This is a genomic window from Ectothiorhodospira haloalkaliphila ATCC 51935, assembly GCF_000633935.1.
Taxonomy (GTDB): Bacteria; Pseudomonadota; Gammaproteobacteria; order Ectothiorhodospirales; family Ectothiorhodospiraceae; genus Ectothiorhodospira; species Ectothiorhodospira haloalkaliphila.
Genome location: NZ_KK214995.1, coordinates 37,408 through 94,174 on the forward strand (window position 1 = coordinate 37,408; position 56,767 = coordinate 94,174).

Sequence of the window (56,767 nt, forward strand, 5' to 3'; positions counted from 1 at the left end):
CTTGCGCGCATAGCTGCCGTGGCGGGCAAAGCCACAGCCCCCGGCAGGATGCAGCGGACAACACGTCAGGCTTGCTTTCAACCAGCCTTGCTGGGTAACGTATTGTTCGCCGGTCAAAGGCGTTCTCAACCGCAATAGCACACCGGCCACCGGCCCGCACGGCGGCTACCGGTGGCGGGCCACTTTTATGGGTTGGCCTCAGATCATGCCCCTGTCCGCCCCGATCCGCCAGCCCGGTGAATCAATCCGGGCACTTCGCCTCACACCCGACTCACACTCTGCCACCACGCTGGCTCTATCAACGAGGAAATAATCCGCTTCAGATCAGGCGGTGATCAGCGATTTGGGGTGGGAAACAACATCTGGTCCTGCATGTTGGTGTAGTTCGTGTCGGTACGGCCCTCATTGACGTAATCCCGGGAGCGGCTTTCCTCCATCCATCCCAGTTCCAGTTCACCCTGCAGGGTGGGACTGATCTCGTGGCGTAGTGTCACTCCCAGGTTATACACGTCCGCCTCGTCCAGGCGCTGTTCATCGAAACGGTAGATATCCTGGATGTTACGGACGGGCGAGTTGGGTCCACCGTGCTCGGAGGGAAGCCGTCGTTGCCCGGTGACCCCTACCTCTGCAGAGGTGCTGCTCTCATAGGCATTGCGTGTGCTGGCGTTGGCCAGCACGCTGACCTGCGTGCGCTCATTGCCGCCGAGCAGGTTGGCGCTGGCCGAGAACCGCTCCGCGCCACCGCCATCGCGCATCCCCGCCTGCACGTCCACATCCGCCTCGAAGCCGGTGCGGGGCTGGCGGGTGATGATATTGATCACGCCACCCAGGGCATCGGAGCCATACAGCACGCTGCCCGGGCCCTTGAGGATCTCGACCCGCTCAATCTGTCCTGCCGTGAGGCGGTTGAGCTCGTAGCGCCGGCTCGGCTCACCCGAGATGCGGCGTCCGTTGATCAGGAACACGGTGTCATCCCGGCTGGCGCCCCGGATGGAGGCCAGGGTGCCATCGGCACTCACATACAGCCCGGAGTGGTTGCGCAGCACGTCGCCGAGCAGCACGGAACCGCTGTTCTGGATGTCTGCAGCGGTGATCACCTCCACCGATGCCGGGCTGCGCTCCAGGGCCCGTTCGGTGCGGGTGCCCGCCGTGACGGTTACTGTTTCCAGCGATATTGCAGAAGCCTCGGGTACGGGCTGGCTGGCTTGAGCGTGGGCGAGGGTGGGCAATAAAACCGCCATCGCGCCGGCCAGGGGCGTCAGACGGGGTTTGCGGAAGACAGTGCTGAACCGGCGGTCCCGGTGGGATGCGAGAAAGTGAGGCATGGGGCGATCCGTGAAAGGGGCCTGGCTGGCTCACCGGTGACGGCCGGTTGGCGGGCTTGGCTGCTGCGCTTGGAGGGGTTGGAATAAGAATTATGTGCGTCATGATAATCCTTGGTTGGGTGCAGCGTCATTGATATTGGCCAAACCAGAGCATTACCAGCCCGCCGTACCCGGCCCGCCCTTGAAGGGGCCCTCGATCTCGCTGGTGATCCAGCCGCCGTAAAAGCTGCCCTGCTGCGCCTGCACCTGCTCATCGTCCACGTAACAGGCCTCGACCCGGCCCGCGTAGAAGGAGACAAACCCGGCAATGTCGCGATGGGAGGCTGTGGGGTGCGCATAGGCCCAGCACACATCGCGGATGGTGCCGTCCGGTGTGCGCAGGTTCCAGTAGCGGGCCTGCCCCTTGAATTCGCAGTACGTGCTTGTGTCGCTGGGCTCCAGATTTGACCAGTCGACGCTGTCCGGGGGCAGGTAGTAGCAGGGCGGGTGGGATGTCTCCAGTACCCGAAAGGCCTGCCGGGTCTCGGCCAGAACCTGGCCATCATGGATCACCATCAGGTGGCGCTGCGTCGGCTCCACTCGGGGTGGACGCGGATAGTCCCAGACGGATTCCCGGGGGTGGCTCTTGGTCATGGTGGTCTCCTCAATTCATCTCCAGCCGGTGCGTGGTTGGAGCGTCGGCCGATCCGCCTGGTTCCTTCGTGTGGCTTCCGGGCCTGGTTCCAAAGACATGTCCGTGTCCATGGTATTTTTGGCCGGCGAGCTGCAATAGGATCTCAGGTTACTGGCAACACATGTCGATGGATCGTTCGTTCAATATGATCTCACCGCATTCCACCTCGCAGAGCGCTGATCAATATGACCACGCCGAGCCCCGACGTGCTTTGGTCCTCACTGGCGGGGGCGCCCGGGCGGCCTATCAGGTGGGCGTGCTCAAGGCGATTGTGGATCTTCGTGGCACGGAGGGTCCCACTCCGATGCCGATTCTGTGCGGGGTGTCGGCGGGAGGCATCAACGCCGCGGTACTGGCGGTGCTCGCCAGGGATTTCAGGGCCGGGGTCGAGAGCATGGAGACCATCTGGGGGAATTTCCGTGCTCACCAGGTGTATCGGGCTGATGCAGGTGCCTTGCTGTCTTCGGCGCTGCGCTGGAGCCTGTACCCGCTGGCCGCACGTTTCCCGCGCTTTCGCCCCCTGGCGGTTCTGGACAACGCGCCGCTTCGGCAGCTGCTCACCCGTACGCTGGATTTTTCGGCCCTGGAAGAGGCCATCGCTGACGGCCATTTGCGTGCCGCCAGCGTGTCCGCGTTTGGATATGCCTCCGGCGAGAGTCTCACGTTCTACCAGGGGGTGGGAGAGATCGAGCCATGGCGACGGGCCAAGCGAGTCGGTATTCCGGCACAACTGGGCATCGATCACCTCATGGCCACCAGTGCCATTCCTTTTGTCTTTCCTGCTGTGCGTCTTGACCGGGAATATTTTGGCGACGGTTCCATGCGACACCTGTCGCCCATCAGCCCGGCGATCCACCTGGGGGCCGATCGGGTGCTGGTGATCAGTTCCTGGAAGTTACAGGAAGACCCCTGGGAGCGGGGTGAAGCCTATCCTTCGCCGGGGCAGGTGGCCGGACATGCCCTGTCCAGCATTTTTCTGGATGGCCTTACCGTGGATCTGGAGCGGATGGAGCGTATCAATGCCACCTTGAGGGCGACGGGTCGGCAAACCCTTCGCTCCGGCGGTGTGGAATTAAGGCCGATCCAGGCCCTGGTGATCGCTCCGTCGGAGGACCTTGCGGCAGTGGCCGTTCGCTATCGGCGTGAATTACCGCGCCTGATGCGGGCGGCCCTGTACCCGCTGGGAGCCATGCATCCCGAACGCTCGGAGTTGCTTTCCTACCTGCTCTTCGAGGCCGGCTTCACGCGTGAATTGATCCGACTGGGGTATCGGGATGCCATGGATCGTCGCCAGGCATTGAGAGGGTTCATGGGCTGGGCTAATGAGGATTTGCCGGATGATCGTTGACGTGGGTCAAGTCACAGTTTAACTTCCATTGACAGAACCCATGGTTGTAAGGAGCCCGCCGTGAGTGCCCTGCCCGATATTGCCCAGCCAGACGTTACGCAGACCGAGGTTACTCTTCAAACCCTGCGCCACCGTTACCAGGCGGTCCGGGATCACAGCGTTGCCCTGGCGGCACCGTTGTCCGCCGAGGACATGACGGTGCAGACCATGGCCGACGTGAGCCCCACCAAGTGGCATCTGGCGCATACCACCTGGTTTTTCGAAAATTTCATCCTGCATCCCCACGCAAAGGGTTATCGCCGATTCAATGAACGTTACGGTTACCTTTTCAACTCCTATTATTACACAGTGGGGCAGATGCACCCCCGTCCGCAACGCGGCCAGATCACGCGCCCCGGCGTCGACCAGATCATGGCCTACCGTGCCTATGTGGATGAACACCTGCTGAACTTGCTGGGTGAACGTGGAGACGATCCGGAATTGGCGCAACTGGTCACGCTTGGACTGCACCATGAGCAGCAGCACCAGGAGCTGATGCTCACGGACATCAAACATGTGCTGGCTGCCAATCCACTGTGTCCGGCCTACCGTGATGGCTCGCTTTCCGCGGTGGTATCCATGGCACCCCTGGAGTTCCTGCCCGGGTCCAGGGAGTTGGTGGACATCGGTTCCGAGGGGGCCGATTTCTGTTTCGATAACGAGCGCCCGCGGCATCGGCAATGGCTGGAACCTCATCGGTTGGGGGACCGCCTGATTACCAACGGTGAATTCCTGGAATTCATTCGCGACGGTGGCTACCGCACCCCGGAACTCTGGCTTTCCGACGGCTGGGCCACCGTGCAGGCCCAGGGTTGGGACCGCCCGCTTTACTGGAACCGGGAGTACAACTCGGAGTTCACTTTGCTGGGCGAACAGGCCCTGGATCCATCCCGCCCCGTGTGCCATGTGAGCTACTACGAGGCCGACGCCTTTGCCCGCTGGGCCGGCGCCAGGCTACCCACCGAGGCCGAATGGGAGACCGCCGTTGAACAGGCCGGGATCGAACCGGTGGGGCAGGGCGGGCATTCTGCCTTTCATCCCGACGCCGCACAGGGCAGTGGCCTGCGCCAGTGTTTTGGCGACGTATGGCAGTGGACCTCCAGCCCCTATGTGCAATACCCCGGTTACCGGGCGCCCGCCGGGGCCATTGGGGAGTACAACGGCAAGTTCATGTGTAACCAGATGGTGCTGCGCGGCAGCTCCTGCGTGACCCCGCCCGGGCACGCTCGAATCACCTATCGCAATTTCTTCTATCCCGGAGACCGCTGGCAGTTCATGGGGATCCGGCTGGCCAAGGATATCGACTGATGCCGGCAAACGCACAACGCCTCAATTCCCCCGCCGACGAGCGGGAAGTGTTCCTGCAGGACATGCTCACGGCCTTGTCGGGGCGCCCGAAGCAGACCTCGCCCAAGTACTTCTACGATGAGGTGGGTTCGCGCCTGTTCGATCGCATCTGCGAGTTGCCCGAGTATTACCCCACGCGCACCGAACGTCGGATCCTCGAGCAGCATGGCGCCGAGATGGCCCGGGTCCTGGGGCCACGCGTGATGCTGGTGGAGCCGGGCAGTGGCAGCAGCACCAAGGTACCGCTGATCCTGAAACACCTGCGGGAACCCGCTGCTTATGTGCCCATGGAGATTTGTCTGGAGCACATGGTGGCCAATCTGGGGCCTCTGGAGGCCGCTTTTCCGCAACTGGAGATCCTGCCGGTGGCGGCAGATTTCACCCGGCCATTCTCGCTCCCCACGCCGCGGCTGCGGGCGCGGCGCCGGGTGGTGTTCTTTCCTGGCTCCACATTGGGCAATTTCACCCCCGAAGAGGCGCGGCAGTTGCTGCGTACCCTGCGCCGGGTCGTCGGTCACGGGGGCGCGGTGTTGCTGGGGGTGGATCTGCAAAAGCCGTCCGAAGTGCTCATCCCTGCCTACGATGATGCCCAGGGCGTCACTGCCGCCTTCAATCTCAACCTGCTGGAGCGTGCCAACCGGGAGCTGGGTGCGGACTTCAATATCGGCAATTTCAGCCACCGGGCGGTGTGGAACGCGGACGCTGGACGCATCGAGATGCATCTGGTCAGCCGTTGTCCGCAGGCAGTGCACCTGGCTGGCGAGACCTTTCACTTCGCCACGGATGAGGCCATCATCACCGAATACAGCCACAAATACACTCAGCCGGCCCTGCAGTCGCTGGCGGCCGAAACAGGCTTTGCCCTGCATCGCACCTGGGAGGACGAGAAAGGCTGGTTCAGCCTTCAGTACTGGGTGGCAGTGGACTGAACGACCCGCCGCGTCCGTTCAGGAACCAATCGGATGTCCGGTCCGTTGGCTTGCAAATGATTGGGGGCGGCTTCACCACCGACGCAGTCCGCGGGGGTGGGGATACCACGGATGCCAGGGGTCATACCAAGGGTCGTAGAAGTACGGAGGGGGGTGACGGTACGATCGGTCGGTTCGTGGCTCAGGCCACAAATGGTGTCCGGTTGTGCGCACGCGTACATAGTCGTATTTGTGCTCACCCACAGGGCGCGTGGCGATCCCGTCGATGGTTCCGGTCACGGTGAAGGCGCGCCCGGGGGTATGAATGGCAGGATCGAGGAAGCCCTCCACCACAGCGAGAAAACGGCCGTCGCTGCCGTCCCCGGAATGTGGCCGCCCACGGTTATCCAGTTGACGAGAGACCACCTCAACCAGGCTGCCGTGCTCCTGGTTTTCCACCCCGGCGATCGAGCCACCCCAGCGCACCTGCGCTCCCTGGAAGCGCTCAGCGTTGCCTCGTACCTCTGTGAGGTGTGGACTGTCCGGGCCCGTTGCGGGTATGCCCTCGGGCGTTGCGGCGCAAGCCACCAGTGCCACCGAAGCCAGCAGAATGGGGAGCAGCAGTGTGCGCATGGGAATGACCTGAGAAGCGGCCTGGTATGCCTGTACTCCGTTGAGACCACCGCGTTGGGTGCAGGTTCGCTTATCTGATGGACCGAGGAAAATCGAGCGTCTGGGATTTTCTTGTGCTGGATCACTATCGTGGAAATTATCCTCGTGTAGTGTCTGCTCCGAAGTCTGTGATCGCGTTGAATCGACGCGGTATTTGCCAATAGGTCTCATTTGGAGGGAATTTAAATGGTTGACGAAACGAAAGGTTCGCTCTCGGGGCTGAACGAAGAAGAGGCCATGGAGTTTCATGGTGTCTTCATGACCAGCATGATGGGTTTTCTGGCGGTTGCCGCGGTGGCCCACGTTCTGGCCTGGATGTGGCGTCCCTGGGGTGTGGCTTGGTAAGACCCTTCGCCTGAATGGCGAATCAGGTCTGAAGCACTACTCTCAGCGAAGCAGTAAAAGCAGTTTCTTTCCGATATAGGAGATTTCACTATGTGGCGTACTTGGCTGCTGTTCGATCCGCGCAGAGCGCTGGTTGCCCTGTTTGCATTCCTGGCCGTGCTGGCCCTTTTGATCCACTTCATCCTGTTGAGCACCGAGCGCTTCAACTGGATGCATACCGCCTCTCTGGTCGACACGGTCGAGCAGGTCGCGGTTGAGCAAACGGGCAAGTCAACCCTGGGCTGAACTGGCCTCAAGGCGTTTGATGCCCGACTGCTGGGCGGGATTGCTCTGTCATTTGCATCCCGCCCAGCCTCGGGGAAACCCCCTGAAAAACCCCGCCTCTTTCTGGTCCCGGCCGTTGAAGGACCGTCGCTCTCCAGCGGCTACCTGCCTGTGACCCCAGTTGTTTGACTCGCCTGGTCCCTTGAAAGGGGGCCGTCCTCCTTTTGAGCCTTTTGCAGCAGCGCATCCAGCACGCTCAAGAAGTGCTCCACGTCCAGGGGCTTGGTCAGGTATTCGTCAAAGCCTGCGCTGATACCCCGCTCCACGTCGCGTTCGGTGGCAAAGGCCGTGAGCGCCATGACCGGGATGCGGGTCGTATCCGGGCTGGCGCGCAGCCGCTTGAGTACCTGGTAGCCATCCAGTTCGGGCATGTTGATGTCCAGCAGGATCAGGTCCGGTGCATGGGCGGTGGCCAGCTCCAGGCCCAGGCCCGGATCGGGGGCGCTGAGCAGGCGCAGATGAGGGCGGCGGGTGAGGATCTGCGCTACAAGTCGCAGATTGGCCGGATTGTCGTCGATATGCAGTACGGTGTGGGTCTGGGTTGCATCCCCCATGGGTGCGGGCTGGCTGCTGGGTTCCATGCGGCTCACCTCGACGGACTCCTGAACCCCCTGGGGCAGGCGCAACCAGAAAGTGCTGCCCTCTCCTGGCTGGCTGTCCACGCCAATCTCTCCTCCCATGACCTCCATCAGTCGACGGCTGATGGCCAGCCCGATTCCCGTGCCCTCAACGCCCTCCATGCACCCCTCCAGGCGGCTGAAGGGCTGAAAGAGTTGGTCGAGCTTGTCTGGAGAAATGCCCTTGCCCGTGTCAGTCACGCTGATGCGTAGCCATCCCTCGAAATCCGAGCGGATATCCAGGCGCACATCACCGCCATCCCGGTTGTACTTGATGGCGTTGGAAAGCAGGTTGATCATCACCTGCTTGAGTCGTATACGGTCGGCCAGGACCACGCAATCCTCGTCGTGGCCCGGGTCGATGCGGATCTGTCGGGCGTCGGCCAGGGGGGTGAGCAGCATCAGGCACTCGCGCACGAGTTCCCTCAGGGGGATGCTTTCGATGGATAGTTCCACCCGGCCAGCCTCCACGCTGGCCAGATCCAGCACTTCATTGATCAGGTCCAGCAGATGACGACCGCCTTTGAGGATCTCGCCCACGCTGTCAGCCTGGATCTCATCCAGTGTGGGATCGGTCTCCAGTAACTGGGCAAAACCGAGCACGGCATTCATGGGGGTGCGCAGCTCATGGCTCATGTTGGAGAGAAATTCGGATTTGGCGCGACTGGCCCGTTCGGCTTCTTCCTTCGCCCGGCGCAGATCTTCCTCCGTCTGCTTGCGTTCGCTGATGTCCTTGTGGCTGATCACTAACTGTCGACCGGATGTGGGTCCCCCGTCCAGAGGGGTGGCCAGTACCATGAAGGCCGTACCAGCGATTCGGTATTCGTCCTCGAAATGGGGCATCTGGCCGCGCAGAACCTGCCGGATACCCGTCGCGACCCGTCGCGCCTCGTCCGCTGATTCACCCTGAACCGCGCTGCATAGCGAGAAATAGTTGACGCCCTGTCCCACCGGGTCCTGGGCGCCTTGGTGATGGCGACTAAAATCATCCCATGCACGGTTTACGGCGATGATCGTGCCCTCGTGATCCAGCACGCAGATGCTGGAGCGCAGCGAGTCGATGATGGCCTGGGTGAAGGCCAGCGTTTTGGCTTCGCGCTCCTGGGCGGCGGTTTCGATGGACCGGCGCTTGCGCTCCCGCTCCATCTGGTGCAGCGCATGGGACGTGTCCTCGACGATGCCTCGCAGAGAGTGCAGAACATCCTCGGTGAACAGGTCCTTGTCGCGCCCCATGAAGCTGGCCAGGCCCAATAGTTCATCGCCGCGGAACAGCACGAAATGGACGCAGGTACGTATGCCGTTGGCGCCCGCCCATTCCCGCCAGGCCTCGGGCGTATCGGGGGACTCGCAATCCTTGCAAAGCAAGGGACGGTCGTTCAGGCATTCCCAGGGATTGCCACGCAGTATTTCCCAGGTCTCTTGCAGGGGCAGTTCCCGGGCCTGCTCCTCGGTCAGTCCATGGACCACGGGCTTTTTCAGTTGGGCATCGCCCCGGTGGCGCAGGCTGATGGCACAGGCATCCAGGCCCCCCTGTTCCACGACGATGCTGGCCGTGCGATGCAATAAAGTCCCTTCGTCATCGATGCGGTTGATGCATTGATTCACCTGGGTGCGGGTCGCATACAGCCGGAAGATCTGCTCGAGACGCGCTTGGGCCAGCTTGCGCTCGGTGATGTCGCGATTGACGCCGCGTCGACCCAGGTAGGTGCCGTCGTCGTCCACCACCGGTTGGCAGTGGTGTTCGATCCAGCGGATCTCGCCATCCGGGCGATGCACGGCAAACTCCAGAGCCATATGGGGCAGATCGCCCTCTTGATGGGTCACCTGCGCCAGGTGCTGGCGCCAGCGCTGGGCATCCTCCGGACTGAAGAGCGTGTACATGAGGTCCGGATCCTTCAGGAAGGCCTCCGGGGGATAGCCACTGATGTCCTCACAGCCGGGAGAGACATAGACATACCGGCCATCGGCCCCGTACCAGTAATCCCAGTCCGGTGAGTGCTGGGCGGCAATGCGATAGCCGCGTTCGCTCTCGCGCAATTGCTCATGGGCAATGCGCAACTCCTCCTCATGACGCACCCGCTCGGTGAGGTCCACCAGGGCGCAGGCGAATTCCACATCCCGGCCGTCGCGGCCGGGCAGGCGTGCCACGTGCAGTTCCCCCGGGAAGTGATCCCGCTGCGCGGGGCTGGCACTAAAACGGATGTTTGCCAGCCGGGCCTGGCCTTCTCGCGCAGCCTGGCGCAGGGCCACCTGGACGATGGTCTCGTGCTCACGATCCACCAGGCTGCACAGCCGTTTCCGGCGCAGATGGCTCACGTCGAGCCTGAACACCTTTGTGGCCTCCTCATTGGCCTCAAGGATCATGCCGCTTTGATCCACCACCAGGGATGCCATGGGCAGGCCGCCGAAGAAGGCAGCGTAGTTATCCAGTAACCGCTGGGTGACAAACTGGGATTCGCGCAGCTCGGCGTTCTGGATCTCCAGTTCCGACTCATACACGCTGAGGGTCTGTACCAGCTCGGCCAGGCTCACTTCACCCTGTTTGAGCAGATCCTCGGCCTGTTCGAAATCACCCTGCTCAACGGCATGCTGAGCGCGTTTCAGGGCATGATTGGAATGGACATCGTCTTGGGTCATTGCCGGCAATCTTGAGGCCGTGCGGGCACGGCATGAGCAGAGGCCATGGTTCCGGCATGGCCTGCGGATAGCCCAGAGTCCTTTTTATGGCGGTGCGTGGAGTTTACCGAGTGAGGGTGGGGGATACAATTCGTCATGGCAAGAAAAAAGCCGCCAAGGTTTCCCTTAAGCGGCTGTTTTTCTTACTGCATTTGGTGGGCGGTACTAGGATCGAACTAGTGACCCCTGCCGTGTGAAGGCAGTGCTCTACCGCTGAGCTAACCGCCCGATACGAGAGAAGCGCAGATTATAGGGAGGGCAGTGAGGGTCGTCAATACCTGATTTTCAGGTCGATATGTTCGGGCCTCGAGAGGCATCCTGGCCGGTCCCCACAGGCGGTACCCTGAGCACATGCTGGGCCTCCTGCAGGGTGAAATCCAGGAAGGCTTGTCCCACTTGCGAAAAGCGTTTGCCACGTGGGTAAACCACATACCAGTGCCGCCGAATGGGGAAGCCTTCCACGTCCAGCACCACCAGCCGGTTCAACAGCAACTCCATCTCCAGGGTATGCAGGGACAAGACGCCCAGGCCCATGCCTGCCTCCACCGCCTGCTTGATGGCCTCGCTGCTGTGCATCTGCTGTGCTGCGCGCAGGGCCACGCCGTGCTCCGCAAAAAAGCGTTCGGCGGCGCCACGGGTTCCCGAACCTGTCTCACGCATGACAAAGCACTCCCCCGAGAGACGGCTCAGTGGGATGTCCTTCTCGTTGGCCAGGGGATGCTCCGGTGGTGCGATGATCACCAGAGGGTTTTCCATGAAGGGGTGGGCCATGGGCTCTGATGTGGGGGGTTGTCCCATGATGGCCAGATCCATGGCATTGATGGCCAGCCGGTTCAGCAGTTCCTCCCGGTTGCTCACCTCCAGGGTGACCGAGACCCCCTGATGACGATTGCAGAAGGCGGCGATGAGCCGGGGCACGAAGTAGTTGGCGGTGCTGGCCGCTGCGATGGTGAGATGGCCGCGACGCAGACCTTTCATCTCGTCCAGCACCATTTCCACCTCTGCCAGTTGTGCGGCGATGGCACAACTGTAGTGGTAGAGCTCACGGCCAGCGTCGGTCAGATGGATGCGTTTGCCGATCTGTTCGAACAGCGGCAGGCCCACATGCTCCTCGAGCTGCTTGATCTGCATGGAGACGGCGGGCTGGGTGAGATGGAGTTCCTCCGACGCCCGCGTATAGCTCAGGTGACGGGCCACGGCCTCGAAGGCCTTGAGTTGGCGGAAAGTGAAGTTCATCGTCAGTGTTATCCGGCGCCATGATCATCCAGCAGGGGGATGCCTATCAACGCATCGTTTCGTGACCCGGTCGCAGCTTCAGAAGGGGCTCGTGTCGCCACCGTCGTATTCCACTGCCGTGGTCTCGTACATGGCATCTTCCGCTTCCTTGTTCATCACGATGATGCTGATGCGCCGGTTGATGGGATCCTGGGGATTGTCCCTGTTGAACAGCACCGTGGAACCCAGGCCCATGACGCGGCCCACCTTGTCGCTTTCCATGCCGCCTGCCACGAGCGCCCGCCGTGCCGCATTGGCCCGGTCGGTGGACAGTTCCCAGTTGGTGTAGTCGGCACTGGGGAAGGGGCGGGCGTCGGTATGCCCGGTGATGGTGACGCGATTGGGCACGGCGTTGATGATGGCACCCAATTCGCGCAGGATCGCCTGGGAATAATTCAGAAGACGATCACTGCCCAGGTCAAACATGGGGCGGTTTTCGCGATCCACGATCTGTATCCGCAGACCCTCGGGCGTGATGTCCAGTAACAGTTGATCCTTGAAGGGCTCCAGGGCCTGGCTCTTGTCCAGTGCTTCTTCCAGCACTTCCATCAATGATTCCAGGCGCTCCTCGTCCTGTTCGCGTGCCATTTCCTCGGCACGATCCATGTCGATGGTCCCTTCAAAATCAATGATGGATGGAGAAGCGCCGTCACCCTCGGTGGGGTAGGGGGGCGTGGGGCTGATCCCCATGGCAGCCGACGGGTTCTGGAAATATTCCGAGATGGCGGCTTTTTGCCGATCATCGGTCATCCCCAGAATCCAGAGCAACAGGAAGAACGCCATCATGGCGACAGCAAAGTCCGCAAAGGCGATCTTCCAGGCGCCACCATGGTGGCCTGCCTTCTTGATCACCCGCTTGATGACGATGGGTTGCTTCTTGTCTTCGGCCGCCATGGGCCCTTACTCCTTGGCGCCGCGCAGGTGGGATTCCAGTTCCGCGAAGCTTGGGCGCAGGTCCGACGCCATGGCCTTGCGGCCGAACTCCACCGCTACCTGAGGGCTGTAACCCTGGACGTTGGCGAGAATGCAGGCCTTGAGACAGGCGAAGAACTTGGCTTCCTCCTCGGCCCGGCGCTCGAGCGCGGAGCTCATGGGCCCGACGAAACCATAGGCAAGCAGGATACCGGTGAAGGTTCCCACCAGTGCGGCCGCCACGAGACCACCGATCTTGTCGATGGGACCGTCCAGGGCGCTCATGGTGTTCACGATGCCGAGCACCGCCGCGACGATACCAAAGGCCGGCAGGCCATCGGCCACCCGGGCCACCGCATGGGAGGGCTCGGCCACCTCCTCGTGGTGGGTTTCCAGGTCGATGTCCATGAGGTTGTCCAGTTCGAATGGATTCATGGCCCCGCTCACCACGAGACGCATGTAGTCACAAATGAACTCCACCGCATGATGATTCTTCGCAATACGGGGGTACTTCTCGAAGAGTGGGCTGCTCTCGGGTTCTTCGATGTCCGCCTCGATGGACATCAGGCCTTCCTTGCGGGCCTTGGAAAACATCTCGTACATCAGGCCGAGCAGTTGAAGATAGTCGTCCTTCGTATAGGTGGAACCGCCCATGAGCCTGGGGATCGCCTTGAACACCTGGATGATGGTCTTCATCGGGTTGGCGATGACGAAGGCGCCCAGTGCCGCCCCACAGATGATGACAAACTCGTACGGCTGCCAGATGAGGATCAGCTGCCCGCCGTGCGCCGCCCAGCCACCCAATACGGCGACGGTAACGATGATTGAGCCAATGATCAGATTCACGAGCCGCTATCCTCCGGGTTGGCGCGATGACTGCGGGGCTGGCTTGCCGAGAAAAAACCACGCGATAATAACGCAATCAAGACGCCCGTCACACTCATTAGGTATTAGGAGCCACATTGATGGACAGACAATCGCTGGCGGACTGGGTGCATCACCTGGGTGATCGGGACCTGCCGCTGCTCCAGGGAACCGCCGCCATCTTGTCCATTGTGGACGCCAACCCTCAGATGAGCATGCGAGCGGTAGGGCGCCTGGTGCAGCGGGATCCGGGGCTGGCCCTCAAGCTCATTCGGGTGGCCAATGGCGTACCCCATCGTCACTTTCGCACCGAGGTGGTGGCCCTGGACGAGGCCGTGATGATGATTGGCACCGACGGGCTGAAACGGGCCATCCAGGAACTTGAAAAGCTGCCGGATGTGCTCTCCACGAATGCCCAGTCCTATTACCGTTACCTGGCGGGCAGGGTGGCCTACGCGGCGACGCTTGCGGAGGCCTGGGCGGAAAACCGTCACGACATGATCCCCTCCGAGGTGGGTTTGGCGGCGCTGTTGTATGACCTTGGGGAACTGGTCTGGACGATCCATGACGAGCGGCGCATGGCGCGCTACATGGAGCTGGTTCGTGACGGACAGGTGCTGCCCCATGAAGCCGAGTACGTGGCCCTGGATGTCAGCCTGGAAACGGTGGGTCATGCCCTGGCGGAGCGCTGGCAACTGCCGGCCATGGTGCGCGAGTGCATGTGTCCTGCCAACGCCCGTCATGCCCGGGCCATGGGGGTCATGCTGGCCTCCAACCTGGCCCGGGATGCAATGGCGGCCTGGGACCACCCGGGCGTGGGGGGTAACCTGGACCAGGCGGCTCGGTATCTGGACTGTAGCTCCGAGGAGTTGGCGGACTACATCAATGGTGCCACCGAGCATTTCAATGCCCATGTGGATCTATACGGGCTGGATCCCGTTCCCTTGCTGGACGAGGAAACGATCAAGGCTTATCGGGAAAAGGGCGCCAGGCCGCCCGAGCCGGTATTCTGCCTCATGCCCCGGTCTGATCGGTATGAGCAGGCCCGCAGCCAATTGGCCTCCCATTCACTGGAGAACCGCGATCAGGTACTGGATGTGTTACTGGAGGGGTTGCACGAGGGCCTGGGGCTGAACCGGGTGGTATTCGCGCGACTCAGCGATATTGGTGACACCCTGTCGGCCGAGCGCATGGAGGGGACGGATCACGAGCCGGCCTTCAATCGTTTCGAACTCAATCTGGCCGGGGGGCACCTGATCGCGGTGATGATGAAGCGGCCCTCGGCCTTCTGGCTGAACCCCTCCAATTGTGACGAGGTCTGGCCGCGCGTACCCCACTCCATGCGCACCCTCATCGGTGTGCGAGAGTTCTTCGCCCATTCGGTGTTTGTGGGGGATCAGCCTTACGGCCTGGTCTATGCGGACCGCCGCTCAGAAGTCTGCGCACTGGATCGGCGGGCGCTGAAGGGTTTCAAGACGTTGGTTGAACTGGCCACTGCCCATCTGGAGTCGTTGCGACAGGCAGGGCGGGGGCGCCTCTGAGGGCACCCCCGCCAACTTGAGGGATTATTGCCCGTAACGGCGTTCGATGTACTGTTCCACCAGCACCTGGAACTCCTCGGCGATGCGTTCGCCCTTGAGGGTGACGGTCTTTTCGCCGTCCTCATAGACCGGTGCGATGGGCGTCTCGCCGGTTCCCGGCAGGCTGATGCCGATGTTGGCATGCTTGCTCTCGCCAGGGCCGTTCACCACGCAACCCATCACCGCCACGGTCATCTCCTCCACACCCGGATACTGCCGACTCCATTCGGGCATCTTGTGGCGGATGTAGTTCTGGATGTCCTGGGCCAGGTGCTGGAAGTAATCACTGGAGGTGCGGCCGCAACCGGGGCAGGCCACCACCGCGGGAAGGAATCGGCGCAGCTCCAGGCTTTGCAGGATCTCCTGGGCGACGATGACCTCCTTGGTGCGTTCCGCGCCCGGCTCCGGGGTGAGCGAAACACGGATGGTATCGCCGATGCCCTCTTGCAGCAGAACCGCCAGACCGGCGGTGGAGGCGACGATCCCCTTCACACCCATGCCGGCCTCGGTGAGGCCCAGGTGAAGAGGGTAGTTGCAGCGCGAGGCCAGGTCCTTGTAGACGCGGATCAGGGGCTGCACGCCGCTGACCTTGCAGGAGAGGATGATCCGGTCCCGGGGAAGGCCAATCTCCTCGGCCCGCGCGGCGCTGCCCAGCGCCGACTGGATCAAGGCCTCGCGATTGACGTCATGCATGCCCAGGGGCTGGGGTTGGCGGGCGTTTTCGTCCATCATACGGGCCAGCAGATCCTGATCCAGGCTGCCCCAGTTCACACCGATGCGCACCGGCTTGTCGTACTGGCAGGCCATCTCGATCATCTGTGCGAACTGGGTATCACGTTTGGCCCCACGGCCGACATTACCCGGGTTGATGCGCAGTTTGGCCAGTGCCTCGGCGCAGGCCGGGTACTTGCTCAGCAGCTTGTGGCCGTTGAAGTGGAAATCACCCACCAGCGGGGTGTTCACCCCCAGGGCATCCAGGCGTTCGCGAATCCTGGGAACGGCCGCGGCGGCCTCGTCGGTGTTCACGGTGATGCGCACCAGTTCGGAGCCAGCGCGGGCCAGGTCGGCCACTTGCCTGGCAGTGGCGTCAATGTCGGCGGTGTCGGTGTTGGTCATGGATTGAATGACCACCGGGGCGTCGCCACCCACCGTGACATGGCCCACGCGAACCGGAACGGTGGCATGCCGGCGGTACTCAGGATTGTTCGTCATCATGGTGTGCGGTACTGGCAGATTGAGGTGGAACAATGGTAGCAGGTTGCCCGCCACCCTTGTACGGGCGGGGGATGATCCTGCCACGGCAAAAAGGACATCGGGACGATTCAATGAACTTCACTTTCCTGCATGCGGCAGATCTGCACGTGGATAGCCCACTCAAGGGGCTGGACCGTTATGAAGGGGCGCCGGTGGAGCGTTTGCGCAACGCGACTCGCCAGGCCCTGGAGGCCTTGGTGGACACCGCCCTGAATGCCCGGGTGGACTTCCTGCTGCTGGCCGGAGACATCTACGACCGGGACTGGCAGGATTTTCATACCGGCCTTTTCTTCCGCGAGCAGATGGTTCGCCTGGAGCGAGGTGGGGTGCGGGTGTTCATGGTGCAGGGCAACCATGATGCCCAGGGGGTGATCAGTCGCCAGTTGCATTTGCCCGAAAACGTGACCGTATTCTCCAGCCGAACGGCACAGACAGAGCAGTTGGAGCCGCTCTCCGTGGCCATTCATGGCCGCAGCTTTCCCAATCGCGCCGTGGATGAGGACTGGGTACCTGAATACCCGGCACCGGTGGCCGGTTGCTTCAATATCGGGCTGTTGCATACCAGCCTGAGTGGGCGGCCGGGCCATGACCGTTATGCCCCTACCGATGTGGCCGCGCTCACCGCCAAGGGATACGACTACTGGGCGCTGGGGCATGTGCATCATCGCGAGGTGGTGTGTGAAAGCCCGCGCATCGTCTTTCCCGGTAACCTGCAAGGCCGTCATGCCAATGAAACCGGCCCCAAGGGCTGCGATCTGGTGCGGGTCACGCCCGCGGGTATCCAGTCCGAATTCACGCCCCTGGATGTGGTGCGCTGGCATCGGCTCACACTGGATGTCACCGATATCAAGGATATCGCCGCCTTCGTGCGCCGTGTCTCCAAGGCCCTGAAAGAAGCGCTGGACGGGGATCTGGAACGACTGCATGCGGTGCGTGTGCAACTCACCGGCATGAGTGCCTTGCAGGATCTTGAGGCCCGTCAGCCCGGCACGCTGGAAGCCCAGGTGCGGGCCGCCGCGCAGGACCTGAATGGGCCTCAGGTGTGGGTGGAACAGGTACGGGTGCGCCTGAGTCGTCCGCTGGAGCGGGGTCAGGTGGCGGCCCGGGATGACGCCGTGGGCGAGTTGCTGCGACTGGTGGATGAAATGATGGAGGATCCCGACAGGGCCGCTGAATTCCTGCAACAGCCGCTTGCGGGTCTTCTGGACAAGATCCCCGGCGAGGTGGAACTCCCTGACTGGGTGGAGCTGAAGGATGAACAGCAGGTGCGGGATCTGCTGCTGGATGCCGAATCCACCGTGCTGGCACGGCTGGGCGAGGCGGGGCAGGGCGAATCATGAAACTCATTCGGCTGGATCTTCAGGCCTTCGGGCCGTTCACCGACACGCAGATCGTCTTTGGCCAGGCCGATGATGGACGGGACGCCGACGGTCTGCACCTGATCTACGGCCCCAATGAGGCTGGTAAATCCTCGGCACTGCGGGCCATGACGGATCTGCGTTTTGGTATCCCGGTACGCAGTCGCGACAACTTCGTTCATGATTTCAACCGCTTGCGCATTGCAGGTGTGTTTGTGGATGCCCGGGGGGAGCCCGTCTATCTGGCGCGTCGCAAGGGGCGGGGCCTTACCCTGCACAGGCCGGACAGCAAGGACCACACCCTGACCGATGCGCCCGCGGCCACCCCGGAGCAGGAGCAGCAACTCACGGGTGGGCTGACGCGAGAGGCCTTCGAGGCCATGTTTGGCCTGGATCACCTGCGATTGCGCGAGGGCGGGGATCGCTTGCTCAAGGGGGAGGGGGAGCTGGGATCCGCACTGTTCGAGGCCAGCGCCGGCACCCGGGGCATCGCCGGCATACTCGAGGCCCTGGATACGGATGCCAAAGGTCTTTTCAGTTCACATGGACGGGCCACCCAGGCGGTGATCAATGAGGCCCGGTCGACCCTGGAGGGGCAGCGCAAGGTCCACAGGGATGCACTCACGCGACCCGCCGAGTGGCAAGCCCTGGAACGCAGTCATCAGCAGGCCCTGGAAGAACTCACCACCCTGGAGAAAACGCTGGAGGAAGCCCAGCGGCATGAGAAGGAGCTGGCGGGTCTGCGAACCGTGGCGCCGCTTCTGGAGGATCTGGACCGTTTGCGCAAGGAGCTTGCATCGCTTGACACCGTGCCCGACCTGGCGGCCGAGGCCCGCGAGCAACGCCTGTCGGCTCAGCAGGCTCGCGGCCGCGCCCGCCAGGATCTTCGGGATGCCGAGGCCCAGTGGCAGGAATGCGAACGCCGATTGCAGGCCCTGGTGATTGAAACCCCACTGCTGGAGCACGCGGCCACCATCGAGCGGTTGGCCGGGCGCCTGGAGACAGTCACCGAAGCCCGAGTGGAGCTTTACCGTCAGCAGGCTCGCGTGGAGCGGCTGGATGCCCGTCTGGCCGAACAGGCCCAACGCCTGGACCACAAGGCCGATGTGCAGAAGTTATTGAAACATCTGCCTTCAGCGGCCGATCGGGCTGCCCTGGAGGAGGACCTCAATCAGCTGGCAGTGATCGGGCCGCGTCTGGAGGACCGGCGGTCGCGCCTGGAGGCGCTGGAGACCGCCGAGCGGGAGGCGGAGCACGAGGCGGCAGCCCCCGAGGTGACGGCCAGCGAATCCCTTGCCCAGGCGCTGCATCAGGCCCGGGCCCTGGGTGAGGTGACCGCAGATACCCAGGCCGTGAAGCGGGATCTGGAGGATATGCACGGCCAGTTGCAGCAGCATCTGGCGGATATGGGGCAGACGGAGCTTCAGGCCGTGCGGGAGGCCCGGCCCTTGATGCAGGCTCAGTTGGATGAGGCCCGGAATGCCCGGGACGCGGTGGAGGACACCCTGCGGGCGCTCAACGAGGAGCAGGCGCGCCTGCAACGAGATCGGCAGGAGCAGGCCAGGCAACTGGAGCAGTTGACGGCAGGCGGTCGGGTGGTGACCCTCGATACCCTGCTCGAAGCCCGGGCGTGGCGCGATGCCCTGTGGTCGCGTCTCAGGCAGACCTACGTGGAAGGCAAGGGCGCTCCGGAAACGGCAATGCAGGATCTGGAACTGACGCGCCCCTTGCCGGAGAGCTTTGAGGCTGCTCAGGTGCAGGCCGATCATCAGGCAGATCAGCTCAGGGAGAATGCCGGGCAAGCTGCGCGCATCCAGGAATGCCAGGGCAGGATCAAGGCCATGGATGAACGCCATGGGGAGATCCAGGCCCGGCTTGCGCAAGGGCAGCGGGAGCGTGAGGCATGGATTGAACACTGGCAGGCGCGTTTGCAGGCTCAGGGACTGCCGGATCTTTCACCCGATGCCCTGGGGCAATGGCAGGCGCGCCGCGAGGCCCTGCTGGAACTGGCGAGACGACTGGAGAGGCTGGAGCGCAGCCAGACCGAGCGTGATGAGCAGCGTCGACAGGCCATGGAGGCACTGAGTCAGGCCTTGTGTGCCGTTGGCGAGCGCCCGGCTGGGACGGACCTGGCCACGCTGATCGAGCAGGCGGGTGCCTGGGAACGCCAGGCCACCGCCGCCCAGGGGCGCCGTCAGGAGCGAGAGCGCCACGCACGCATCCGGCAAAGGGATCGGGATGCATTGGTGCGGGACATCGACGCCATGGAGCGGTCTTGGCAGGCCCGCACCCGCGCCGTTTCCGCGTGGCATGAACGCCTGGGTCTGCCCGCGACGGCAGGACCAGCCACGGTACGCGCCCGGCTGGAGGAACTGGATGCCCTGGAGGCCCTGAGTGTCGAGCGGGAGGATCTTCTCGCCGCGCAAGCACGTCAGCAATCGCTGGTGCGGGACTTTCAGGATCAGGTGGCCAGTCTGGCCCATCTTCTGGGTGAACCCGCGCCCAGCTCGCCGGATGACCATGCGGGGCAGTTGCAGATGAGACTGCGGGTTGCCCGGGAGCGGGAGCATCAGCGGGCCATGGGACTTCAGGAGCAGGGCGCGGCCGCGACCGCTCGGGAGCGGGCCCGGCAAGAACTTGATACCCAGGCCAGGGTGCTTGAGGCCTTGTGCCAGGCGGCCGGTGGGGTCTGTGAGGACGATTTGCCCGAGATCGAGGCCAGAGCCGACCGCAAACGTCAGGTGCGTATGGGCCTGGAGGAGCGGCAGCAGCAGCTGGCCCTGGCGTCCATTCACTCGGAGGCGGACTTGCGACAGCGTCTGGAGGGGTTGGACGTGATCGCCATCGAAGCAGATCAGGCCCGTTGTCAGGGGGAGATCGAACGCCTGGGGCAGGCGGTGGCCGAGGCTCGCAGGGTGGAAGAACGTACCCGCAGGGAGCTTGAAGCGGTGGATACCTCCGGCGAGGCGGCCCGTGCCCGGGAAGCGATGGAATCGGCTGCCGCCCGTATCCAGGGGGCGATCCGGCCCTGGTTGCGCCTGCGTCTGGCCCATGGGTTGCTGCAGGAGGCGCTGCATCGATTCCGACAGCGTTCCCAGGCGCCCATGGTGGCGGCCGCCTCGAAGTATCTGGCGTTGATGACTCAGGGGCGCTATGCGCGCCTGGAGGCCGATGAATCCCAGGATGTGCCGGTGCTCAAGGCCATGCGGGATGACGGCACCCTGATCGGCGTGGATGCCATGAGTGAGGGGACCCGCGATCAGCTTTACCTGGCACTGCGCCTGGCGGCCCTGGAGTTGCGACGGGAGTCGCACCCCGGCATGCCGGTCATCCTGGATGATGTGCTCATGACTTCAGACGATGCCCGGGCCGGTTTGATCCTTCAGGCGCTGGCACGGTTCGCCGGAGAGGGGCAGGTGATGCTGTTCACTCATCACCGGCATTTGCTGGAGGTGGCCCGGGAAGCGGTGCAGGCCGATGCCCTGCACATCCATGAACTGGAGCGTGAGCGCGGCGTGGCTTGACGCTCCTGCAGCAAAGCCCGCATAATTCAACGCCTTTCCGGCGCCCGTGCGCCGTCAATACCGAGCAATGGTGACCTGCACCGGTCCCCTCGCGACAACAAGCTGTGAACCCCGCCAGGCCCGGAAGGGAGCAACGGTAGCAGTGGACTTGGGCGCCGGGGTGTGGCTGGTGTGGGTTGCCACCCTTTCGAGGCCATGCCGGGCTTGGCACTCTTCAGCGACCCGCAACGAGATCCATGAGCTATCAGGTCCTGGCCCGCAAGTGGCGTCCCCGCACCTTCGAACAACTGGTGGGTCAACCCCACGTGGTGCGCGCCCTCTCCAATGCCCTGCGTGAAGATCGCCTCCATCATGCCTATCTGTTCACCGGCACCCGTGGCGTGGGCAAGACGACCATCGCCCGCGTTCTGGCCAAATGTCTCAACTGCGAAACGGGCATCACTGCTCAGCCCTGCGGCCAATGCAGCGCCTGCCGTGAGATCGATGAGGGCCGCTTTATCGACCTGATCGAGGTGGACGCCGCCTCCCGCACCCGCGTGGAAGACACCAGGGATCTGCTGGAAAACGTGCCCTATGCCCCCACCCGGGGCCGCTTCAAGGTCTACCTGGTGGACGAGGTGCACATGCTCTCCACCCACAGCTTCAATGCCCTGCTCAAAACGCTTGAAGAACCGCCGCCCCACGTCAAGTTCCTGCTGGCCACCACGGATCCGCAAAAGCTACCGGTGACCGTGCTCTCCCGTTGCCTGCAGTTCAATCTCAAGGCCATGCCGCCGGAGATGATCCAGGGCCATTTGCTCCAGTTGCTGGAGCGGGAAGGCATCCAGGCCGAGTCGGCGGCGGTGATGCAGGTGGCCCGGGCCGCCTCGGGCAGTATGCGCGACGCCCTGAGTCTGCTGGATCAGGCCATCGGTTTCGGGGGCGGCGTACTGCGCGAGGCCGAGGTGCTGGACATGCTCGGTGCCATCTCCCGAGACCATCTGAATCGGCTTCTGGAGGCCCTGGCCGAGGGCGATGCCCGGGAACTGCTGGCAGCGGTGGACGCGCTCTCGGAGCAAGCGCCGGACTATGGCGCAGTGCTGGGGGAAGTGATCACCCTGCTGCATCATCTGGCCCTGGTTCAGCAAGTGCCCGAGGTGGCGGACAGTCTGCCCGATGACCCATCCATGCTCAGGGACCTGGCATCGCGCCTGTCACCTGAGGATGTCCAGCTGTTCTATCAGATCGCCCTGATGGGGCGTCGCGACCTGCCCCTGGCGCCGGAGCCCCGCGCGGGTGTGGAGATGGTGTTGTTACGCATGCTGGCGTTCCGGCCAGCGGAGGCCGCGCAACCGGTGGCTGCTGCCACCCAGACGCCTTCGCCCGTGCCTGCTGGCAAACGCCCACCTGCGTCGTCACCCGGGCCAGAACCCGTCTCCGCGCCTGCATCGACACCTTCCGAGGTCCCGGCGGCCCCTTCGGTCCCGGCTTCCGGGAGTGGCGAACTGGACTGGCCACAACTGGCCGCCAGCCTGGGGCTCGGGGGGATCCCCGGTCAGCTGGCCAGCCATTGTGCGTTGTTGCGCTACGATGGCGGTGAGTTGGTTCTGGGCCTGGCACGTCAGCACGATAACTTCAGGACCACCAAGGCCCAGGACAAGCTGCAGGAAGCCCTGCGCCGGCACCTGGGCGACGAGGTGAAGCTCACCATCCAGGTAGGGGATGCCCAGGGAAATACCCCAGCGGCCATGGCCGCGCGTCGCGATGCGGAGCGTCAACGGGCGGCCGAGCAGTCCATTGACCAGGATCGTTGGGCCCAGGGACTGAAAGATCAGTTCGACGCAGAATTGATCCCGGGTTCCGTGCGCCCGCGCGATCGGGAGTGACGCCCGGCCCGGTTCAGGTCATGGATTCGGGCTGGCGATGATGTTTCATTGACCCCGAGGCTTTACACTAGGCCTCTTGATTCCACTGACGTACGTAAGGTGAAGATATGCTGAAAGGCGGACTTGGCAATTTGATGAAGCAGGCCCAGAAGATGCAGGAAGACATGGCCAAGGCGCAGGCTGAACTGGCCGAGATGGAAGTGACCGGTGAAGCCGGCGGCGGTTTGGTGAGCGTGGTCATGACCGGCAAGCATGCCGTCCGCAAGGTGGGCATCGACCCCAGTCTGCTGGAGGATGACCGCGATATGCTGGAGGACCTGCTGACTGCCGCCATGAATGACGCCGTGCAAAAGGTTGAAGACATGACCCGGGAACACATGGGCAACCTGACCCAGGGCATGGGGCTGCCCCCGGGCTTCAAGATGCCTTTCTGAGCCCGCCGTGGCCGAAACCTCTTTGCTGGAGCGCCTGGTGGAGGGCTTGAGATGCCTCCCCGGCGTGGGCCCGAAATCCGCCCAGCGCATGGCATTGCATGTGCTGGAGCGGGATCGCGAGGGGGCTCTGCGCCTGGCGGCTGTGTTGCGCGAGGCCGTGGAGCGCATCGGCCACTGTCGGGTGTGCCGCACCCTCACCGAGCATGAAGTCTGTCATCTCTGTGCCGATTCGAGTCGTGACCGGCAGGTGATGTGTGTGGTTGAGGCGCCTGCGGATGTACTGGCCATCGAGCAGGCCACCGGCTTTCGCGGTCAGTACCATGTCCTGCTGGGGCAGTTGTCTCCCCTGGATGGCGTGGGCCCCGAGGAACTCGGTCTGGATCAACTGGAGGCGCGACTGGGCGAAGGGCAGGTGACTGAACTGATCCTGGCCATGGGCACTACCGTGGAGGGGGAGGTGACAGCCCACTACATCAGTGAAATGGCCCGGTCACGGGGTATCCGCACCACCCGAATTGCCCATGGGATCCCCCTGGGGGGCGAGCTGGAATATGTGGACCGTGGAACCTTGTCTCATGCCTTTGACGGGCGCCGGGAATATTGAATGAGCGGACACGCCATCCGCCTGAAAACCGTGATGGGGAATGCATGACCGATTGTATTTTTTGCAAGATTGCCGAAGGCACCATCCCTGCCGACAAGGTGTATGAGGACGAACTGGTCGTGGCCTTTCGTGACCTCAACCCAAAGGCGCCGGTGCATGTGCTGGTGATACCGCGCAAGCATATTGCCACCCTCAACGACCTGACCGAGGAAGATCATGCCGTCCTGGCCCGGTTGCAGTGGGTGGCCACTCGCGTGGCACAGCAGGAGGGGATCGCTGAGGATGGCTACCGAACCGTGATGAACTGCAATGCAGACGGTGGACAGTCCGTCTACCATGTACACTTGCATGTGCTGGGCGGGCGCCAGATGGAGTGGCCTCCGGGCTGACCATTCACTGAGGATCGCTGAAATGAACAAGTCTCTCTCCACTCTATGCCTGGGCGCGGTGCTGTCGTGCGCAGCAGGCGTGAGTGCGGACGAGGCACTGCATCCGGCGCTATCTCCTGGTGTCAACCTGTCTCAGTGGGATGTCCCCAGTGCCTGGGGGGGCGAGTCCGAGGTAGGGCCGCGATTCACCGTGGGGCCGTATTGGGAGAATTTCCTCACCCAGGGTAACGGACACCTGAGGGCCCTGGACGGGCGTCTTTTCCGCGAGAGCCTGGATTATGACCTGCGGCGTCAGGCCGATCGTGTACCGGCACCCAGGGGGCGCATGACGGGGACTGGCATCGAGGCCGTGGGAGGCTACCAGTTGGGCTATGTGGCTGACCGGGTGCGTTACGATCTGGTACTGGGCGTGGGCTATGACCGGGTTCGCCAGGCCTGGGACCGGGGATTGCAGAGTGCCGGTCGGGTCGGTGGCTTCGAGGATGAACTGCACCCCGTTTTTTACACCCGCATCGGGGCAGGCCCGGTCTTCGAGACGGAACAATGGCGCGGACGTTTGCATATGGGCCTGAAATACCCCCTGGACCTGGATGACGAGCTGGACCTGACCTCCCTGATGTTTGGTCAGGACCCGGCTCACATGTCCCAGTACCACTCCGGGAGTTTTGTGAACTTCAGCAACCTCTTTCTGCTGAGGGGCAACGAGTTCCGCCTGGACTTCTACTACGACCGCTATCGGCTATCATCTCCGGGTCTTGGGGGAGGCGGGCTTGACGCATCGGGGCTGGATTGCCTTGATTGTGGCACCGGCTCCACCCAGAGCAATGTGGAGATCTTCGGTATCGAGATGGGCGTGAATTTCTAGCCATCGGAGCCACCGGCCGATTCACCCCGGAAGCAGATTCCGGTAGCTCTCATATCGTCGTGGGCTGATGTGCCCGGCCTTCACCGCCTCGATCACCGCACAGCCTGGTTCCACCGTGTGGCTGCAGTCCTGAAATCGACATTCGCCCGCCCGTTCTCGAAGCTCCACGAAGCCCTGCACCAGCGCCTCCCGGGACGCAGGCCCGGGCGTGAAGTCACGGACACCAGGGGAGTCGATCAAGGCGCCACCACATTCCAGGGGATAGAGCGTGGCATTGGTCGTGGTATGCCGCCCACCTTCGCCCCCCATCTCGGAGAGGGCGCCGATGCGGATCTCCAGGTCCGGCAACAGTGCCTTGACCAGGGAAGACTTGCCCACCCCCGACTGACCCACCAGCACACTCACCCCCGAAGACAGTGCAGCCCGGAGCGTATCCATGCCCCGATCGTTCGGGACACTGGCGTGTATGACGTCGTAACCCAGGTCCCGATACTCGGTCAGGGGTGAGGGCAACGGGCTTCCCATGGGCAGCAGGTCCACTTTATTGAACAGGATCACGCCCCGGGCGGGCATGCGCTCGATGGCCGCCAGATACCGATCCACCAGCGACCAGTTGGGTTCCGGAGCCGGCGCAATGACCACCACCACCTGACTCAGGTTGGCCGCCACACTCTTGTGGTTGCCGCGAGGGTCAACCCGTTCCAGCAGGTTGGTGCGTGGCAGGATGTCGGTGACCACGCCGTGCCCCTGTGCATCCCGATGCCACTGCACCCGGTCATTGCACACGCCATGCTCCAGGCGCCGGCGGGTGGTGCAGCGGTGGACCGCTCCCTGGTCGTCTTCCACTAATACCTGTGATCCGAAGCGGGTGACCACCCGGCCGGCCATGGATTGGGTCATTGTGTGTTCCGTGGGTTGTCTAAGTGTGCAGCAGCTGATCCACCTTGGCGGCACAGATGAAATCATTCTCCGACAGGCCGCCAATGGCATGGGTGGCGAAATCCACCCGGCATTGATTGTAACTTACGGCCATGTCCGGGTGATGATCCTGCTGGTGGGCAATCCAGGCCACGGCATTCACGAATGCCATAGTTTCATGATAGTTCCGAAAGCGCACCGTGCGGCTCAATGTCCTGGCGTCCTCGGATAGCTGCCAATCGTTGGCGAGCTTATCCATCATTCCCTTGGCTGCGCTCTCATCAAGAGGGGCGACCCCACCTTCGCAGGGTACGCATTGCTTCTGGCTCAGTGACTCATTCATGCAACCTCCCAGGGCGGCGCTGGCCGCCTCGAAAATGTGCGTCTCTACGGTGTAGACTGTGCCACAGTCGTCACGTTCGAACAAAAAAGGAACCCCATGAGCCCTCACCCGGATAACCTGGTCTGGATTGACCTTGAGATGACCGGTCTGGACCCCCTGTCGGACTACATCATCGAGATTGCCACCATCGTCACTGACAAGAATCTCAACATCCTGGCTGAAGGGCCGGTCATCGCCATTCATCAGAGCGAGGAAATTCTCGGCGGTCTTGACGACTGGAATCACAGCACGCATAGCCGCTCCGGACTCCTTCAGCGGGTGCGGGGCAGCATGTACAACGAGGTGGATGCCGAGCAGGCCACCCTGCGTTTTTTGAGGGAATATGTGCCGGCACGCACATCGCCCATGTGCGGCAACACCATCTGCCAGGATCGGCGTTTCCTACACCGCTGCATGCCCGACCTGGAAGCATTCTTCCATTACCGCAACCTGGATGTGAGCACGCTCAAGGAGCTGGCGCGGCGTTGGGCGCCGGAAGTGCTCAACTCCCTCTCCAAGGATGCCACGCACCAGGCCCTGCAGGACATTCGCGATTCCATCGCCGAGTTGCGCCACTACCGGGAGCACCTGCTCAAGGTTTAGCCGGGCTCAGGGTTCGATGGGGGTGTCCGGGCGGTTGCCCCAGTCGGACCAGCTTCCGGGGTAGCCACGCACCTTCTCGAAGCCCAGATGCCTGAGCACCAGCCAGGTGTAGGCGGAACGGTGATGGGTGTGACAGTAGGTGACGATCTCCCTGTCGCGGGTGAGGCCCTGGGTGCCCAACTCCTGCAGCAGCACCTTCTCCGGGCGCAATCGAAGGTCTCGGTCCTCATCCATGGCCCGAGTCCATTCGTACGAAATGGCGCCGGGGATGTGCCCGCCACGTTCGGCGCGGACATCGCTGCCATCGAATTCCTCGGGGCTGCGGGCATCCAGAAATGCCACGCGGGGATCGTGCAGATGCGACAGGATCCAGTCTCGATCGGCTACCTGTGAATGGTCAAACGTGCCCACCGGGTAGTCGCCCGGATCAATGCTGGGTTCCTGGGTGGTCACCGGCATGTTTTCCCGGCGCCAGCCTTCCAGCCCCCCATCCAGCAATGACAACCGCTCATGACCCACCACTGCCAGGGTCCACAGCAGACGCGAGGCCTTGCCACCTCCCTCGTCATCATAAGCCACCACGTGACTGCCGGGATGAATGCCCAACTCCCGGAATAGCTGCTCCAGATCATGGGCTTCGGGAATCATGCCCATGGCCGGGGGGTCATCCCTCAGCAGGCGAGGGTAATCCAGATGCACGGCGGCAGGCAGATGCCCCTGGGCGTAATGGTCCGCCTCGCTCACATCAATGATTCGAAGAGTGGCATCCTGAAGTCGGGCCTCAAGAGCGCGCGCATCGATAAGCAGTGGTGTCTCAAGCAAGGGGGGCTCCGGGGGCATGGTGGATTCCTCAAGAAGATCACGCATGGGGCAACTCCCTACCCGGGGTGCCCCCGGGCACCAGCAAGGTGGGAATGCCATCCAGTGCCGGATCGGTATCGGGATAATCGATGGTGTAGTGCAGGCCCCGGCTCTCCTGCCGGGAGAGCGCGCTGCGGATGATGATCTCTGCCACAACGGCCAGGTTACGCAATTCGATCAGGTCGTTGCTCACCCGGAAATTGCTGTAATACTCCTGGATTTCTCCCTGGAGTAACTCGATGCGGCGCAGGGCCCGTTGCAGACGCTTGCTGGAACGCACGATGCCCACGTAGTCCCACATGAAACGGCGCAGCTCATCCCAGTTGTGCGAAACCACCACCTCTTCGTCGGAATCAGTGACCCGGCTCTCGTCCCAGGGGGGTATCTGGGCGTCACGGGTGACGTGATCCGTGTGCGCGAGAATGTGTGTTGCGGCTGAACGGGCGAATACCAGACATTCCAGCAGCGAGTTGCTGGCCATGCGGTTGGCCCCGTGAAGCCCGGTGTAGGCCACCTCGCCGATGGCGTATAGTCCATCCAGGTCTGTGCGTGCGCTGAGGTCGGTGACCACCCCACCACAGGTGTAATGGGCGGCGGGCACCACCGGCAGTGGGTCGCGGGTGATGTCGAAGCCGAATTCCAGGCAGCGCTTGTAGATGGTGGGGAAATGCCCCTTGATGAAGTCGGCCGGTTTATGGGAGATGTCCAGGAACAGATGATCGGCTCCCAGGCGCTTCATTTCATGGTCGATGGCCCGGGCGACGATGTCTCTCGGAGCCAGCTCGCCGCGGGGGTCGAAATCATGCATGAAAGGGTCGCCATTGGGTAGCAGCAGGCGGCCGCCTTCGCCGCGTACTGCCTCGGAGATGAGGAAGGACTTGGCCTTGGGATGGAAAAGACAGGTGGGATGGAACTGCATGAACTCCATATTGGCCACCCGACAGCCGGCCCGCCACGCCATGGCGATGCCGTCACCCGTGGAGCCATCCGGGTTGCTACTGTAGAGATACACCTTGCTGGCACCGCCTGTGGCCAGCACCACGGCCGATGCGTCGAAGATCTCCACCTGCTGGCGGTCCAGGTCCAGCACGTAAGCACCCAGGCAGCGCTCTCCGGGCAGGCCGAGTTTGGCGCTGTTGATCAGGTCGACGGCGATGTGATGTTCGAACAACTGGATGTTGTCGTGACGTCGTACCTGTTCCACCAGGGTGGATTCGATGGCCTGGCCGGTGGCGTCGGCGGCATGGACCACGCGGCGGTGGCTGTGCCCTCCCTCGCGGGTCAGGTGCAGCTGCACCCGGCCATTCTCGGTGGGTTCGCGCGTGAAGGGGACGCCCAGGTCCAGCAGCCACTGGATGCTTTGGGGTCCGTTCTCCACCGTGTGGCGCACCGCCTTTTCATCGCACAGGCCAGCTCCTGCGCCCAGCGTGTCGCGTACGTGAGCGTCGATGGAATCTTTCCGATCGAGCACCGCCGATACGCCCCCCTGGGCGTAGAGGGTGCTGCCTTCGGTGATCGGACCCTTGCTCAGTACCGCCACCCGGCGCTCCGAGGCCAGGTGCAACGCCAGGCTCAGGCCGGCGGCGCCACTGCCAATGATCAGGACATCCGCTGACTGGCGCTCGGGCGCCTGGGTATCTTCCTGCATGGGTTTACAGCCTCGCGTAAGATGTCAGCCTCGATTGATCCGTCCGGGGTGTCATGGGGCACTTCCGGTTGTCCTGGGAGTACCCGGGTCCGTCAGGGCTCGGGCCTTGGTCACGGGGCGCCTCCCAGGGCGGCCCTTGCTTGAGGCTATGTTGTTATATGGGTTATTTTGTCACAGTTTTTCGCGCTGTCACACGTGCCGGGGGGCGGGCTCAAAAATTGACCTATGCCAAGCATTTGCGGGAAAAGACCTGCAGATGGGAAAGTGTTTGTCCCATTTGCCAGAACTTAAAGAGGGTTTTCATGTCCATCGCAGTTAGGGTACAGGAGGTGCCCTTAGAGGGGGAGTGCCCGCATGGGCAATAAAGTTACCGACGAGGAATTGGTCAGGCGTGTTCAGGCCGGGGACAAGAAGGCTTTCGACATGTTGGTGCTCAAGTACCAGCACAAGATCGTCAATCTGGTCTCACGCTACGTGCATGACCCCTCCACGGCGCTGGACGTGGCCCAGGAAGCCTTCATCAAGGCCTATCGGGGCCTCGCGAATTTCCGTGGAGATAGCGCTTTTTACACGTGGTTGTACCGGATCGCGATCAACACCGCGAAGAACTATCTGGTGTCACAAAGCCGCAGAACACCGGACTACGAGGTGGATGCCCAGGATGCCGAGCAGATGGGCGGCGAATCGGCTCTCAAGGAATATGCAACCCCGGAAGGGGAAATGATGTCAGATGAGATACGCGTGGCCGTTCAGGAGGCCATTGGCGGTCTTCCGGAAGACCTGAGAATCGCCATCACGCTGCGTGAACTGGAAGGCATGAGTTACGAGGAGATCGCGCAGACCATGGGGTGTCCCATTGGCACGGTGCGGTCCCGAATTTTCAGGGCCCGGGAGGCGATTGACCGAACCTTGCGGCCTCTGCTGGATTAAAGCTCTACATAAGCGAGAAGTCACATGACAGCCACTAAAGAGGAAAGACTCTCTGCACTGGTCGACGACGAGGCCGATGCATTCGAGCTCCGCCGGCTGGTGGACGAGATGGAGAAAAACCCCGAGGACCTGTCCCAATGGGGGCGTTACCACCTCATCGGGGACGTCATGCGTGGGAATACCCTGCGCGCCCCCGCGGGTTTCAGCGACCGGGTGATGCAGGCCATCGAGGAAGAGCCTGCGCCCACCGTTTCGCCCTGGGCGAGACACGGTCGGATGCTTAAACCCGTGGCTGGCATGGGCATGGCGGCCGCTGTCGCCGTGGCAGTGCTGGTGGGTGTGCAGAACTTCACCGGCGATGCCCGTGATCCAGGGTCTGCTGAACCGGCGATGGCGGGCACCGAGTCCGACCTTCGTTCGGTGCAGTTCGGGCAAGGTCAGCAGCCGCGCTATCAGTCCGTCTTCCCCTCGGATACCCGCAGTACCCAGGTTCAGCACTCCCCGGTGGAGATGGGTGGTCATCGGGCGCTGCGCATCGACATGGGCGACGCCCGTTTCAACAGTTACCTGATCAATCACACGGAATCGACAGTAGGGGCCGGGGTGTTTCCCCAGACGCGAAACGCGGGTCACGGCGCTTCGGGTGAATGATCCGATGATGCGCAGGCTCCCAGCCTGTCTGGCGATGGCCGCATTGCTCGCCTCGGCGGTGGCCGCTGCGTCGGAGACGACAGCCGATGACCTGGTCGCAAAGATGGTCCGTGCAGTGGACCAGTTGAATTATGAAGGGATTTTTGTCTTTTCTCAGGAAAACCGCATGGAGACCATGCATATCCTGCATGGCCGGGACGAGCAGGGCTCCCGTGAACGCCTGACGGCGCTTACCGGCGAACCCCGGGAGGTCATCAAGGATGATCATTCCATTACCTGCATTCGGGCAGACAGTGGCTCCGTGTGCATGGAGCCACGCAAGACACTGATGGGCATGCCCGGGATGAGTCCTCTGCGAGGTGGTACGGAGGGCCTGCGGGATAACTACCGCGTCAATGCGGGTGCGTCATACAGGATTGCGGGTCTCTCCTGTCGCGAGGTGGCCATCCTGCCCAGGGATGAGCTCCGCTATGGCCATCGCCTGTGTATCCATGAAGACTCGGGCATGCTCCTCAAGGCCCAGCTCCAGGGGCATGATGGTGGGGTGCTGGAGCAGTTCATGTTCACCCATATCGAATTCCCCGAATCGGTTGAAGAAGAACGCTTCCAGCCGACCCTGGAAGGCGAGGGTTTCACCGTACAGCGCCTGGAAAAAAGGGATCGCCCCGAACGGGAGGTCCTGGAGCCCGCTCCCCACTGGCATCTGCGCGATCTGCCCCGTGGCTTTGATGTCACCGCGGTACGCAAGCGAGCCATGGACGCCAATCCCCACCCTGTGCAACACATGGTGCTCTCTGATGGCATGGCCACGGTGTCGGTATTCATTTCCCGCGCAGAGCGCCCCGAGGACCTGCTGGTCGGCGTCACGCGTTCGGGTGCCCTGCATGCGGCCGCCCGGCCGGTGGGGGATTATCAGATCACCGTGCTGGGGGAGGTGCCGGCAGCAACCGTGCGCCTGATTGCCGAATCCGTCGTCCACGAGGAAAGCCCGTGATAGAAGAAACCGCCCGTGTGATTGCCGTGGATGAGCCGGGCTTTGCCTGGGTGGACACCCAGCGCAAGACCGCTTGTGGCTCCTGTGCCGTGTCCAGCGGCTGTGGTACCAGCGTGATCGCCAAGCTGTTCAGTGCCAAGCGCACCCAGGTTCGGGTCATCGACCCGCTGGGCGTCAAGCTGGGGGAGGAAGTGATGGTGGGTATCGAGGAGTCTGCCCTGGTGCGGGGCTCCCTGGCGGTCTACATCTTGCCCCTGATCACGATGTTGCTGGCTGCGTTGGTGGCTCAGGGGCTGTGGTCCGGTGCCGGTGAACTTCCGGTGGTGTTCGCCGGTCTGTTGGGACTGGGCGGGGGCCTGGGCCTTGTGGCCTTGTACACGCGACGGATTCGTCGTGACCCGCGTTTCCAGCCGGTGGTGGTTCGCCGCCTGGGTCCACCGGTGACGCCCGTGGAGGGTGTGCTGGCTCCCTGACGTGATAAGCACCAACCGACATTCAATCCACGGACCGACCTGCGAGCGCATGTTCATGATACCGAGCACTCGTTTCAAACTGTTTTTCTCTCTGGTTCTGGCCCTGGCGCTGATGTTTCCGGTGGCCGGCGCTGTGCAATCCAGAAGCCTCCCCGACTTCGTTCCCCTGGCAGAAGCCAACAGCCCTGCCGTTGTGAATATCAGCACGTCGCGCACCGTGGAGAGCCGAATGGGGCGGGGGCACCCTCCGATCGAACTACCGGACGGACTGCCCCAGGACGGACCTTTTGGCGATCTGCTGCGTCGCTTCTTCGGTGAAGAGGGACAGGGCGCACCCCGGCGCGAATTCGACTCCCGATCCCTGGGGTCAGGCTTCATCATCTCGGACGACGGCTACGTGGTGACCAACCATCATGTGGTGAAAGATGCCGACCAGATTGAGGTGCGCCTGAGTGACCGGCGTACCTTCGAGGCCGAATTGGTGGGATCCGATCCTCGTACCGACGTGGCCCTTCTGCGCATTGACGCCACCGACCTGCCCACACTCAAGCTCGGGGACTCCGAAGATCTCAAGGTGGGTGAGTGGGTGCTGGCCATCGGATCCCCCTTTGGATTTGATCACTCGGTGACGGCCGGCATCATCAGTGCCAAGGGTCGCAGCCTGCCCACCGAGAACTATGTGCCGTTTTTGCAGACGGACGTGGCCATCAACCCGGGTAACTCCGGCGGACCGCTGTTCAATCTGGATGGAGAGGTCGTAGGCATCAACTCCCAGATCTACAGCCGCACGGGGGGCTTCATGGGTCTCTCGTTCGCCATCCCCATTGAGGTGGCCATGGATGTGGTGGATCAGCTTCGCGAAACCGGGCGTGTCAGCCGGGGTTGGCTGGGCGTGATGATCCAGGAAGTGACCCGTGATCTGGCTGACTCCTTCGATATGGATCGTCCCATGGGCGCACTGGTCGCGCGGGTGTTGCCCGACAGTCCTGCCGAGGCGGCCGGCCTCAAGAGCGGAGATGTGATCGTGGGCTTTGCGGGTGAGGAAGTCCCCCGTTCATCCGCGTTGCCCCCCATGGTGGGGCGTTTCTCCATCGGCGAGACTGCCGAGGTGGACATATTGCGTGACGGCGCGCCCAAGAGCCTGTCGGTGAAGATCGCCAAACTCCCTGAGAATGATGACCAGGCTCGGGCACATACGCAGGCCCCCGTGGAGCCCCCGTCTGCCGCCATGGAGATGTTCGGCATGGATGTGGGGCCCGTGCCCGATGATATCCGCGAGCGACTGGACCTGCCGGAAGGCGGCGTGCTGGTGAAGGATGTAGCTCAGGGCGCGGCCCAGCGGTCGGGTATCCGCTCCGGGGACGTGTTGCTGATGATCAACAGCCATGCCCTGGAGTCACCGGAGCAGATGTCCCAGGTGATCGAAGACCTGCCCGCCGGGCGCTCCGCCCGGGTGCTGGTGCAGCGCCGTCAGGGTCCGATCTGGATGCCGCTGGAAGTGCCTGAGTGAGGCCATGGCAGCTTGTGTGACCGTTTATCATCGCGAGGGCTGTCATCTCTGCGATCGCATGTTTGCTGAACTCCGTTCGTTGCAACGCCGGCTGGATTTTCACGTCCAGCCGGTGGATATCGACGAAGATCCCCAATTGAAGGAGCGCTTCAACGTCAAGGTGCCGGTGCTGGCGGTGGAGGACGAGATCCTCTGCTGCCATTTCCTGGATGTGCCGGGGCTGGAGCGGGCCCTGGAGCCCGACTGACCTGTTCCCGGCCGCCCCCTCGCTGTTCCTGCCTGGGCCGAGTCTGTACAATGCGCGCAACCCATCTGGCTGCACCCGCCGCGGGCCCGATATTCCGGGGCACGTGCGGGTGCGCATCATTTTGAGCATCGCCCATGAGCAGTAGTCCCCCGATCGACGACAAACAACAGCGCATACGTAACTTCTCCATCATTGCCCACATCGACCATGGCAAGTCCACCCTGGCCGATCGCTTCATTCAGGAATGTGGCGGGCTCACCCAGCGGGAAATGGCGGAACAGGTTCTGGACTCCATGGACCTGGAGCGGGAACGGGGCATCACCATCAAGGCGCAGAGCGTCTCGCTGTTCTATACCGCCCAGGATGGCCTGGAATACCAGCTCAACTTCATCGACACCCCCGGTCACGTGGACTTCTCCTATGAGGTATCCCGGTCCCTGTATGCCTGCGAGGGGGCCCTGCTGGTGGTGGATGCATCCCAGGGGGTCGAGGCACAGAGCGTGGCCAACTGCTACACCGCGATTGATCAAGAACTGGAAGTGGTGCCAGTGCTCAACAAGATCGACCTGCCCGCCGCCGAGCCCGAACGCGTGGCCCATGAGATCGAGGAGATCATCGGCATCGAGGCACAGAACGCCGTGCGGGTGAGCGCCAAGACCGGCGAGGGTGTTTCCGAGTTGCTGGAAGCCCTGGTGGCCCGGATTCCCCCACCCCAGGGAAGTCCCGATGGCCCCCTCAAGGCCCTGATCATCGATTCCTGGTTTGACAACTACATGGGCGTGGTGGCCCTGGTGCGGGTCAAGCAGGGATGCATTCGGCCCAAACAAAAGATCATGGCCATGTCCACAGGGCGCAATCACCTGGTGGACAAGGTAGGCGTATTCAATCCCAAGCCCACGCCTTGCGACGTACTGGGCGTGGGGCAGGTGGGCTTTGTCATCGCCACCATCAAGGACATCACCGGGGCCAAGGTGGGGGATACCCTGACCAGCGCCGATCATCCCGCCGAATCCCCATTGCCGGGTTTCAAGGAGGTTCAGCCCCGGGTCTTTGCAGGCATCTTCCCGGTCAGCGCCGATGACTTCAATGATTTGCGTGAAGCCCTGGACAAGCTCCGCCTCAACGATGCCTCGTTGCACTATGAGCCGGAGACCTCCCAGGCCCTGGGCTTCGGTTTTCGCTGCGGTTTCCTGGGCATGCTGCACATGGAGATCATCCAGGAAAGGCTGGAGCGGGAGTATGACCTGGACCTGATCACCACCGCGCCCACCGTGATCTACGAGGTGGAGACCACCAGCGGCGAGGTGAAGACCATCCACAATCCCTCGCAGTTGCCGCCGAGCAATGAGTTGGCCGAGATCCGCGAACCCATCATCAGTGCCAACATCCTGCTGCCCCAGGACTATGTGGGCGCAGTGATCACCCTGTGCGTGGAAAAACGGGGTGTGCAGACCCGCATGCAGTATCTGGGCAAGCAGGTCTCGCTGGGCTACGACATGCCCATGTCGGAGGTGGTGCTGGACTTTTTCGACCGCCTCAAGTCCGTCAGCCGCGGCTATGCCTCCTTTGACTATGAGCTCAAGAACTTCGAGGCGGCCCCCCTGGTGAAGGTGGATGTGCTCATCAATGGAGAGCGCGTGGATGCCCTTTCCATCATCACCCACAGGGACCAGGCCCAGACCCGGGGCAGGGACCTGACCGAGCGCATGGCCAAATTGATCCCTCGGCAGATGTTCGAGGTGGCCATCCAGGCTGCCATCGGCTCCAAGATCATCGCCCGGTCCTCCGTGAAGGCCCTGCGCAAGAACGTGACCGCCAAATGTTATGGCGGCGACGCCAGCCGAAAGCGCAAGCTGCTGGAAAAGCAGAAGGCGGGTAAAAAGCGCATGAAGAACATCGGCCGCGTCGAAGTACCCCAGGAGGCCTTCCTGGCGGTGCTTCAAGTGGACAACAAGGACTGATCGGAGACAGGGAACATGACATTCGACCTGGAATTGATCCTGGTACTGGGCACTCTGGTCACCGGTCTTGTGTGGCTGGCAGATGTGATCTGGTGGCGCAAGTCACGCATGGCTGCAGTGCAGGAAGCAAACCCCGGGCAGGACAAACGGGTGGCCAAGGTCGCGGCCAAGGCTCAGGAGCCCTGGTATGTGGACTATGCCAAGGCGTTCCTGCCGGTACTGCTCATCGTGCTGGTGCTGCGCTCCTTCGTGGCGGAACCCTTTCGCATTCCCTCCGGCTCCATGATGCCCACCCTGCTGGTGGGTGATTTCATCCTGGTCAGTAAATCCAGCTATGGCATCCGCTTGCCGGTGGTTCGCACCCGAATCATCAATACCGGCCAGCCACAACGTGGCGATGTAGCGGTTTTTCGATACCCGGCCAATCCCCGTGAGGACTACATCAAGCGCATTGTGGGTGTGCCGGGGGATCGTGTGGGTTTCCACGGCAAGCGTCTGTACATCAATGGGGAACCCGTGCCTCAGGAAGTGCTGGGCATTTACGAGGGGCAGGGTTCGGGCGCCGTCATGACCGGAGCCCGGTTGATGGAAGAGCGTATCAACGGGGTTTCCCATCAGGTGCTGGCATGGCCGGATCGGCAGTCCGCTGAAGGTGAAGTGGTGGTTCCTGAAGGTCACTATTTTGCCCTGGGCGACAATCGTGACAACAGCAATGACAGCCGCTTCTGGGGGTTTGTGCCAGAGGAAAACCTGGTGGGTCGGGCCCTGTTCATCTGGATGCACTGGGACCATGGTGCCCGTGAGATGGATTTCAGCCGACTGGGTACGCGTATCCAGTAGGGCGACCGCCGGCGCTGGCTGTGGCGCCGGTGAGTCGCGTCAGGGGTTATACTGAACCCCGACTATTGGCGTCTATTGGGGGCTCAGAACATGAAAAACTTGCATTCGCAATCCGGCGCCGGGTTCATCCCGCTGCTGTTGATCATCGGCATCCTCGTGATGCTGGGCACCGTGGGCCTGCGTTTGTTCCCCGTCTATACGGAGTACTGGAACGTGACGTCCATCGTCAAGGATGTGGCCAGCGAACCGGGTGCCGCCGACAAGAATGCCCGTCAGTTGTGGACCGACGTGAACCGCCGCTTCCAGATCAACTCGGTGGAAAACGTACAACGTGATCATGTCACTGTGGAACAGCAGGGAGGCGGACAGGTCCTGCGGGTACAGTACGAGGTTCGCACCCCCATGATCGCCAATGTGGATGCGGTGGTGAACTTCGATCGGTCGTTTCCGCTGGCGGATTGAGCATGGCACGTACTGGTCTCATGGCGCTCCTGCCGGCATCGGTCCCGGATTCGGATGCGTTACGTCAGGCGCTCACCCACCGCAGCGCGGGTCAATGTCATAACGAGCGTCTGGAATATCTGGGTGACAGTGTGCTCAATTTCATCATTGCCGACCGCCTCTACCAGGTGCGTCCCGAGGCGCCCGAAGGGGAACTCAGCCGCCTCAGGGCCGCTCTGGTGAACAAGGACAGCCTGGCGGTCATCGCCCGGGACCAGGGCATGGGAGAACTGCTCAGCCTGGGCGAGGGCGAGCGCAAGAGCGGCGGCCATCGCCGCGATTCCATCCTGGCCGATGCCCTGGAAGCGGTGATCGGTGCGGTGTACGTGCTCACGGATTTTGAAACCACGCGGGACTTCGTGCTCAAGCTCTATGCATCGCGCTTTGCCAGCCTGCCCAGTGCCGAATCCCTCAAGGACCCCAAAACCCGCCTGCAGGAGTGGTTGCAGCGCAGAAACCTGGACATTCCCGACTACGAGATCCTGGAAGTGTCGGGCAAACCTCATGATCAGCATTTCAAGGCAGCCTGCCATATCCCGGCTCGGGATTTATCGGTGAAGGGCGAGGGCAGCAGTCGTCGCCGCGCCGAGCAGGCCGCCGCCGTCAAGGCCATGGAAGCACTCCAGGCCGTGGAGAAGAACACTTGATTGAACATTCCGATCCTGGCTCCCTGGGCCGGGGTGATGACCTGCCGTCCACCCGTTGTGGTTATGTGGCCATTATCGGGCGTCCGAACGTGGGCAAGTCCACCTTGCTCAACCACCTGGTGGGGGAGAAGATCGCGGCCGCCAGCCGCAAGGCCCAGACCACGCGGCACCGCATTCGCGGACTGATCACCCACGGCCCGGATCAGTTGGTGCTGGTGGATACACCGGGGGTGGATCCCTCCACACCCAAGTTGTTGGGCAAGGTACTCAACCGCACCGCCCAGGCGGCCGTGGATGATGTGGATGCCGTGGTCCTGGTGGTGGAGGCGGGTCGCTGGGAACCTGCTGACGAGGCCCTGGCCCAGCGCCTGGAGAACAGCAACCGCCCTGTGGTGCTGGTGATCAACAAGGTGGACCGGCTCAAGGACAAGTCAGCCCTGTTGCCTTATATCGATCAGGTGCGTGGCCGGTTGCCCTTTCACGAGGTGGTGCCCCTGTCGGCCCTCAAGGGCAAGAACGTGGAGCCGCTGGTGGACACCCTGATGCAGCTCCTGCCCCCAGGCCCCCACCTGTTCCCCGACGACGAAATCACCGACCGTAGCCAGCGGTTCCGCGTGACGGAGGTGATCCGCGAGCAACTCCTGGAGCGCCTGGGCCAGGAAGTGCCCTACGCCACCTCGGTGGAGGTGGAGCAATGGGAAGACTCCGGCACCGCACTGCATATCGGCGCAGTGATCTGGGTGGAGCGCGAGGGTCAGAAGGCCATTGTCGTGGGCAAGGGAGGCCGCATGATCAAGGGCGTGGGCAGCGGCGCCCGGTTGGAACTGGAACAGATGCTTGAACGCAAGGTGATGCTCAAGCTCTGGGTGAAACTGCGGGACGGCTGGCAGGATGATCTGGATGGTATCCGCCGCATGGGGATCGATGTGGAGTCGTGAGCACTGTCTCGCGCAGCATCGGCTATGTGCTGCATGCCCGCCCTTACCGTGAAACCAGCCAGCTGCTGGAGCTGTTCACCGTATCCGAGGGGCGCATGGCCGCCGTGCTGCGCGGTGCCCGTAACCGGGGCCGTCATGCCGCCCAGCCGTTTCGCCGGATGGAACTGGCCTGGTCCGGACGTGGCCAGGTACAGACCCTCACCCAGTGCGATGAGATCGGGGCAATGCGGCTCAAGGGAGATCGCGCCATTTGCGGCCTGTACGTCAACGAACTGGCCATGAAGCTGTTGCCCCGACAGATCCAGGCTCCCGACCTGTTTGAGGCTTATGAGCAGGTGCTGTGCCAGTTGGCAGATGCCGGCATTCCCGTGGAGAGACCGCTGCGCCAGTACGAACTGGCCCTGTTGAAATGGCTGGGGGAAGGCCTGGAATTCCTGTCCAGCGACGACCTGGAGCCCGGCGCTCATTATGTGCTGGAACCTCAGCAAACGCCGCGCCGTGCCGGTGCAGGCGAGATGGATTCACCCCACTGCATCACCGGGCGGGCACTGACCGCCCTGTTGTGCGGTCAACTGGAAGACCGCGAAGACCGGCGTCAGGCAAGGCGGGTGCTGCGTCTGCTGCTGGATCACCATCTGGATGGTAAGCCCCTCGTTTCACGTCAACTCATCGCCCGCGGGCGATCGGATGCCACATCATGAGCTTTGTCTTTCCCCGTTTACGCCTAGGTGTGAACATCGATCATCTGGCCACCATCCGGCAGGTACGTCACACCACCTATCCTGATCTGGAAGAAGCCGTACGCCGTATCGAGGCCGCAGGCGCCGATATCATCACCCTGCACCTGCGTGAGGACAGGCGCCATATTCAGGACGCCGATGTGCATGGCCTGCGCCATACCATCCAGAGCGGCATGAATCTGGAAATGGCTCCCACCGCCGAGATGCATGCCATTGCCCTGGAGGTGAAGCCCGAGGCCTGTTGTCTGGTGCCTGAGCGCCGTGAGGAGCTCACCACCGAGGGTGGGCTGGACGTTCTGGGTCATGAGGATCGCCTGGCCGACTATTGTGCCGGACTGGTGGAGGCCGGCATCAAGGTCTCCCTGTTCGTGGAGCCGGATCCCGAGCACCTGGATGCCGCCCGGCGCATCGGCGCGCCCGTGGTGGAATTGCACACGGGCGCTTATGCCAACGCCGGGAGCCCTGAGGAGCGTCAGGCGCTGCTGGAACAGATCCGTCGGGCGGCGCGCCACGGCCACGAACTGGGGCTGGTGGTCAGTGCCGGTCACGGCCTGGACTACGATAACGTGGGAGCCATTGCCGCGATTCCTGAATTTTATGAGTTGAACATCGGCCACGCCATCGTGGCGCGGGCCCTGTTCTGTGGCGTGCAGGACGCGGTGGCACAGATGCGCGCCGCCATGGATGCCGCCCGCTGATGCGCGTGATCGGGATCGGTACGGATATCGTTGCCGTGCACCGTATCGAGGCCTCGTTGACCCGCCATGGCGAGGGTTTTGCCCAACGTATCCTGCATCCTGACGAGTGGGATGGGTTTCGCGACAGTCCCGCACCGGCGGCATTCCTGGCAAAACGCTTCGCGGCCAAGGAGGCGGTGGCCAAGGCCCTGGGCGTGGGCATCGGGGCCAGGATGTCCCTTCAGGATGCCTGCGTCGACCACGACCCCCATGGACGCCCCGTGCTGCGCCTGGATGGAAGGGGACAGGAAACGGCACAGGTCCTGGGGGTCAAGGAGACGCAGATCAGCCTCTCCGATGAGCGCGAATACGCCCTGGCCTTCGTGGTCATGTCAGGTTGATCACGTTGTCCCAAAGCGATAGCAGGGCCTCCACCTCTCCCAGCAGGGTTTGACGCATTCCGGGTATGGACACCTCGTCATTCTCGCGCAGGGCCTTCTCCAGAGCCGTGCTGGCCGCCTCCAGGCGGGGGGTTGCGCAGTAGCGCGAGGCCCCCTTGAGCTGGTGCGCCAGTTTAAGCAGCGCCGGGCGCTTCATCCCGGCATCGCACAATTCCTGTCGGGCCCTTGTCAGATCCCGGATCAAGAGTTGTCGCAGTTCCCTCGCCAGGTCCGGGGAATCGCCGGCCATTCTCAGGGCGCGCTCCGGATCGTGAAGAGGGCCCCCGGGCGGTGGTTGGAACGAGCCTGCGGCGGGGGCGGCGCTGACCGGGGCCTGCTCATTGGAGGCCTTTTTCACGCAGTCCAGCAGATCGTTCTGGGACACGGGCTTGGTCAGGATGCGGTCAAACCCCAGCTCCAGCAGCTCCCGATGAAACTCGGGGCGGGCATCTGCAGTCACGGCAATGATCCTGGCGCCTGGGTCCTCCCGCCGGATGAGCCGAAGCGCTCCGGGGCCGTCCAGCACTGGCATGTGTACATCCATGAATACGATATCGCAGCGGCGGGCCCGGTAGGATTCCGCGGCCTGGCGGCCGTTGGCGGCTTCATCCACCAGACCGCCCATGCCGCTGACGAACTCGGTGAGCAGACGGCGATTGATGGCATTGTCATCGGCGATGAGAACGCGCTTGCCACTGATGGACCGGGGCCCTGGATGTGCCAGTCGGGGCCTCTCGGTCACGGGGTGCTGCCCGGATTCAGTACCCTGTCTGAGCAGATACTCTCTCAGCATGCTTTCGGACAACTGCGGCGCGACCAGCAGAGCCCCGCGCCGACGCCATTCGGCGGTGAGATCGTCCGGGAGCGCAGAGAACGCGACCAGGATCACCTGTTCCGCCTGCCGGGGGGGCTGTCGGAGGAGCCGCAGGGTCTCGGCGCCCGGACGGCGTAACCATAGCAAGCCCCGATGCCTGTGCGATGCACTCAGCGCATCCAGAAAGCCCTGCATGCTATCCATTGGCCACGCCTGCAGCCCCTGCTGGCGCGCGCAGGCCAGCGCCAGGTCACGGGCTTCGGCGTCATCCGCGTGGATCACCAGGGCATCGAGCACCGGTGGGGCGGGTTTGGCGGCCGCCTCGACGGTATCCATGGGCACCTGCAGGCGGAAGGTGGCGCCTTCGCCCGGACGACTGTCCACCGAGATCTGGCCTCCAAGCACCTTGACCAGGCCTCGCGTGATGCCAAGCCCCAGGCCTGACCCCAACCGTTGAATCTCATCGGGCTGAACCTGGTAAAAGGGCTCGAAGATGCGCTCCAGGTGGGCTTCCTCGATCCCGGGCCCGAAGTCCTGAACCTCCATCTCCAGAACAGTGCCCTGAGCAGCCTCACGGGCCCGCACCCGCAGGATGACATGGCCGTTGAGCGTGAACTTGACCGCATTGCTGAGCACGTTGGTCAGTAACTGCTTCACCCGTAGCGGATCGCTGACCAACTGCTCCGGGGTGCCTGGTTCCATCAGCAGGGCAATATTGACGGTCCTTTCCGGAACGGCCTTGTCGCAAACGCTGATCACTTCGCCCAGCAGTTGCTGCAGGCTGAAGGCCGTACGGTTGATGTAGACGTTGCCGGACTCGATGCGGGAAATATCCAGCAGGTCGCTGACCAGTTTCAGGGTGTCCTGGCTGGATTCATCGATGATATTGACCCAGGAGCGTTCCTGGTCATCCAGGGTGCCACGCTGGATCAACAACTCCGCGTAGCCCTGAACTGCGGTGAGGGGAGTACGCAGTTCGTGGCTGATGCTGGCCAGAAACTCGGATTTGCGCCGATTGGCCTCATCTGCCTCACCACGGGCCCGGGTCAGGGCCTGGTTCTTCTCGTCGATCTCACGGAGTTTTTCCTGCAGGCGCTGCGTGGCTTCCTGAATACGCTCGGTCATGGACTGCTGGGAACGCTCGATGCTCTCCGCCATGCTGTTGATGCCCACCTGCAGCACGCCGATTTCACCATCCACCCGGGCACGACTTCGGGCCGTGAGGTCTCCCTGGTCGATGTACTTCACTGTGGCAGCAATCTTCTCCAACGGTACGGACAAGCGCATGCTCCAGCGGCTCACCAGCACCCAGGTGATCGTCAACAAGAGCATGACGAGCATCAGGCTTTGCAGCATGGACTGGGTCTGACGCAACGAGGTGGGGATGTTGGTCAGGTTGAGTGAGACCGTGCCGATGAGGCGGGGGTCGCCATTGCCTGGGGCTGTGGCGGCATCGGGCAAGGGCAGGTCGAACTCGTCCAGGGCAGTGAGACGGATCTCCTCCTGAAAACGTTTGACCTCCTCGCCAAACAGGTGTGACGCCATCCAGGCTAAGGGGGAGTGGGCATCACTACCCTCCAGCTGCTGTTCGTGGTGGTAAACCTGATGCCCCTGGTGATCCGTGATGGTGACCTCCAGCACATCGGGCTGCATGCGTGCCTTGGCGGTCACCGCCTCCAGATAGTTCTTGTTGCCGGAGATCACCCCATACTCAGCCGCCGGCGCCAGGAACGCCGCCAACATCTCGCCGCGCATCAACAACTGTTCATCCAGCTCACGGACCTTGATGTCCGTCCAGTAGAGAGTCAGCGCCAGCGCCACCGCGAGGCTGGGTAGCAGTGACAGGGTGAGGATGCGATGGCGTATGCGACCTTGCATCAGGGCTCTTCCACCGTGATGCGCAGGGAACGGGCCACCTGGTGATTGATGGAGACCTGATGGACTTGAGTATGGCGGCGTACCGCCACCCAACCGTCGGGGCCATTCAGGGACTGGATGAACTGGCCGGCCTCGCGGCCCAGGGCCTGTGGCGGACTGTGGATGGACATCAGGGCTCCCGCCCGGTGAAGGGCCTCGGAATGACCAATCAGCGGCGTCCCCTGCCGATACGTGGTCATCATGATACTGACGATGGTGCGGGGGTTGTAGATGCGCCGGTCGGGGACGGTGATGATGGCATCCGCTTCCCTTGATGCCCGGATGAAGGTAGGGATCAGGTCATCCTCCTCGGCAGCGAACCGCAACAGGGACTGGGGATCGTCCTTTTCACGAAGGCTGGTGTTGTCCAGGTTGGTTCCAAACCCTGGGCTCTGGACGATGGCGAAGCGGTGCAGGACAGGTACATGCCGGCGTACGATCTCCATCCGGCGTTCCAGCGGGATATCCATGAAAATGGCCGCAAAACGCGGATCATCGTCGCGACTGCCCATGACTCGCTCATAACTGATGGTGGGCACGGTGATGCTGAGCACCCGTGCCTTTCGCGTTTGCGATTGCGCGGATTCAGCTGCCCGTGTTCCGGACGTGATGATCAGGCAATTGTGGCAATCGGCACTCTGGATCCACAGCGCGGCATCCGGCGATTCCATTGCGGTGAAAACGGGTTCCTTGTCTCTTGGCAGGGTGCGAGCAAGGCCCTGGAAAACCTCCTGATGCAAGGGACTGTCTGCACTTGCCAGGAAGATGATGCGCTGGAAGTGCGTGGCCGTCGGTGCTGCGCCATCCAGGCCCTGAGCAAGCGCGGTCTGGCCCATCCCCAAACCCATCCATATCGCCATGCCCAGGCACAACCGGGCCAATGAGGCATTCAGCCAGAAGCGCCCGCTCGCCCAGGAACGCCTGCCGACGCCCCTGAGGGTATGGGTGTTGAAAGGGGAGAACCGTTCCATGGGCAGTCTCAGAATTCCGCGCTCAGGGTGAACCAGGCCCCCGTCTTGCGAGGGTTGGCACGCCAGTTCGAATCGGGCGAACGGGTGTCGTAGCCACCGGCCAGCAGGTCGGTGATGGAAAGTGAGGCTTCCAGCCGAGGGGAGAGCTGGTGAGTCAGATGAAGGTCCAGGAAACCGTCCCCCGCGTCCACGGGGCGACTGCCGGGATCATCGATCCACCGTATATCGCCGTAGTGGTAGTAGCTGGTCATGATGCGCCAGTCATCACTGGGGCGCAGGATCACGCCCAGGTTCACCACATGGGAGGGTACCGAATCCGCCTGGGTCTGGCCGTGACCGTCACTGCGTGCCTGCATCAGGCTCAGCCCGCCCGTGAGGCGCAGGCGCCGATGGGGGCGGTAGCCCAGCTCGCCCTCCACGCCACTGATGCGCAGGTTGCCCTCGTTCCTGATGACGCCGGGTGGTTGAGCATTGATGATGGCCTCGTAGGGCATCTGGATGATCTGCTCAATGATGTTGTGAAAACCCTTGAGATCGACTGTGCCACGACCCTGGTCGTACTGCCCATGGTAACCCAGCTCGTAGGAGCGGATGACTTCTGCGTGCAGGTCGTCCTCGGTGGTGAGCAGGAAGATATCCGTGCCGGGTATTCGACCCCTGGCATACGCTTCCACCAGGCTGGGCGTGCGGGTGGCCCGGGAGACGACGGCGCGGATGCTGTGCGTATCCGTGGGCATGAAAGTGATGCCTGCCCGTGGAAGGAATTCATCGCCGACCAGATCGTTATGTTCATACATACCCCCAAGATGAACCATCCAATGGGCATTGGGCGACCATTCCAGATGGCCGAACAGTCGATACAGTTCATTGTTCACCCAGTTGCCGTGGTCGTAGTAGAACTCGGATCGTGACTGATCACGCCGAACCCCAGCACCCACCACCCAACGCGAATCCTGACCCACAACGCGATGCCGTTCCAGCTCGATGTCATGACGCCGGGATACCGTCACGGCAGGGTCGTCGGGAGTATTGGCAAAGAAGGCGCGCCCATCGTTTTGCTGGAAAAAGTACTGGATGACATGGCTGGTGCCCATATCACTGTGTTCTTCCAGCCTGAGCTGCAGATGACCTGAGTCGAGGGTGTCGTTGCGAAACGGCGGATGCACGTCATGAGTGCTCCCTGGGCGCCGCTCTGCCTGGAATAGACCCGCGTGAGTGGTCAGCATCCATCCGTGCGATAACAGCCAGTCTGCACGAAATCTCAGGGTATTGAGCGTGGGTTCGTCATGAGCAGAAGTCAGTCCATCATCGTGTTTCTGGCTGAGGCTCACTCGGTAGGCCAGGGCGGCCTCCTCATCACTGCCGCCCAGTCGGTACCTGAGGTCACGGATGCCTCTCGAACCCAGCCGTGTGTGGATCTGCTGGCCTTGAGTATCGGCGGAGTGTCGTGTGAGCACGTTGATGATGGCGGAAAAGGCGTTGGAACCGTAGGCGGCTGCATTGGGGCCGCGGATGATCTCGATGCGTTCAATATCGTCCGGATGCAAGTCCAGGTCTGACCGTTGGGCCCCTCCTGTGGTGGGGCTGTAAATGGAGCGCCCGTCAATGAGTACCTGCATCTGTCGCGTGAACCGTTGCCCCAGTCCCTGATAGGCCACCATGGGATGATTCCCGTTATGCTGGCCAACGATCATGCCCGGCACCAGCCGAAGCAGATCCGTCAGATCCCTCGCCTGGCTGGCCTCCAGCCACTCCCGGTCGACGACCGTGATGGATGCTGGTGCCTCAAGCAGGGGCTGCTCCAGGCGCGTGGCCGTGAGGGCTACCGGCATATCCATGAAGAAATCCTGTTCTGTGGGAGACCATTCGCCGGCCCAGGCGGGCAGGCCAAAGGGCAGGAGCAGGGTTGTGCCCATGAGCCATGGAAGGGTCCTGCCAGCAGTGCGGTGGCATGCCTTTGACGGATGATGGTGGCGAGACATGGTCTTTGGTGTTTGCCCGGAACCCGGGTGGGCGGGCATTGAGGTGAGTTTCAGTGTCATGGAGCCACCTGGATACGTAATGACCGGGCTACATACGGGTTGATTGCCACTTCGTGTCGTTCCGTGTGGCGTCGCTGGGCGCTCCACTGGGACTGCCCGCTCTCCAGTTGCTTGAGCAGCATGGCGGCTTCCTTTCCAAGTTGCTCTGGAGTGGCGTGAATGGAGATCAGCGCTCCGGCCCGTAGCAGGCTTTCTGAATGCGCAATCAGGGGTGTTCTGTGACGGTAGGTGGTCATCACGATGCTGACGATGGTGCGCGGGTTGTAGACGCGTCGGTCCGGGACGGTCAGGATGGCATCGGCCTGTTCAGAAGCGTGGGCAAAGGTGCCGATCAGGTCGTTTTCCTGATAACTGATGAAGCGCTGTATTCCGGCGGGTCCACGGCTTTCCAGGCCTGAGCCTGCTTCCACGGGTAGGCGAGGCGCCGGGCCCTCGATCACGGCAATGCGATTGATGCTGGGGATCCTTTCCCGGGTGATCGCCAAGCGACGCTCCATGGGAATGTCCATGAAGATGGCGGCCAGGCGCTCCGTGTCTCCATGGGTGTGGATGGCCAGGTCAAAGGCCTGGCGGGGGAGGGTGATACTCAGGATGCGGGCTTTGCTGAGGGCGGGCAGGGCCCGGTTGAGCGAGCGGGTTCCGGAAGTGATCACCAGGCAGCGGTCGCAGTCCCAGGTGGACAACCAGGCGCCCGCGTCGGGCTGATCCAGAGCCGCGTAGACCAGCTGTTGTTGAGGAATGTCACGGAGTTGTTCAAAGACGCTTTGATGAGGGTGGCTGTCTTCACTGGCCAGAAAGAGGATGCGCTCCCAATCGGGACCATCACCGGCGACACCGGGCACCGGTAATGACGGGCCGGCGAGCAGCAGGGCCAGCGCCAGGATGAACCGGTGGGGACGTGCAATCCTTGTCATGGGTGGGGCGTTCCTTCTCAAAGGGCGTTTTCACCGCGCGGGCCGCTAGAACTCCAGGGAGAGACTCAGGTAGGTCTCGGTGGACCGGCGATTGCCCGTCGAGCTGGGGCCATCCACCCGGCTGTCAAACCCGCTGGCGAGCACGTCCTTCACGGACAGGGCCACGGAGGCATGGGGGCCCAGATCACGAGCGATGTTCAGGTCCAGGAAACCGTCTCCGGCGTCAAGGGAGGGGCTGTTCTGCACCGGGTCGTCAAGCCAGTCGATTGACCCATAGTGGTAGTACTCGGCGCTGAGCGTCCAGGGAGCGTCCGGCGTGAACATCACCCCCAGGTTGGCGGTGTGCCCCGGTATGGAATCGGCCTGCGGCCGTGCGTCGGTGTCCACCCCGGATGTGGTCAACAGGGCGAACCCCGCCAGCAGTCGCAGATGCGGCGTGGGCCGATAATCCCATTGGGTTTCCACCCCCTGCAGGGTCAAGCCACCAATGTTGCGAAACTCCCCCTGCGTTTCGAACAGGTGGAAGGAGTCATAGGGTACCTGAATCAGGTCCCGTAGCTGGTTACGAAACAGTTTGACATCGGCGGTCAGCCGGCCATCGGCGAACCGGCCGTGATAGCCCAGTTCGAGGGAATGAATGATCTCCGGTGCAAGACCGCCCTGTGACTCGGCGAGGACTCTTTCATCGCCCGGTCTTGATCGGTCGACGATGCGCAGTTCCTCTTCCGCCAGGCTGGGCGTGCGCGTCGCCCTGGAGGCCACCAGGCGAAGGCTGTGCTCCGGATGGGGCAGGTAGACAAAGGCCGCCCGGGGCATGAGGTTGTCCCCGGTGATGTCGTTGTATTCGTACATGCCGCCCAGATTCACCAGCCATTGGGCCGTGGGCGACCACTCCCAGTGACCGAACACCCGGTAGAAATTATTTTCAATCCATCCCCCATCATCAAAGTAATAGGACGATGCGGAGCGATCCAGTCGTGCACTGCCGCCATACACGATTCGGGCATCGGGAGAGAGTCGGTGGGATGACTCCAGTTCCAGGTCATGACGTTGCGCCCGCGATTCGAGGGTGGCGGTGTTGCGCTGTCCATCCGCGTTCACGGTTTCAAAGTCATCCTCCAGGTCATGGAACTGGAAGTAATACTGAACCCGGTGGGTCGTGTCCGGGTCTCGGTTGTCCTGCAGCTGCAATTGAAGGTGGCCGAAGTCACGGGTGAATTCCCGGTTGGGCTGGGCTCCGATGGCGCCACGCACACCGTCGATACCCTTGCGGGACTGTCCCAGCCCCACCTGGGTGGTGATGCCGATTCCCGGCAGTGCATCCCAGTCGGAGCGGGCGCTGAAGGTATCGATGCGGCGGTGGTCGTTCTTGTCCCGGAAACCATCGTCCTCCTTGCGCTGCATGGCCACCCGATAATGGCTGTGCTCGGTACTGCCGCCATGGCGCCAACGCAGGTCGCGAACCCCGTTGGAGCCCAGCCGGGTGGTCAGCCGGTTGCCCTGGGTTTCGGCCGAGTGCCGCGTGAGGATGTTGATGATGGCGAAAAAGGAGTTGGAGCCGTAGGCGGCGGCGTTGGGGCCGCGGATCACCTCGATGCGTTCGATGTCGTCCGGCGTGAGGTCCAGGATGCCCCATTGGGTGCCGCCGTTGATGGAGGTATAGATGGAGCGGCCATCCACCAGTACCTGAAGTTGCCGGACGAACTGCTCGGAGAACCCGTGATAGGTGACGATGGGGCGTCCGCCATTGGCCGCTCCGATCACGAAACCGGGCGCCATGCGCAACAGTTCATGGATGTCCCGCGCCTGACTGCCGCTGATCCAGTCGCGGTCGATCACCGTGACCGAGGCGGGCGCCTCGATCAGGGGTTGCTGCAGGCGGGTGGCGGTGAGGGCCACGGGCAGGTCCATGAAATAATCCTGCTCGGTGGGCCATGCCTCCTCGCCGAACGCCGGGAGAGAAAGGCTTGCCCCCATCAGGCCCAGACCGGTGAGCCCCATCCAGCGATGTCGGCCCGAAAACGGGCTTGTCCAGCCGTGTTTCGGCGGCGTTTCGAAAGGGGTGTCCGGCATGGTTATAATGGGCCCTGAGTCTCGAGGCGACCTTTTACGATGAATTATCCGACGATGGAATCCTGCGTGGGCAACACGCCCCTGGTACGGCTGCAACGCCTGCCGGGTGACACCTCCAATATCCTGCTGGGCAAGCTGGAGGGTGATAACCCTGCCGGTTCGGTGAAGGATCGCCCGGCCATGAGCATGATTCGCCATGCGGAAGAACGCGGCGACATCCGGCCCGGCGACATCCTCATTGAAGCCACCAGCGGCAATACCGGCATTGCCCTGGCCATGGCCGCCGCCATCCGTGGATACCGGCTGGTGCTTATTATGCCGGAAAACATGAGTTCTGAAAGGCGCGCGACCATGAAGGCCTTTGGCGCCGAGATCGTCCTGGTCACCAAAGGCGAGGGCATGGAGGGTGCGCGGGACCTGGCCCAGCAGATGCAGGCCGAGGGCAAGGGTCGTGTGCTGGATCAGTTTGCCAATGCGGACAATCCCCGCGCCCATTATGAAACCACCGGGCCGGAGCTGTGGCGCGACACCCAGGGGCAGATCACCCATTTTGTCAGTTCCATGGGGACAACCGGGACCATCATGGGGGTATCGCGCTACCTGAAGGAGCAGAATCCGAACATCCAGATCATCGGAGTGCAGCCCACTGAGGGGTCCAGCATCCCGGGCATCCGCCGCTGGCCCGAGGCCTATCTGCCGCGCATCTTTGATCCTGCCGCCGTGGATAGGGTGATCGACGTCTCCCAGGATGAGGCCGAAAAGACCATGCGGCGACTGGCCGCAGAGGAGGGGATCTTTTCGGGTGTCTCCTCCGGGGGCGCCATGGCCGCAGCCTTGAGGCTGTCGGCGGAGCTGGAGAATGCCGTGATCGCGTCCATTGTCTGTGACCGTGGTGACCGCTATATCTCCACCGGCGTGTTTCCCGCATGACGGCCGCTTTTGCGGAACCGGTGATGGTCTTCGACATCGAGACCATCCCCGATGTGGAGGGTGGCCGCAGGATTCATGGTCTGGATGATCTGGATGATGCCAAGGCCGCCAAGGCCCTGTCGCAACTCAGGCTGCAGAAGACCGGTAGTGAGTTTCTGGCCCTCCATCTGCATCGGGTGGTGGCCATCTCCGTGGTGCTGGCCACCCGGGATCAGTTGCGGGTGTGGTCACTGGGCAGCCCGGACTCGGATGAGGCCGAGCTGGTGCGACGCTTCTTCGAGGGCATCGAGCGCTATGGCCCCACCCTGGTCACCTGGAATGGCGGCGGATTCGATCTGCCGGTGCTGCATTATCGCTCGTTGCTTCATAAGGTCTCGGCGCCCCGGTACTGGGATACCGGCGATGACGATCGCAGCTTTCGTTACAACAATTACCTCTCCCGCTTTCACTGGCGCCACGTGGACCTGATGGACGTGCTGGCCGGCTTTCAGATGCGGGCCAATGCGCCCCTGGACGAGATCGCCACCTTGCTGGGTTTCCCCGGCAAGATGGGAATGGACGGGGCCCGCGTGTGGGATACCTGGCTGGCCGGGGATATCAAGGCGATTCGCGATTACTGCGAGACGGACGTGCTCAACACCTACCTGGTCTTTCTGCGCTTTGAGCACCTCAGGGGTCGCCTCAGCGATGAGGGTCTGGCCCGGGAAGAGGGGCGCGTGGCTGAATTGTTGCAAACTTCAGAAGCCTCCCATCTGCAGGCCTTTCACACGGCCTGGCTCGGACATTCCCCGGAATGAGTGCCAGAAAACGCAATAAATTGCCTGACGAGCCCGTTCAGGCCCATATCGATTCCATGACCCACGAAGGGCGCGGTGTCACCCGTGTGGACGGCAAGGCCGTCTTTGTGGACGGCGTGTTACCGGGCGAGACGGTGACTTTTCGTTACACGCGCCGCAGTCGCCGTTATGACGAAGGGCGTGTGGATCAGGTGCTGGAGGCCTCGAATGATCGCGTGGAACCCCGCTGCCCCCATTTTGGGGTTTGTGGCGGGTGTGTGCTCCAGCACATGGATCCCTCAGCCCAGGTGCGGGCCAAGGAGCAGGCCATGCTGGAGAACCTCAAGCATCTTGGCAGCGTGAGCCCGGAACGGGTGCTTCCCGCCATCACCGGCCCCCGGTGGGGTTATCGGCGCAAGGCGCGCCTGGGCGTCAAGCATGTGCCCAAGAAAGGCGGCGTGCTGGTGGGCTTCCGGGAGCGGGGCAGCCCCTATCTGGCCGAACTGGAAGTGTGCCATGTGCTTTATCCGGCGGTGGGTGAGCGCATCATGGAGCTGCGGGCATTGCTCACCGCCATGCAGGCACGGGAGCGGATCCCACAGATCGAGGTCGGGGTGGGGGATGACGATGCGGTGGCCCTGGTGTTCCGTCACCTGGATCCGCTCACCGAGGGAGACCGGGAGCGTTTGAAGGCCTTCGGTCAGGACCATGGCCTGCAGATCTGGCTGCAGCCCGGTGGTCCGGACAGCATCACTCCTCTCTGGCCGGAGTCTCCTGCGGATCTGTGTTTCACTCATCCGGAGGAGAGCCTGCGTATCCCGTTCTCCCCTGTGGATTTCATCCAGGTGAATCGTGATGTGAACCATCGCATGGTGCCTCAGGCCATGGAGCTATTGCAGGTGGCACCGGAGCATGGGGTGCTGGACCTGTTCTGCGGGCTGGGTAACTTCACTTTGCCACTGGCCCGACGGGCTGCCCGGGTGACCGGGGTGGAGGGCGATGCCGCCATGGTGGAACGGGCCCGGGAGAATGCAGTCAAAAATGGCATCCATAACACCCGTTACTTTGCCGCAGACCTGAGTGCGGACCTGGATGGAGCCCCCTGGTTATCCGAACCCATGGATCGCGTGCTGCTGGACCCACCTCGATCCGGTGCCCGGGAGGTGCTGGGGTCGGTGGCGGCCCTGGCGCCTGAACGGATCGTCTATGTCTCGTGTAATCCGGCCACGCTGGCAAGGGACGCCGGTGAACTGGTTCGCGAGCATGGGTATCGACTGGAAGCGGCGGGTGTCATGGACATGTTTCCGCACACGGCTCACGTGGAGTCCATGGCGGCGTTCAGCCGCTGAAAGCGAGGCAGGTCATGATTGATACCACCACCCTGGTTCTGGCCAAGGGCCTGTTGACGGCCGCCATCCTGCTGGGCGGTTGCGCCTGGCAACTCTGGTCGGTCAAGCGGGCATTGAGGGCGCGGAAGGAGGAAAAAGGCTGATGTGACGGGTCAGCCACGCCACCCTCACCCCAACCCCTCTCCCGCCAGCGAGAGAGGGGCGTCAAGGGAGATCCCGGAGCTCAGATGTCCCGCAACAGCTCGTTGATCCCCACCTTGGAGCGGGTCTTCTCATCCACCTTCTTGACGATGACGGCACAGTAAAGGCTGTACTTGCCATCCTTGGAGGGCAGGTTGCCGGAGACCACCACGGAACCGGCCGGGACGCGGCCATAGGTGATCTCGTCCTTCTCCCGGTCGTAAATGCGGGTGCTCTGGCCCAGGTAGACCCCCATGGAGATGACCGAGCCTTCCTCCACGATGACGCCTTCCACCACCTCGGAGCGAGCGCCGATGAAGCAGTTGTCCTCGATGATGGTGGGGGAGGCCTGCAGGGGTTCCAGCACGCCACCGATGCCCACGCCGCCGGACAGATGCACGTTCTTGCCGATCTGTGCACAGGAGCCCACCGTGGCCCACGTGTCCACCATGGTGCCCGTATCCACATAGGCGCCGATATTCACGTAGGAGGGCATCAACACCACGCCCGGGGCGACATAGGAACCCCGGCGGGCAGTTGCCGGCGGCACCACCCGCACGCCACCCTCACGAAATTCCCGTGAGTTCACGTCGCCCCACTTGGAATCCACCTTGTCGTAATAGTTGGTGAAACCACCCTTGATGAACTGGTTGTCATTGATGCGGAAGGACAGCAGCACGGCCTTCTTGAGCCATTCATTGACGACCCACTCACCATCGCGCTTTTCCGCCACCCGGGCCGTGCCCCGGTCCAGCATGTCGATCGCCTCCATCACTGCGTCCCGCAGGCGGGTCTCGGCGTTGCGGGGATTGATCTCCGCGCGTCGCTCGAAGGCGTCTTCGATCAGGGTCTGAATATCACTCATGGAATGTTCCTCTGGTGGTCAAGCCGATTGGTTTGCGGATTCTAAGGGGTGGGGGGTCCCGGTGTCATTGCGCCCGGCAGGGGGCTGACTCCAGGTAACGGCGAATGCGATGGGCGGCGTCGATGCAGTCCTCCAGTGGCGCCACCAGGGCCATGCGGACCCGCCCCTGGCCGGGGTTGCCGGACTCAGTGGCGCGGGAGAGGTAACTCCCTGGCAGCACGGTGATGTGTTCCTGGGCAAACAGTGCCCGCGCGAAGGTTTCGTCATCCCCGGGCGTGCGCGCCCACAGATAGAAACCTGCGTCCGGACGCTGTACATCCATGATGCCATCCAGAATCTCCAGTACCGCGTCGAACTTGCGGGTGTATAGCGCCCTGTTGTCCTTCACGTGGGACTCGTCATTCCATGCGGCGATGCTGGCGGCCTGGGTCGGGGGCGCCATGGCGCAGCCATGGTAGGTGCGATACTGATGAAAGCGATCCAGGATTCGGGCATCCCCGGCCACAAAGCCCGATCTCAGGCCCGGCAGGTTGGAGCGCTTGGACAGGCTGTGGAAGACCACCACACGCTCGAAATTCGGGTCACCGGCCCGGGCCGCGGCGCCCAGCATCCCCGGTGGCGGGTTGGCGTCGGTGAAATGGATCTCCGAATAGCACTCGTCTGCTGCGATGATGAAGTCATGGGCGTGGGCCAGGGCCAGCAGTTGCTGCATGAAGGCTTCATCCATCACGGCGCCACTCGGATTGCCGGGATTGCAGATGTAGAGCAATTGGCAGTCCCGCCATTGATCTTGGGAGATGGTCTCAAGATCAGGCAGGAAACCCTTGTCTGCGCTCAGATTCATGAACAGCGGCCGGGCCCCGGCCAGCAGGGCAGCCCCTTCGTAGATCTGATAGAAGGGATTGGGCATGAGCACCAGGGGGTTGTTACGGGTGCGATCCACCACGCATTGGGCCAGGGCGAACAGGGCCTCCCGGGTGCCGTTCACTGGCAGTACCTGGCGCTCCGGGTCCAGGCTGCCCGTGGGCAACTGGAAGCGTTGCATGGCCCAGTGGCTGATGGCCCGACGCAGTTCCAGCCCGCCACGGGTCACGGGGTAGCGGGCCAGACCCGCCAGGCTGGCCTGCAATGCCTCCAGGGCGATCTCGGGGGCCGGGTGAGCCGGTTCACCGATGGAGAGCGGAATATGGCTCAGATGTGCGGGAGGGGTGATGCCCTGCTTGAGGGCCACAAGCTTCTGAAAAGGGTAGGGTTGCAGGCGATCCAGGTCGGGATTCATGTCTTGGGGGTGCGAAAGGGCGCCATAGTATACGGTAGAAGGCACCAGAGTGAATGGATGCGTCTATACCGCCAATTCCCGGGGAGGAGGGTCCGTCGCGCCAATCTCCAGTGCCTCCCTGAGTCGCGATGCGATCAGCGCCTGGCGTTCGGGGTCACTGATGGGGGTGTCATCCAGATTGGAGATGTAGAAGACGTCATCGGCCTGTTCGCCGGCAGTGGCGATCTTGGCGTTGTGCACCTTCACCTGACAGTCGGTGAGAATGATGCCGATGCGCGAAAGCAGCCCAGGCCGGTCGGCCGTGCTGATCTTGAGCACGGTACGCAGATGATGCGTGTGCGGCGCAAAACTCACCTCGGTGGGTACGTCGAAATGCTTGAGCTGGCGAGGGGTGGAGCGGCGCACCATGTTCGGGCGCCGGTCAGGCTCCTTCAGGCGCTCCTTGAGCAGTCGACCGATCTCCTGAACCCTGAAAGGGTTGTCGATGGGCTGGCCGGTATCCTCCAGGACGAGGAAGGTATCCAGGGTGCGGTGGCTGCTGGTGGTGATGATGCGGGCATCCACGATGTCCAGACCCAGCTGGGTCAGTGCCGTGCTGGTCAGGGCGAACAAATGCGGGTGGTCTTCCGTGTAGAGGAATATCTCGGTACTGCCCCGGGCCGTTTCCTGGCGCACCTGGACCAGGGGCAGGTCCTCTTCGTCCACCTCGTGGATGGCCCGGGTGTGCCAGGCAATCTCATCAGCGGAGTGACGCAGGAAATAGTCCACATCAAAGTCGTTCCAGATGGCGAAACAATGCTCCTCGTCCACGCCCCGGGACTTGAGCAGCTCCAGGGCATGGGTTTGTACCTCGCCCACCAGTTCGTCCTGATCCGGCGGGTTGTCCAGCCCGCGGCGCAGCATGCGCTGGGTGGAGGCATACAGGTTGTTGAGCAGGGAGTTCTTCCAGGAATTCCACAGCTTGGGGTTGGTTCCCCGGATATCCGCCACGGTGAGCAGATACAGATAGTTCAGGCGCATGGTGTTGCCCACCTGGGAGGCGAACTCCATGATGACGTCCGGATCCGAGATGTCCCGTCGCTGGGCAGTGAGGGACATGAGCAGGTGGGCGCGGACCAGCCAGCCCACCAGATTGGCGTCGTACAGGGCGAGTCCGTGGCGCAGGCAGAACTCCCGGGCCTCCTCGGCTCCCAGTTCTGAATGGTCGCCGCCGCGTCCCTTGGCGATGTCGTGGAACAGACCGGCCAGATACAGCAGTTCCGGTTTGGGTATGCGCCGGAAGAGACGTGAGCACTCGGGCAGTTCTTCATCGTGCTCGCTGCTGGCAAAGCGCCGCAGGTTGCGGATGACGGCCAGGGTGTGTTCATCCACCGTGAAGACGTGGAACAGGTCGTACTGCATGCGTCCCACGATCAGGGCAAAGGCGGGCAGATAGGCGGCCAGCACCCCATAGCGGTTCATGCGACGCAACTGCTCCGTCACGCCGTGGGGTTGGCGC

52 protein-coding genes, 1 tRNA gene and 1 other RNA gene (1 of these 54 cut by a window edge) are annotated in these 56,767 nt (G+C 62.7%); 33 read left to right on the forward strand and 21 right to left on the reverse strand.

Going from position 1 to position 56,767, the window contains the following annotated elements:
• Positions 1-335 precede the first annotated feature (335 nt).
• Entirely contained in the window at positions 336-1,325 is a 990-nt protein-coding gene (locus ECTHA_RS0100150; protein WP_025281019.1) for a TonB-dependent receptor plug domain-containing protein, read from the reverse strand.
• 153 nt (positions 1,326-1,478) lie between these two features.
• Entirely contained in the window at positions 1,479-1,958 is a 480-nt protein-coding gene (locus ECTHA_RS0100155) for a DUF427 domain-containing protein (RefSeq protein WP_025281020.1), read from the reverse strand.
• Positions 1,959-2,119: 161 nt separating this feature from the next.
• Between ECTHA_RS0100155 and ECTHA_RS16350 the strand changes: the two genes are divergently transcribed.
• Genes ECTHA_RS16350 through egtD form a run of 3 tightly spaced genes read left to right on the forward strand, consistent with a single transcriptional unit; the run spans position 2,120 to position 5,661 of the window.
• Entirely contained in the window at positions 2,120-3,346 is a 1,227-nt protein-coding gene (locus ECTHA_RS16350) for a patatin-like phospholipase family protein (protein ID WP_025281021.1), read from the forward strand.
• 60 nt (positions 3,347-3,406) lie between these two features.
• Positions 3,407-4,693, forward strand: coding sequence for an ergothioneine biosynthesis protein EgtB (gene egtB / locus ECTHA_RS0100165; protein WP_025281022.1), 1,287 nt, complete (start codon positions 3,407-3,409; stop codon positions 4,691-4,693).
• Positions 4,693-5,661 carry an L-histidine N(alpha)-methyltransferase gene (gene egtD / locus ECTHA_RS16355; protein ID WP_025281023.1) on the forward strand — a complete coding sequence of 323 codons (969 nt, stop codon included), beginning with the start codon at positions 4,693-4,695 and terminating at the stop codon, positions 5,659-5,661. Before egtB ends, egtD begins: the two co-directional genes overlap by 1 nt.
• A 72-nt stretch (positions 5,662-5,733) precedes the next feature.
• Here the strand turns inward: egtD and ECTHA_RS19165 are convergent, their stop codons facing one another.
• Positions 5,734-6,273 carry a Slp family lipoprotein gene (locus tag ECTHA_RS19165; protein ID WP_084306560.1) on the reverse strand — a complete coding sequence of 180 codons (540 nt, stop codon included), beginning with the start codon at positions 6,271-6,273 and terminating at the stop codon, positions 5,734-5,736.
• A gap of 225 nt (positions 6,274-6,498) precedes the next feature.
• Between ECTHA_RS19165 and pufB the strand changes: the two genes are divergently transcribed.
• Entirely contained in the window at positions 6,499-6,657 is a 159-nt protein-coding gene (gene pufB, locus ECTHA_RS0100180; protein ID WP_025281025.1) for a light-harvesting antenna LH1, beta subunit, read from the forward strand.
• A gap of 90 nt (positions 6,658-6,747) precedes the next feature.
• Positions 6,748-6,942 (forward strand): light-harvesting antenna LH1, alpha subunit, encoded by a 195-nt coding sequence (pufA, locus tag ECTHA_RS0100185; protein ID WP_025281026.1) that lies wholly within the window; start codon positions 6,748-6,750, stop codon positions 6,940-6,942.
• Positions 6,943-7,082: 140 nt separating this feature from the next.
• Here pufA and ECTHA_RS18760 read toward each other — a convergent pair whose 3' ends face one another.
• From ECTHA_RS18760 to motA, 5 genes are all read right to left on the reverse strand, one after another.
• Positions 7,083-10,235: an ATP-binding protein gene (locus tag ECTHA_RS18760; RefSeq protein ID WP_051582513.1), complete on the reverse strand. Its 3,153-nt coding sequence runs from the start codon at positions 10,233-10,235 to the stop codon at positions 7,083-7,085.
• 192 nt (positions 10,236-10,427) lie between these two features.
• A tRNA-Val gene (locus ECTHA_RS0100195) sits at positions 10,428-10,502 on the reverse strand.
• Between the two features lie 57 nt (positions 10,503-10,559).
• Positions 10,560-11,510: a LysR family transcriptional regulator gene (locus tag ECTHA_RS0100200; RefSeq protein WP_025281029.1), complete on the reverse strand. Its 951-nt coding sequence runs from the start codon at positions 11,508-11,510 to the stop codon at positions 10,560-10,562.
• Between the two features lie 78 nt (positions 11,511-11,588).
• Positions 11,589-12,443 carry a flagellar motor protein MotB gene (gene motB / locus ECTHA_RS0100205; protein ID WP_025281030.1) on the reverse strand — a complete coding sequence of 285 codons (855 nt, stop codon included), beginning with the start codon at positions 12,441-12,443 and terminating at the stop codon, positions 11,589-11,591.
• Positions 12,444-12,449: 6 nt separating this feature from the next.
• Positions 12,450-13,307 carry a flagellar motor stator protein MotA gene (gene motA, locus ECTHA_RS0100210; RefSeq protein WP_025281031.1) on the reverse strand — a complete coding sequence of 286 codons (858 nt, stop codon included), beginning with the start codon at positions 13,305-13,307 and terminating at the stop codon, positions 12,450-12,452.
• Between the two features lie 119 nt (positions 13,308-13,426).
• Between motA and ECTHA_RS0100215 the strand changes: the two genes are divergently transcribed.
• The gene (locus tag ECTHA_RS0100215) at positions 13,427-14,866 is read left to right on the forward strand and encodes an HDOD domain-containing protein (protein WP_025281032.1); all 1,440 of its coding nucleotides are present in this window, start codon (positions 13,427-13,429) and stop codon (positions 14,864-14,866) included.
• A gap of 24 nt (positions 14,867-14,890) precedes the next feature.
• Here the strand turns inward: ECTHA_RS0100215 and ispG are convergent, their stop codons facing one another.
• Complete coding sequence (ispG, locus tag ECTHA_RS0100220; protein ID WP_128571862.1) at positions 14,891-16,120, reverse strand: flavodoxin-dependent (E)-4-hydroxy-3-methylbut-2-enyl-diphosphate synthase; 1,230 nt, start codon at positions 16,118-16,120, stop codon at positions 14,891-14,893.
• Positions 16,121-16,230: 110 nt separating this feature from the next.
• Between ispG and ECTHA_RS0100225 the strand changes: the two genes are divergently transcribed.
• The 8 genes from ECTHA_RS0100225 (at position 16,231) to ECTHA_RS0100255 (ending at position 25,198) form a co-directional block, all read left to right on the forward strand.
• Positions 16,231-17,499 (forward strand): metallophosphoesterase family protein, encoded by a 1,269-nt coding sequence (locus tag ECTHA_RS0100225; RefSeq protein WP_025281034.1) that lies wholly within the window; start codon positions 16,231-16,233, stop codon positions 17,497-17,499.
• On the forward strand, positions 17,496-21,041 hold the full coding sequence (locus tag ECTHA_RS0100230; protein ID WP_025281035.1) for an ATP-binding protein: 3,546 nt from the start codon (positions 17,496-17,498) through the stop codon (positions 21,039-21,041). The genes ECTHA_RS0100225 and ECTHA_RS0100230 overlap by 4 nt, the downstream gene beginning before the upstream one ends.
• A 78-nt stretch (positions 21,042-21,119) precedes the next feature.
• Positions 21,120-21,216: signal recognition particle sRNA small type (ffs, locus tag ECTHA_RS19170), an RNA gene on the forward strand.
• A gap of 61 nt (positions 21,217-21,277) precedes the next feature.
• Positions 21,278-22,906: a DNA polymerase III subunit gamma/tau gene (gene dnaX / locus ECTHA_RS0100235; protein WP_025281036.1), complete on the forward strand. Its 1,629-nt coding sequence runs from the start codon at positions 21,278-21,280 to the stop codon at positions 22,904-22,906.
• 107 nt (positions 22,907-23,013) lie between these two features.
• Positions 23,014-23,340, forward strand: a complete 327-nt coding sequence (locus tag ECTHA_RS0100240) for a YbaB/EbfC family nucleoid-associated protein (RefSeq protein ID WP_025281037.1) — start codon at positions 23,014-23,016, stop codon at positions 23,338-23,340.
• Positions 23,341-23,347: 7 nt separating this feature from the next.
• The gene (recR, locus tag ECTHA_RS0100245; RefSeq protein ID WP_025281038.1) at positions 23,348-23,944 is read left to right on the forward strand and encodes a recombination mediator RecR; all 597 of its coding nucleotides are present in this window, start codon (positions 23,348-23,350) and stop codon (positions 23,942-23,944) included.
• A 44-nt stretch (positions 23,945-23,988) separates the two neighbouring features.
• Entirely contained in the window at positions 23,989-24,333 is a 345-nt protein-coding gene (locus ECTHA_RS0100250) for a histidine triad nucleotide-binding protein (protein WP_025281039.1), read from the forward strand.
• A gap of 22 nt (positions 24,334-24,355) precedes the next feature.
• Positions 24,356-25,198, forward strand: a complete 843-nt coding sequence (locus tag ECTHA_RS0100255; RefSeq protein WP_025281040.1) for a hypothetical protein — start codon at positions 24,356-24,358, stop codon at positions 25,196-25,198.
• Between the two features lie 21 nt (positions 25,199-25,219).
• On the opposite strand, the gene rsgA is transcribed toward ECTHA_RS0100255, so the two are convergent.
• On the reverse strand, positions 25,220-26,098 hold the full coding sequence (gene rsgA, locus ECTHA_RS0100260) for a ribosome small subunit-dependent GTPase A (protein ID WP_025281041.1): 879 nt from the start codon (positions 26,096-26,098) through the stop codon (positions 25,220-25,222).
• Between the two features lie 19 nt (positions 26,099-26,117).
• Entirely contained in the window at positions 26,118-26,459 is a 342-nt protein-coding gene (locus ECTHA_RS0100265; protein ID WP_025281042.1) for a 4a-hydroxytetrahydrobiopterin dehydratase, read from the reverse strand.
• Between the two features lie 96 nt (positions 26,460-26,555).
• On the opposite strand from ECTHA_RS0100265, the gene orn reads away from it, so the two are divergent.
• Positions 26,556-27,101, forward strand: coding sequence for an oligoribonuclease (gene orn / locus ECTHA_RS0100270; RefSeq protein ID WP_025281043.1), 546 nt, complete (start codon positions 26,556-26,558; stop codon positions 27,099-27,101).
• A gap of 6 nt (positions 27,102-27,107) precedes the next feature.
• On the opposite strand, the gene ECTHA_RS0100275 is transcribed toward orn, so the two are convergent.
• Together ECTHA_RS0100275 and nadB are read right to left on the reverse strand one after the other, a co-directional pair.
• Positions 27,108-27,968, reverse strand: coding sequence for a sulfurtransferase (locus tag ECTHA_RS0100275; RefSeq protein ID WP_025281044.1), 861 nt, complete (start codon positions 27,966-27,968; stop codon positions 27,108-27,110).
• Positions 27,961-29,610, reverse strand: coding sequence for an L-aspartate oxidase (nadB, locus tag ECTHA_RS0100280; protein ID WP_025281045.1), 1,650 nt, complete (start codon positions 29,608-29,610; stop codon positions 27,961-27,963). Before nadB ends, ECTHA_RS0100275 begins: the two co-directional genes overlap by 8 nt.
• A gap of 354 nt (positions 29,611-29,964) precedes the next feature.
• On the opposite strand from nadB, the gene rpoE reads away from it, so the two are divergent.
• From rpoE to acpS, 14 genes are all read left to right on the forward strand, one after another.
• Complete coding sequence (gene rpoE, locus ECTHA_RS0100285) at positions 29,965-30,540, forward strand: RNA polymerase sigma factor RpoE (RefSeq protein WP_025281046.1); 576 nt, start codon at positions 29,965-29,967, stop codon at positions 30,538-30,540.
• 24 nt (positions 30,541-30,564) lie between these two features.
• Positions 30,565-31,191, forward strand: a complete 627-nt coding sequence (locus ECTHA_RS0100290) for a sigma-E factor negative regulatory protein (RefSeq protein WP_025281047.1) — start codon at positions 30,565-30,567, stop codon at positions 31,189-31,191.
• A gap of 4 nt (positions 31,192-31,195) precedes the next feature.
• Positions 31,196-32,185, forward strand: a complete 990-nt coding sequence (locus ECTHA_RS0100295; protein WP_051582514.1) for a MucB/RseB C-terminal domain-containing protein — start codon at positions 31,196-31,198, stop codon at positions 32,183-32,185.
• Complete coding sequence (locus ECTHA_RS0100300; RefSeq protein WP_025281049.1) at positions 32,182-32,658, forward strand: SoxR reducing system RseC family protein; 477 nt, start codon at positions 32,182-32,184, stop codon at positions 32,656-32,658. The genes ECTHA_RS0100295 and ECTHA_RS0100300 overlap by 4 nt, the downstream gene beginning before the upstream one ends.
• A gap of 55 nt (positions 32,659-32,713) precedes the next feature.
• Positions 32,714-34,168, forward strand: coding sequence for a DegQ family serine endoprotease (locus ECTHA_RS0100305; protein WP_025281050.1), 1,455 nt, complete (start codon positions 32,714-32,716; stop codon positions 34,166-34,168).
• 4 nt (positions 34,169-34,172) lie between these two features.
• The gene (locus tag ECTHA_RS0100310; RefSeq protein ID WP_025281051.1) at positions 34,173-34,415 is read left to right on the forward strand and encodes a glutaredoxin family protein; all 243 of its coding nucleotides are present in this window, start codon (positions 34,173-34,175) and stop codon (positions 34,413-34,415) included.
• 134 nt (positions 34,416-34,549) lie between these two features.
• Entirely contained in the window at positions 34,550-36,376 is a 1,827-nt protein-coding gene (gene lepA, locus ECTHA_RS0100315; RefSeq protein ID WP_029762302.1) for a translation elongation factor 4, read from the forward strand.
• A 15-nt stretch (positions 36,377-36,391) separates the two neighbouring features.
• Positions 36,392-37,216 (forward strand): signal peptidase I, encoded by an 825-nt coding sequence (gene lepB, locus ECTHA_RS0100320; RefSeq protein WP_025281053.1) that lies wholly within the window; start codon positions 36,392-36,394, stop codon positions 37,214-37,216.
• Between the two features lie 90 nt (positions 37,217-37,306).
• The gene (locus tag ECTHA_RS0100325) at positions 37,307-37,678 is read left to right on the forward strand and encodes a DUF4845 domain-containing protein (RefSeq protein ID WP_025281054.1); all 372 of its coding nucleotides are present in this window, start codon (positions 37,307-37,309) and stop codon (positions 37,676-37,678) included.
• A gap of 2 nt (positions 37,679-37,680) precedes the next feature.
• Positions 37,681-38,364, forward strand: coding sequence for a ribonuclease III (gene rnc, locus ECTHA_RS0100330; protein WP_025281055.1), 684 nt, complete (start codon positions 37,681-37,683; stop codon positions 38,362-38,364).
• Entirely contained in the window at positions 38,364-39,302 is a 939-nt protein-coding gene (era, locus tag ECTHA_RS0100335) for a GTPase Era (protein WP_419397959.1), read from the forward strand. The genes rnc and era overlap by 1 nt, the downstream gene beginning before the upstream one ends.
• The gene (gene recO, locus ECTHA_RS0100340) at positions 39,299-40,003 is read left to right on the forward strand and encodes a DNA repair protein RecO (protein ID WP_025281057.1); all 705 of its coding nucleotides are present in this window, start codon (positions 39,299-39,301) and stop codon (positions 40,001-40,003) included. Before era ends, recO begins: the two co-directional genes overlap by 4 nt.
• Positions 40,000-40,740, forward strand: coding sequence for a pyridoxine 5'-phosphate synthase (locus ECTHA_RS0100345; protein ID WP_025281058.1), 741 nt, complete (start codon positions 40,000-40,002; stop codon positions 40,738-40,740). The genes recO and ECTHA_RS0100345 overlap by 4 nt, the downstream gene beginning before the upstream one ends.
• On the forward strand, positions 40,740-41,120 hold the full coding sequence (gene acpS / locus ECTHA_RS0100350; RefSeq protein ID WP_025281059.1) for a holo-ACP synthase: 381 nt from the start codon (positions 40,740-40,742) through the stop codon (positions 41,118-41,120). Before ECTHA_RS0100345 ends, acpS begins: the two co-directional genes overlap by 1 nt.
• Here the strand turns inward: acpS and ECTHA_RS0100355 are convergent.
• The 5 genes from ECTHA_RS0100355 to ECTHA_RS0100375 form a co-directional block, all read right to left on the reverse strand.
• On the reverse strand, positions 41,107-43,851 hold the full coding sequence (locus ECTHA_RS0100355) for an ATP-binding protein (protein ID WP_025281060.1): 2,745 nt from the start codon (positions 43,849-43,851) through the stop codon (positions 41,107-41,109). The genes acpS and ECTHA_RS0100355 overlap by 14 nt on opposite strands.
• Positions 43,851-44,861, reverse strand: coding sequence for an ABC transporter substrate-binding protein (locus ECTHA_RS0100360; RefSeq protein ID WP_025281061.1), 1,011 nt, complete (start codon positions 44,859-44,861; stop codon positions 43,851-43,853). Before ECTHA_RS0100360 ends, ECTHA_RS0100355 begins: the two co-directional genes overlap by 1 nt.
• Before the next feature lie 8 nt (positions 44,862-44,869).
• The gene (locus tag ECTHA_RS0100365; RefSeq protein ID WP_025281062.1) at positions 44,870-46,777 is read right to left on the reverse strand and encodes a TonB-dependent receptor plug domain-containing protein; all 1,908 of its coding nucleotides are present in this window, start codon (positions 46,775-46,777) and stop codon (positions 44,870-44,872) included.
• A 122-nt stretch (positions 46,778-46,899) separates the two neighbouring features.
• Positions 46,900-47,817: an ABC transporter substrate binding protein gene (locus tag ECTHA_RS0100370; RefSeq protein WP_025281063.1), complete on the reverse strand. Its 918-nt coding sequence runs from the start codon at positions 47,815-47,817 to the stop codon at positions 46,900-46,902.
• Positions 47,818-47,862: 45 nt separating this feature from the next.
• Positions 47,863-49,890 (reverse strand): TonB-dependent receptor plug domain-containing protein, encoded by a 2,028-nt coding sequence (locus ECTHA_RS0100375; RefSeq protein ID WP_084306564.1) that lies wholly within the window; start codon positions 49,888-49,890, stop codon positions 47,863-47,865.
• Positions 49,891-49,929: 39 nt separating this feature from the next.
• On the opposite strand from ECTHA_RS0100375, the gene cysM reads away from it, so the two are divergent.
• Genes cysM through ECTHA_RS20475 form a run of 4 tightly spaced genes read left to right on the forward strand, consistent with a single transcriptional unit; the run spans position 49,930 to position 53,088 of the window.
• On the forward strand, positions 49,930-50,820 hold the full coding sequence (cysM, locus tag ECTHA_RS0100380) for a cysteine synthase CysM (protein ID WP_025281065.1): 891 nt from the start codon (positions 49,930-49,932) through the stop codon (positions 50,818-50,820).
• Positions 50,817-51,617: a 3'-5' exonuclease gene (locus tag ECTHA_RS0100385; protein WP_025281066.1), complete on the forward strand. Its 801-nt coding sequence runs from the start codon at positions 50,817-50,819 to the stop codon at positions 51,615-51,617. The genes cysM and ECTHA_RS0100385 overlap by 4 nt, the downstream gene beginning before the upstream one ends.
• Positions 51,614-52,945: a 23S rRNA (uracil(1939)-C(5))-methyltransferase RlmD gene (rlmD, locus tag ECTHA_RS0100390; RefSeq protein ID WP_025281067.1), complete on the forward strand. Its 1,332-nt coding sequence runs from the start codon at positions 51,614-51,616 to the stop codon at positions 52,943-52,945. Before ECTHA_RS0100385 ends, rlmD begins: the two co-directional genes overlap by 4 nt.
• 14 nt (positions 52,946-52,959) lie before the next feature.
• Positions 52,960-53,088, forward strand: coding sequence for a hypothetical protein (locus tag ECTHA_RS20475; protein WP_275259890.1), 129 nt, complete (start codon positions 52,960-52,962; stop codon positions 53,086-53,088).
• Between the two features lie 80 nt (positions 53,089-53,168).
• Here ECTHA_RS20475 and dapD read toward each other — a convergent pair whose 3' ends face one another.
• The 3 genes from dapD to glnD all read right to left on the reverse strand — a co-directional run.
• Complete coding sequence (gene dapD / locus ECTHA_RS0100400; RefSeq protein WP_025281068.1) at positions 53,169-53,990, reverse strand: 2,3,4,5-tetrahydropyridine-2,6-dicarboxylate N-succinyltransferase; 822 nt, start codon at positions 53,988-53,990, stop codon at positions 53,169-53,171.
• A 64-nt stretch (positions 53,991-54,054) separates the two neighbouring features.
• Positions 54,055-55,269, reverse strand: coding sequence for a succinyldiaminopimelate transaminase (gene dapC, locus ECTHA_RS0100405; RefSeq protein ID WP_025281069.1), 1,215 nt, complete (start codon positions 55,267-55,269; stop codon positions 54,055-54,057).
• A gap of 63 nt (positions 55,270-55,332) precedes the next feature.
• On the reverse strand, positions 55,333-56,767 hold the 3' portion of the coding sequence (gene glnD / locus ECTHA_RS0100410) for a [protein-PII] uridylyltransferase (RefSeq protein ID WP_025281070.1). The gene runs 1,274 nt beyond the window's last position; the window shows 1,435 of its 2,709 coding nt (coding positions 1,275-2,709); its start codon lies beyond the right edge, outside the window; its stop codon occupies positions 55,333-55,335.

Bases quoted from the DNA above. Each gene is read 5' to 3' on its own strand.
- ECTHA_RS0100150 (WP_025281019.1), bottom strand. From the start codon at position 1,325: ATGCCTCACTTTCTCGCATCCCACCGGGACCGCCGGTTCAGCACTGTC.
- ECTHA_RS0100155 (WP_025281020.1), bottom strand. From the start codon at position 1,958: ATGACCAAGAGCCACCCCCGGGAATCCGTCTGGGACTATCCGCGTCCA.
- ECTHA_RS16350 (WP_025281021.1), top strand. From the start codon at position 2,120: ATGTCGATGGATCGTTCGTTCAATATGATCTCACCGCATTCCACCTCG.
- egtD (WP_025281023.1), top strand. From the start codon at position 4,693: ATGCCGGCAAACGCACAACGCCTCAATTCCCCCGCCGACGAGCGGGAA.
- ECTHA_RS19165 (WP_084306560.1), bottom strand. From the start codon at position 6,273: ATGCGCACACTGCTGCTCCCCATTCTGCTGGCTTCGGTGGCACTGGTG.
- pufB (WP_025281025.1), top strand. From the start codon at position 6,499: ATGGTTGACGAAACGAAAGGTTCGCTCTCGGGGCTGAACGAAGAAGAG.
- pufA (WP_025281026.1), top strand. From the start codon at position 6,748: ATGTGGCGTACTTGGCTGCTGTTCGATCCGCGCAGAGCGCTGGTTGCC.
- ECTHA_RS18760 (WP_051582513.1), bottom strand. From the start codon at position 10,235: ATGACCCAAGACGATGTCCATTCCAATCATGCCCTGAAACGCGCTCAG.
- ECTHA_RS0100200 (WP_025281029.1), bottom strand. From the start codon at position 11,510: ATGAACTTCACTTTCCGCCAACTCAAGGCCTTCGAGGCCGTGGCCCGT.
- motB (WP_025281030.1), bottom strand. From the start codon at position 12,443: ATGGCGGCCGAAGACAAGAAGCAACCCATCGTCATCAAGCGGGTGATC.
- ECTHA_RS0100215 (WP_025281032.1), top strand. From the start codon at position 13,427: ATGGACAGACAATCGCTGGCGGACTGGGTGCATCACCTGGGTGATCGG.
- ispG (WP_128571862.1), bottom strand. From the start codon at position 16,120: ATGATGACGAACAATCCTGAGTACCGCCGGCATGCCACCGTTCCGGTT.
- ECTHA_RS0100225 (WP_025281034.1), top strand. From the start codon at position 16,231: ATGAACTTCACTTTCCTGCATGCGGCAGATCTGCACGTGGATAGCCCA.
- ECTHA_RS0100230 (WP_025281035.1), top strand. From the start codon at position 17,496: ATGAAACTCATTCGGCTGGATCTTCAGGCCTTCGGGCCGTTCACCGAC.
- dnaX (WP_025281036.1), top strand. From the start codon at position 21,278: ATGAGCTATCAGGTCCTGGCCCGCAAGTGGCGTCCCCGCACCTTCGAA.
- ECTHA_RS0100240 (WP_025281037.1), top strand. From the start codon at position 23,014: ATGCTGAAAGGCGGACTTGGCAATTTGATGAAGCAGGCCCAGAAGATG.
- ECTHA_RS0100250 (WP_025281039.1), top strand. From the start codon at position 23,989: ATGACCGATTGTATTTTTTGCAAGATTGCCGAAGGCACCATCCCTGCC.
- ECTHA_RS0100255 (WP_025281040.1), top strand. From the start codon at position 24,356: ATGAACAAGTCTCTCTCCACTCTATGCCTGGGCGCGGTGCTGTCGTGC.
- rsgA (WP_025281041.1), bottom strand. From the start codon at position 26,098: ATGACCCAATCCATGGCCGGCCGGGTGGTCACCCGCTTCGGATCACAG.
- ECTHA_RS0100265 (WP_025281042.1), bottom strand. From the start codon at position 26,459: ATGAATGAGTCACTGAGCCAGAAGCAATGCGTACCCTGCGAAGGTGGG.
- orn (WP_025281043.1), top strand. From the start codon at position 26,556: ATGAGCCCTCACCCGGATAACCTGGTCTGGATTGACCTTGAGATGACC.
- ECTHA_RS0100275 (WP_025281044.1), bottom strand. From the start codon at position 27,968: ATGCGTGATCTTCTTGAGGAATCCACCATGCCCCCGGAGCCCCCCTTG.
- nadB (WP_025281045.1), bottom strand. From the start codon at position 29,610: ATGCAGGAAGATACCCAGGCGCCCGAGCGCCAGTCAGCGGATGTCCTG.
- rpoE (WP_025281046.1), top strand. From the start codon at position 29,965: ATGGGCAATAAAGTTACCGACGAGGAATTGGTCAGGCGTGTTCAGGCC.
- ECTHA_RS0100290 (WP_025281047.1), top strand. From the start codon at position 30,565: ATGACAGCCACTAAAGAGGAAAGACTCTCTGCACTGGTCGACGACGAG.
- ECTHA_RS0100295 (WP_051582514.1), top strand. From the start codon at position 31,196: ATGATGCGCAGGCTCCCAGCCTGTCTGGCGATGGCCGCATTGCTCGCC.
- ECTHA_RS0100305 (WP_025281050.1), top strand. From the start codon at position 32,714: ATGATACCGAGCACTCGTTTCAAACTGTTTTTCTCTCTGGTTCTGGCC.
- ECTHA_RS0100310 (WP_025281051.1), top strand. From the start codon at position 34,173: ATGGCAGCTTGTGTGACCGTTTATCATCGCGAGGGCTGTCATCTCTGC.
- lepA (WP_029762302.1), top strand. From the start codon at position 34,550: ATGAGCAGTAGTCCCCCGATCGACGACAAACAACAGCGCATACGTAAC.
- lepB (WP_025281053.1), top strand. From the start codon at position 36,392: ATGACATTCGACCTGGAATTGATCCTGGTACTGGGCACTCTGGTCACC.
- ECTHA_RS0100325 (WP_025281054.1), top strand. From the start codon at position 37,307: ATGAAAAACTTGCATTCGCAATCCGGCGCCGGGTTCATCCCGCTGCTG.
- rnc (WP_025281055.1), top strand. From the start codon at position 37,681: ATGGCACGTACTGGTCTCATGGCGCTCCTGCCGGCATCGGTCCCGGAT.
- ECTHA_RS0100345 (WP_025281058.1), top strand. From the start codon at position 40,000: ATGAGCTTTGTCTTTCCCCGTTTACGCCTAGGTGTGAACATCGATCAT.
- acpS (WP_025281059.1), top strand. From the start codon at position 40,740: ATGCGCGTGATCGGGATCGGTACGGATATCGTTGCCGTGCACCGTATC.
- ECTHA_RS0100355 (WP_025281060.1), bottom strand. From the start codon at position 43,851: ATGCAAGGTCGCATACGCCATCGCATCCTCACCCTGTCACTGCTACCC.
- ECTHA_RS0100360 (WP_025281061.1), bottom strand. From the start codon at position 44,861: ATGGAACGGTTCTCCCCTTTCAACACCCATACCCTCAGGGGCGTCGGC.
- ECTHA_RS0100365 (WP_025281062.1), bottom strand. From the start codon at position 46,777: ATGGGCACAACCCTGCTCCTGCCCTTTGGCCTGCCCGCCTGGGCCGGC.
- ECTHA_RS0100370 (WP_025281063.1), bottom strand. From the start codon at position 47,817: ATGACAAGGATTGCACGTCCCCACCGGTTCATCCTGGCGCTGGCCCTG.
- ECTHA_RS0100375 (WP_084306564.1), bottom strand. From the start codon at position 49,890: ATGCCGGACACCCCTTTCGAAACGCCGCCGAAACACGGCTGGACAAGC.
- cysM (WP_025281065.1), top strand. From the start codon at position 49,930: ATGAATTATCCGACGATGGAATCCTGCGTGGGCAACACGCCCCTGGTA.
- ECTHA_RS0100385 (WP_025281066.1), top strand. From the start codon at position 50,817: ATGACGGCCGCTTTTGCGGAACCGGTGATGGTCTTCGACATCGAGACC.
- rlmD (WP_025281067.1), top strand. From the start codon at position 51,614: ATGAGTGCCAGAAAACGCAATAAATTGCCTGACGAGCCCGTTCAGGCC.
- ECTHA_RS20475 (WP_275259890.1), top strand. From the start codon at position 52,960: ATGATTGATACCACCACCCTGGTTCTGGCCAAGGGCCTGTTGACGGCC.
- dapD (WP_025281068.1), bottom strand. From the start codon at position 53,990: ATGAGTGATATTCAGACCCTGATCGAAGACGCCTTCGAGCGACGCGCG.
- dapC (WP_025281069.1), bottom strand. From the start codon at position 55,269: ATGAATCCCGACCTGGATCGCCTGCAACCCTACCCTTTTCAGAAGCTT.